Origin of the sequence: Pararhizobium qamdonense (assembly GCF_029277445.1) — a bacterium.
Classification (GTDB): domain Bacteria; phylum Pseudomonadota; class Alphaproteobacteria; order Rhizobiales; family Rhizobiaceae; genus Pararhizobium; species Pararhizobium qamdonense.
The window spans coordinates 2851839-2908978 of sequence record NZ_CP119566.1 but is presented as its reverse complement, the minus strand read 5'-3'; the positions used below and the strand labels follow the sequence as shown (position 1 = coordinate 2908978).

General features: G+C 59.9%; 54 protein-coding genes (2 of these 54 cut by a window edge). 42 read left to right on the top strand and 12 right to left on the bottom strand.

What is annotated here, in order from left to right:
- Together PYR65_RS14100 and PYR65_RS14095 are read right to left on the bottom strand one after the other, a co-directional pair.
- A protein-coding gene (locus tag PYR65_RS14100; protein ID WP_276118449.1) for an amino acid ABC transporter permease crosses the window boundary here: on the bottom strand, positions 1–103 show its 5' end (the start). 1091 nt of this gene lie to the left of the window's left edge; 103 of the gene's 1194 nt are visible here — the first part of the coding sequence; its start codon is at positions 101–103; the stop codon falls past the left edge of the window.
- A gap of 97 nt (positions 104–200) precedes the next feature.
- Positions 201–1226, bottom strand: coding sequence for an amino acid ABC transporter substrate-binding protein (locus tag PYR65_RS14095; protein ID WP_276118448.1), 1026 nt, complete (start codon positions 1224–1226; stop codon positions 201–203).
- 344 nt (positions 1227–1570) lie between these two features.
- Between PYR65_RS14095 and PYR65_RS14090 the strand changes: the two genes are divergently transcribed.
- Positions 1571–2761, top strand: coding sequence for a cystathionine beta-lyase (locus PYR65_RS14090; RefSeq protein WP_276118447.1), 1191 nt, complete (start codon positions 1571–1573; stop codon positions 2759–2761).
- Between the two features lie 3 nt (positions 2762–2764).
- On the opposite strand, the gene PYR65_RS14085 is transcribed toward PYR65_RS14090, so the two are convergent.
- Together PYR65_RS14085 and PYR65_RS14080 are read right to left on the bottom strand one after the other, a co-directional pair.
- On the bottom strand, positions 2765–3910 hold the full coding sequence (locus PYR65_RS14085) for an FAD-dependent monooxygenase (RefSeq protein WP_276118446.1): 1146 nt from the start codon (positions 3908–3910) through the stop codon (positions 2765–2767).
- Between the two features lie 18 nt (positions 3911–3928).
- Complete coding sequence (locus PYR65_RS14080) at positions 3929–4174, bottom strand: zinc-finger domain-containing protein (RefSeq protein WP_037100916.1); 246 nt, start codon at positions 4172–4174, stop codon at positions 3929–3931.
- 165 nt (positions 4175–4339) lie between these two features.
- Between PYR65_RS14080 and PYR65_RS14075 the strand changes: the two genes are divergently transcribed.
- From PYR65_RS14075 to PYR65_RS14035, 9 genes are all read left to right on the top strand, one after another.
- The gene (locus PYR65_RS14075; protein ID WP_276118445.1) at positions 4340–5125 is read left to right on the top strand and encodes an alpha/beta fold hydrolase; all 786 of its coding nucleotides are present in this window, start codon (positions 4340–4342) and stop codon (positions 5123–5125) included.
- Positions 5126–5227: 102 nt separating this feature from the next.
- Complete coding sequence (cysE, locus tag PYR65_RS14070) at positions 5228–6055, top strand: serine O-acetyltransferase (RefSeq protein WP_060638283.1); 828 nt, start codon at positions 5228–5230, stop codon at positions 6053–6055.
- Between the two features lie 96 nt (positions 6056–6151).
- Positions 6152–6355: a DUF3126 family protein gene (locus PYR65_RS14065; RefSeq protein WP_060638282.1), complete on the top strand. Its 204-nt coding sequence runs from the start codon at positions 6152–6154 to the stop codon at positions 6353–6355.
- Between the two features lie 232 nt (positions 6356–6587).
- A complete protein-coding gene (locus tag PYR65_RS14060) occupies positions 6588–6941 on the top strand; it encodes a phasin family protein (protein ID WP_276118444.1) in 354 nt (117 codons plus the stop codon).
- Between the two features lie 249 nt (positions 6942–7190).
- Positions 7191–7544: an ATP-dependent Clp protease adapter ClpS gene (clpS, locus tag PYR65_RS14055; protein ID WP_060638280.1), complete on the top strand. Its 354-nt coding sequence runs from the start codon at positions 7191–7193 to the stop codon at positions 7542–7544.
- A 9-nt stretch (positions 7545–7553) separates the two neighbouring features.
- A complete protein-coding gene (clpA, locus tag PYR65_RS14050) occupies positions 7554–10076 on the top strand; it encodes an ATP-dependent Clp protease ATP-binding subunit ClpA (RefSeq protein WP_276118443.1) in 2523 nt (840 codons plus the stop codon).
- An 80-nt stretch (positions 10077–10156) separates the two neighbouring features.
- On the top strand, positions 10157–10894 hold the full coding sequence (locus PYR65_RS14045; RefSeq protein ID WP_276118442.1) for an AzlC family ABC transporter permease: 738 nt from the start codon (positions 10157–10159) through the stop codon (positions 10892–10894).
- Positions 10891–11235: an AzlD domain-containing protein gene (locus PYR65_RS14040; RefSeq protein ID WP_060638277.1), complete on the top strand. Its 345-nt coding sequence runs from the start codon at positions 10891–10893 to the stop codon at positions 11233–11235. Before PYR65_RS14045 ends, PYR65_RS14040 begins: the two co-directional genes overlap by 4 nt.
- 83 nt (positions 11236–11318) lie before the next feature.
- Positions 11319–12248, top strand: coding sequence for a phosphatase PAP2 family protein (locus tag PYR65_RS14035; RefSeq protein ID WP_276118441.1), 930 nt, complete (start codon positions 11319–11321; stop codon positions 12246–12248).
- A gap of 8 nt (positions 12249–12256) precedes the next feature.
- On the opposite strand, the gene PYR65_RS14030 is transcribed toward PYR65_RS14035, so the two are convergent.
- The 4 genes from PYR65_RS14030 to PYR65_RS14015 are packed head-to-tail and all read right to left on the bottom strand — an operon-like array spanning position 12257 to position 15118.
- The gene (locus PYR65_RS14030; RefSeq protein ID WP_276118440.1) at positions 12257–12682 is read right to left on the bottom strand and encodes an HIT family protein; all 426 of its coding nucleotides are present in this window, start codon (positions 12680–12682) and stop codon (positions 12257–12259) included.
- Between the two features lie 31 nt (positions 12683–12713).
- Positions 12714–13907, bottom strand: coding sequence for a GNAT family N-acetyltransferase (locus PYR65_RS14025; RefSeq protein ID WP_276118439.1), 1194 nt, complete (start codon positions 13905–13907; stop codon positions 12714–12716).
- Positions 13908–13910: 3 nt separating this feature from the next.
- Complete coding sequence (locus PYR65_RS14020) at positions 13911–14636, bottom strand: glycerophosphodiester phosphodiesterase (protein ID WP_276118438.1); 726 nt, start codon at positions 14634–14636, stop codon at positions 13911–13913.
- A gap of 14 nt (positions 14637–14650) precedes the next feature.
- On the bottom strand, positions 14651–15118 hold the full coding sequence (locus PYR65_RS14015; protein WP_060638272.1) for a RidA family protein: 468 nt from the start codon (positions 15116–15118) through the stop codon (positions 14651–14653).
- Between the two features lie 154 nt (positions 15119–15272).
- Between PYR65_RS14015 and PYR65_RS14010 the strand changes: the two genes are divergently transcribed.
- The 14 genes from PYR65_RS14010 to lpxB all read left to right on the top strand — a co-directional run bounded on the left by PYR65_RS14010 (position 15273) and on the right by lpxB (position 29577).
- On the top strand, positions 15273–16100 hold the full coding sequence (locus PYR65_RS14010; RefSeq protein ID WP_276118437.1) for a cell envelope integrity EipB family protein: 828 nt from the start codon (positions 15273–15275) through the stop codon (positions 16098–16100).
- A gap of 193 nt (positions 16101–16293) precedes the next feature.
- On the top strand, positions 16294–17061 hold the full coding sequence (gene rpsB, locus PYR65_RS14005) for a 30S ribosomal protein S2 (protein ID WP_037100951.1): 768 nt from the start codon (positions 16294–16296) through the stop codon (positions 17059–17061).
- 255 nt (positions 17062–17316) lie between these two features.
- Complete coding sequence (tsf, locus tag PYR65_RS14000) at positions 17317–18243, top strand: translation elongation factor Ts (protein ID WP_060638402.1); 927 nt, start codon at positions 17317–17319, stop codon at positions 18241–18243.
- Positions 18244–18432: 189 nt separating this feature from the next.
- The gene (gene pyrH / locus PYR65_RS13995; protein ID WP_060638270.1) at positions 18433–19155 is read left to right on the top strand and encodes a UMP kinase; all 723 of its coding nucleotides are present in this window, start codon (positions 18433–18435) and stop codon (positions 19153–19155) included.
- A 50-nt stretch (positions 19156–19205) separates the two neighbouring features.
- Positions 19206–19766 carry a ribosome recycling factor gene (gene frr / locus PYR65_RS13990; RefSeq protein ID WP_060638269.1) on the top strand — a complete coding sequence of 187 codons (561 nt, stop codon included), beginning with the start codon at positions 19206–19208 and terminating at the stop codon, positions 19764–19766.
- 37 nt (positions 19767–19803) lie between these two features.
- A complete protein-coding gene (locus tag PYR65_RS13985; protein WP_276118436.1) occupies positions 19804–20547 on the top strand; it encodes an isoprenyl transferase in 744 nt (247 codons plus the stop codon).
- Positions 20547–21380 (top strand): phosphatidate cytidylyltransferase, encoded by an 834-nt coding sequence (locus tag PYR65_RS13980; RefSeq protein WP_276118435.1) that lies wholly within the window; start codon positions 20547–20549, stop codon positions 21378–21380. The genes PYR65_RS13985 and PYR65_RS13980 overlap by 1 nt, the downstream gene beginning before the upstream one ends.
- Positions 21381–21410: 30 nt before the next feature.
- On the top strand, positions 21411–22544 hold the full coding sequence (gene rseP, locus PYR65_RS13975; RefSeq protein ID WP_276118434.1) for an RIP metalloprotease RseP: 1134 nt from the start codon (positions 21411–21413) through the stop codon (positions 22542–22544).
- 248 nt (positions 22545–22792) lie between these two features.
- Entirely contained in the window at positions 22793–25126 is a 2334-nt protein-coding gene (gene bamA, locus PYR65_RS13970) for an outer membrane protein assembly factor BamA (RefSeq protein WP_276118433.1), read from the top strand.
- Positions 25127–25175: 49 nt separating this feature from the next.
- Positions 25176–26243 (top strand): UDP-3-O-(3-hydroxymyristoyl)glucosamine N-acyltransferase, encoded by a 1068-nt coding sequence (gene lpxD, locus PYR65_RS13965; protein ID WP_276118432.1) that lies wholly within the window; start codon positions 25176–25178, stop codon positions 26241–26243.
- Positions 26236–26703, top strand: coding sequence for a 3-hydroxyacyl-ACP dehydratase FabZ (gene fabZ, locus PYR65_RS13960; RefSeq protein WP_060638263.1), 468 nt, complete (start codon positions 26236–26238; stop codon positions 26701–26703). The genes lpxD and fabZ overlap by 8 nt, the downstream gene beginning before the upstream one ends.
- Positions 26704–26705: 2 nt before the next feature.
- Positions 26706–27518: an acyl-ACP--UDP-N-acetylglucosamine O-acyltransferase gene (gene lpxA, locus PYR65_RS13955; RefSeq protein ID WP_407951238.1), complete on the top strand. Its 813-nt coding sequence runs from the start codon at positions 26706–26708 to the stop codon at positions 27516–27518.
- Between the two features lie 5 nt (positions 27519–27523).
- Complete coding sequence (locus PYR65_RS13950; protein WP_060638261.1) at positions 27524–28405, top strand: LpxI family protein; 882 nt, start codon at positions 27524–27526, stop codon at positions 28403–28405.
- Positions 28402–29577 carry a lipid-A-disaccharide synthase gene (lpxB, locus tag PYR65_RS13945; RefSeq protein WP_276118431.1) on the top strand — a complete coding sequence of 392 codons (1176 nt, stop codon included), beginning with the start codon at positions 28402–28404 and terminating at the stop codon, positions 29575–29577. Before PYR65_RS13950 ends, lpxB begins: the two co-directional genes overlap by 4 nt.
- 29 nt (positions 29578–29606) lie before the next feature.
- Here the strand turns inward: lpxB and gltA are convergent, their stop codons facing one another.
- A complete protein-coding gene (gltA, locus tag PYR65_RS13940) occupies positions 29607–30896 on the bottom strand; it encodes a citrate synthase (protein WP_060638259.1) in 1290 nt (429 codons plus the stop codon).
- Between the two features lie 312 nt (positions 30897–31208).
- Here gltA and PYR65_RS13935 point away from each other — a divergent pair, with 312 nt between their 5' ends.
- From PYR65_RS13935 to exbD, 3 genes are all read left to right on the top strand, one after another.
- Entirely contained in the window at positions 31209–33716 is a 2508-nt protein-coding gene (locus tag PYR65_RS13935) for a ComEC/Rec2 family competence protein (protein ID WP_276118430.1), read from the top strand.
- Between the two features lie 195 nt (positions 33717–33911).
- Positions 33912–34940, top strand: a complete 1029-nt coding sequence (exbB, locus tag PYR65_RS13930) for a tonB-system energizer ExbB (protein ID WP_276118429.1) — start codon at positions 33912–33914, stop codon at positions 34938–34940.
- 4 nt (positions 34941–34944) lie between these two features.
- Positions 34945–35370: a TonB system transport protein ExbD gene (gene exbD, locus PYR65_RS13925; RefSeq protein ID WP_060638257.1), complete on the top strand. Its 426-nt coding sequence runs from the start codon at positions 34945–34947 to the stop codon at positions 35368–35370.
- 30 nt (positions 35371–35400) lie between these two features.
- Here the strand turns inward: exbD and PYR65_RS13920 are convergent, their stop codons facing one another.
- Positions 35401–35988: an acyloxyacyl hydrolase gene (locus PYR65_RS13920; protein ID WP_276118428.1), complete on the bottom strand. Its 588-nt coding sequence runs from the start codon at positions 35986–35988 to the stop codon at positions 35401–35403.
- Between the two features lie 265 nt (positions 35989–36253).
- On the opposite strand from PYR65_RS13920, the gene PYR65_RS13915 reads away from it, so the two are divergent.
- The 8 genes from PYR65_RS13915 (at position 36254) to exoR (ending at position 45757) form a co-directional block, all read left to right on the top strand.
- Entirely contained in the window at positions 36254–36919 is a 666-nt protein-coding gene (locus tag PYR65_RS13915) for a protein-L-isoaspartate O-methyltransferase family protein (protein WP_276118427.1), read from the top strand.
- 331 nt (positions 36920–37250) lie between these two features.
- A complete protein-coding gene (locus PYR65_RS13910) occupies positions 37251–38540 on the top strand; it encodes a TolC family outer membrane protein (RefSeq protein WP_407951328.1) in 1290 nt (429 codons plus the stop codon).
- Positions 38541–38756: 216 nt separating this feature from the next.
- Complete coding sequence (locus PYR65_RS13905) at positions 38757–39698, top strand: PopZ family protein (RefSeq protein ID WP_276118425.1); 942 nt, start codon at positions 38757–38759, stop codon at positions 39696–39698.
- Between the two features lie 127 nt (positions 39699–39825).
- Positions 39826–42666, top strand: a complete 2841-nt coding sequence (locus PYR65_RS13900) for a valine--tRNA ligase (RefSeq protein ID WP_276118424.1) — start codon at positions 39826–39828, stop codon at positions 42664–42666.
- A 53-nt stretch (positions 42667–42719) separates the two neighbouring features.
- Positions 42720–42992 carry a hypothetical protein gene (locus PYR65_RS13895; RefSeq protein ID WP_276118423.1) on the top strand — a complete coding sequence of 91 codons (273 nt, stop codon included), beginning with the start codon at positions 42720–42722 and terminating at the stop codon, positions 42990–42992.
- A gap of 127 nt (positions 42993–43119) precedes the next feature.
- A complete protein-coding gene (locus tag PYR65_RS13890) occupies positions 43120–44346 on the top strand; it encodes an OmpP1/FadL family transporter (RefSeq protein WP_276118422.1) in 1227 nt (408 codons plus the stop codon).
- 113 nt (positions 44347–44459) lie between these two features.
- Complete coding sequence (locus PYR65_RS13885; RefSeq protein ID WP_276118421.1) at positions 44460–44684, top strand: hypothetical protein; 225 nt, start codon at positions 44460–44462, stop codon at positions 44682–44684.
- A 269-nt stretch (positions 44685–44953) separates the two neighbouring features.
- Positions 44954–45757 (top strand): exopolysaccharide production regulator ExoR, encoded by an 804-nt coding sequence (exoR, locus tag PYR65_RS13880; protein WP_060638252.1) that lies wholly within the window; start codon positions 44954–44956, stop codon positions 45755–45757.
- 26 nt (positions 45758–45783) lie between these two features.
- On the opposite strand, the gene xth is transcribed toward exoR, so the two are convergent.
- Positions 45784–46572, bottom strand: coding sequence for an exodeoxyribonuclease III (gene xth, locus PYR65_RS13875; protein ID WP_276118420.1), 789 nt, complete (start codon positions 46570–46572; stop codon positions 45784–45786).
- Between the two features lie 143 nt (positions 46573–46715).
- Here xth and PYR65_RS13870 point away from each other — a divergent pair, with 143 nt between their 5' ends.
- Positions 46716–48176, top strand: a complete 1461-nt coding sequence (locus tag PYR65_RS13870) for a phospholipase D-like domain-containing protein (protein ID WP_060638250.1) — start codon at positions 46716–46718, stop codon at positions 48174–48176.
- Positions 48177–48191: 15 nt separating this feature from the next.
- On the opposite strand, the gene erpA is transcribed toward PYR65_RS13870, so the two are convergent.
- A complete protein-coding gene (erpA, locus tag PYR65_RS13865) occupies positions 48192–48524 on the bottom strand; it encodes an iron-sulfur cluster insertion protein ErpA (RefSeq protein WP_060638249.1) in 333 nt (110 codons plus the stop codon).
- 209 nt (positions 48525–48733) lie between these two features.
- Here erpA and PYR65_RS13860 point away from each other — a divergent pair, with 209 nt between their 5' ends.
- The 6 genes from PYR65_RS13860 to scpB all read left to right on the top strand — a co-directional run.
- Positions 48734–49951, top strand: a complete 1218-nt coding sequence (locus PYR65_RS13860) for a deoxyguanosinetriphosphate triphosphohydrolase (RefSeq protein ID WP_276118419.1) — start codon at positions 48734–48736, stop codon at positions 49949–49951.
- 104 nt (positions 49952–50055) lie between these two features.
- Positions 50056–51816, top strand: coding sequence for an arginine--tRNA ligase (gene argS, locus PYR65_RS13855; protein WP_276118418.1), 1761 nt, complete (start codon positions 50056–50058; stop codon positions 51814–51816).
- 62 nt (positions 51817–51878) lie between these two features.
- Entirely contained in the window at positions 51879–54947 is a 3069-nt protein-coding gene (locus tag PYR65_RS13850; RefSeq protein ID WP_276118417.1) for an SPOR domain-containing protein, read from the top strand.
- A gap of 144 nt (positions 54948–55091) precedes the next feature.
- Positions 55092–56108: a beta-N-acetylhexosaminidase gene (nagZ, locus tag PYR65_RS13845; RefSeq protein WP_407951237.1), complete on the top strand. Its 1017-nt coding sequence runs from the start codon at positions 55092–55094 to the stop codon at positions 56106–56108.
- 51 nt (positions 56109–56159) lie between these two features.
- Positions 56160–57008, top strand: a complete 849-nt coding sequence (locus PYR65_RS13840; protein ID WP_060638244.1) for a segregation and condensation protein A — start codon at positions 56160–56162, stop codon at positions 57006–57008.
- A protein-coding gene (scpB, locus tag PYR65_RS13835) for an SMC-Scp complex subunit ScpB (protein WP_276118416.1) crosses the window boundary here: on the top strand, positions 57001–57140 show its 5' portion. It continues 592 nt past the right edge of the window; 140 of the gene's 732 nt are visible here — the first part of the coding sequence; the start codon lies at positions 57001–57003; its stop codon lies off the right edge, out of view. The genes PYR65_RS13840 and scpB overlap by 8 nt, the downstream gene beginning before the upstream one ends.

Here is a 57140-nt window from a genome sequence, read left to right as displayed (position 1 = left end):
GCAAGGTCACGGCCTGGTAGATAAAGCCGCGAACCTTGGGATCGTTGAGTATTGAGCCGGTCGGCTTGTCCTTGCCGGGCGGAATCGTGGCGTCGATCGTCATGCAGAGCCTCTTAATCCCCTGATCGCCCTGTTTCGAGCGATTCTTATTTTTGGGAGGGGAAAGCGGCCGGAGCCGCTTTCCCGATTGTCATATGGTCTTAGCGTACTGGCGGTGCATACTGGATGCCGCCCTTGCTCCACAGAGCGTTCAGGCCACGTTCGATCTTCAGCGGGCTGCCTGCACCGATGTTGCGGTCAAACACTTCGCCATAGTTGCCCACAGCCTTGATGATCTTGACGGCCCAATCGTTTTCCAGGCCAAGGTCGGTACCGATCTTGGTGTCTGCCTCAACGCCGAGGAAGCGCTGGATGTCCGGGTTGGTCGACTTCTTCATTTCCTCGACATTGGCCGAAGTGATGCCGAAGTCTTCGGCGCCGACGAGCGCGTAATGAACCCAGCTGACAATGTCAAACCACTGGTCGTCGCCCTGGCGGACGGCCGGTCCAAGCGGCTCCTTGGAGATGATTTCCGGCAGGATCATGTGATCGTCCGGAGCAGCCAGCGTCAGACGCAGCGAATAGAGGCCCGACTGGTCCGTCGTGTAGACGTCGCAACGGCCGGCATCATAGGCAGCGTTCACTTCTTCGAGCTTTTCGAAAACGACCGGGTTGTACTGCAGATTGTTGGCCTTGAAATAGTCGGCGAGGTTCAGTTCGGTCGTGGTGCCGGTCTGGACGCAGACGGCAGCGCCGGACAGCTCAAGCGCCGACTTCACGTTCAAAGACTTGCGGACCATGAAGCCCTGGCCGTCATAATAGTTGACTGCGCGGAAGTTGAAGCCGAGTGCGGTATCGCGGTTGATCGTCCAGGTCGTGTTACGGGCCAGAACGTCCACTTCGCCCGACTGCAGCGCCGGGAAACGGTCCTTGGCGGATGTCGGGGTGTATTTTACCTTGGTCGCGTCGCCAAAGATCGCAGCAGCAATCGCCTTGCAATAATCGACGTCGAAGCCGCTCCAGTTACCCGAGGCGTCCGGGGAGGCAAAGCCTGTCAGGCCGGTGTTGACGCCGCATTGAAGGAAACCCTTCGCCTTGACGTCGCCGAGCGTAGTTGCCGATGCTGCCTGAGTGCCAATCCCCATGACGGCAGCGCCGATGAGCGCTGTCAGAATTCTTTTTGCCATTTTTTAGAACCTTTTTCTGTTGTCTTTGTTCTTGTCCCGCAGGCTGCGCTTGGATGCAGCAACGGCCCCCGCCACCCTCCTGGCGCGAGTACTGTCTATCTCATGCTCAAAACAGCGCAGGGTCAAGACACGTTGCCGATTTTCCGGGCTGCACCACCAGAAACGTTGATTGCGCCGCATGTTTAGGCAGTTTTTGACGGTTTGATGCAGTTTTATGTTCAAAAAACTTCCATATCCGCAGTTTTCCGCATTTACGCCAGCTTACTGCAGGCGAAGTCCCTTGACCCTCCGGCCCGCTGGGCTGAGAAGGGAGGGGACATGAAATTTCACAAGCGGACCTTCCCATGACTGAAAAGAATGATTTCCTCGCCGCCGCCGGCGTGAACACGAAGCTGTCGCATATCGGCAATTCGCCCTTCGATTTTCATGGGTTCGTCAATCCGCCTGTCGTGCACGCGTCCACTGTGTTGTTTCCCAACGCAAAAGCCATGGAAACCAAGGCGCAGAAATACACCTATGGAACGCGGGGAACGCCGACCACCGATGCTTTGTGTGAGGCGATCGATGCGCTTGAGGGTTCGGCCGGCACTGTTCTTGTCCCGTCCGGGCTCGCCGCCGTCACCGTGCCGTTCCTGGCTTTCCTGTCGGCGGGCGATCATGCGCTGATCGTCGATTCGGTCTATTTCCCGACCCGGCATTTCTGCGACACCATGCTGACGCGGCTCGGCGTCACCGTCGAATATTACGACCCGATGATTGGGGCCGGTATCGAAAGCCTGATCAAGTCGAATACCAAGCTTGTCCATACCGAAGCGCCGGGGTCCAACACATTCGAAATGCAGGATATTCGCGCGATATCGGCTGTCGCGCATCGCCATGGCTGCGTGGTGACGATGGACAATACCTGGGCAACGCCGCTTTATTTCAAGCCGCTGGATCACGGCGTCGATATATCGATCCATGCGGCGACCAAATACCCGTCGGGTCATTCCGATATTCTCATGGGCACGATCTCTGCCAATGCGGCCCATTGGGAGCAGTTGCTCGAAACGCATGGCGCACTCGGCCTCTGCGGCTCGCCCGATGACAGCTACCAGATTTTGCGCGGCTTGCGCACGATGGGCATCCGGCTGGAGCGCCATCAGGAAAGCGCGCTCAATATTGCCCGCTGGCTGGAAGAGCGCGACGATGTCGCCCGCGTGTTGCACCCGGCCTTGCCGGGCTTTCCCGGTCATGACCTGTGGAAACGGGATTTTACCGGATCAAGCGGTATCTTCTCCGTCGTACTCAAGGCTGAAAGTGCTGATCAGTTCAAGCCGAAGGCGCATGCCTTCCTCGACGCGCTGTCGATCTTCGGCCTCGGCTGGTCCTGGGGTGGGTATGAGAGCTTGGCCGTGCATGTCGGTCTGTCCGATCGCAAAGTCTGCAAGGCGCCCGCCGAAGGTCCGGTCATTCGGCTGCAGATCGGCCTTGAGGATGTTGCGGATTTGCGCAAGGACATCGAAGCCGGGTTTGCGGCCGCAAAGGCCGTCTGACGTTCAGTCCTTCGGCTCGTACCCATAAAGCCAGTCGAAATCGGCGGCCAGGCTTTCCGGCCGCCGCAGCGAGAGGACGATATCGCGCCCGAGCCGTGCCGGGCCGCGGGCGTGATAGGCAAAACGGTTGAAGGCGCCACGCGAGCGGACGCGCGCCATGCGGCTTTTGCGGTGATCGGCAAAGGCGCTCAGCGGCTTTCCAGCCGCCACGAACGAAGCAAGCTCAAACCCGTCCTCGATCGCCATTGCCGCCCCTTGCGCAGCAAAGGGCATCATCGCATGGGCGGCGTCGCCGATCAGCACTGCTTTATCTCCCTGATGCCAGGCGCCGTCACTGACTTCATGCAGCGGCCAGATCGTCAGCCCGCCCGCCTGCCGCAGCAGATCGGTGATCTGCGGATGCCATCCATGGAAGGCCTTCAGCAAGCGTTCGCGGCTATGGTCCAAGGGCAGGGTGCTGTCCCATGATTGTCCGGGATCAGCACCGGCGGTGATGGCGACCACATTGAAACGGCCGGAGTGCTGCAAGGGGTAGACGACCAGGTGCGAGCCGCTGCCGAGAAAGGCCGTGACTTTGGTTTTATCGAACACCGCCGGAGCCTCCTCCTCACTGAGCGTGAAGCGCCAGGCTACATTGCCGGAAAAGATCGATTTTCCAGCGGCTTCTATCTGCTTTCTCATCTGCGACCAGACGCCATCGGCGCCCACCACAAGACGTGGCTCGCTGCCATTTATCCGACCGTGATCGGCATCCCCGATCTGCGTGCCGAGATGAAGACGGCAAAGGCGATTGGCATTGACGGCATCCAGCAGGGTCTTTTGCAGATCGGCCCTGTGAAGAACGCCATAGGGTGATTGCCAGCGGCTGCGTGCGAATGGGCCGGAGGGAACGGACGCGATCGTGCGCAGCGATACACCGCTCGCCAGCGTGATCGCCTGCGGTTCGCTCCAGAGGCTTTCCAACGCCGGGAGCAGCCCGAGCCTGGCAAGAATCCGTGTTGCATTCGGCGAGAGCTGCAGCCCGGCACCGGCCTCGCTGAGAACGCTGGTGCGTTCAAAGATGTCGGTCTCCATGCCTTTGCGGGCAAAACTGAGGGCCGCCGTCAGCCCGGCTATGCCGGCGCCAACGATCGCAACGGGTCGCGTCATGCGGGGAGCGTTTGCAGCTTACGCCGCCTTGGCATTGAACGTGCAGCCGTCCGGGACCGTCTGGTCCGCATGAAGCTTCGCGTTGTAGCGGTAGAGCGTCGAGCAGTAGGAACAGACTTTTTCGTTGTCGTCGCCCATGTCGATATAGATATGCGGGTGATCGAACGGCACAGAGGCACCCGTGCACATGAATTCCTTGACGCCGACCTCGATCACCGCGTGGCCGCCATCGTTTTGAAAGTGGGGAATACCGTGCCCGGCCATGTCATGCTCCGTCATGTAGAAGAATAGTCGAATTCGGCCGCACCATAGAAAGCTTTGCGTCAAAAGTGTAGCGGCAAAGATGCCGCGCCTGCGGGTTTTTTGGCGTTGCGGGGTTTTCGCGGTGCCGCCGCTGTCATAGGGTCGCAGAAAAACAGGACGCATGCCATGGATCTGAACCCGCCCGCTTTTTCCACCTTCACCCATGACGGCCTGCCGATCGCCTATTTCGACGAGGGCGATCCGTCCGGTGATCCCATCCTGCTGATCCATGGATTTGCCTCCAGCGCCAATGTGAACTGGGTCTTTCCGGGCTGGCTGAAGACGCTGGGCGATGCGGGATTCCGGGTGATTGCACTCGACAATCGCGGCCATGGCGCCAGCGGAAAGCCGCATGACCCGTCCGTCTATCATCCGCAGTCGATGGCAGGAGACGCCGTGGCGCTGCTCGATCATCTCGGTATCGCCGAGGCGCATGTCATGGGCTACTCGATGGGAGCCCGCATTTCGGCATTCCTGACGCTTGCGCATCCCAATCGCGTGCGCTCGCTCGTTCTGGGTGGCCTTGGTATCGGGATGGTCACCGGGGTTGGAGACTGGGATCCGATAGCCGATGCTTTGAACGCGCCGTCGCTCGATGTGGTGACCCATGAGCGGGGGCGGATGTTTCGCGCCTTTGCCGACCAGACGAAGAGCGACCGCAAGGCGCTCGCTGCCTGCATCTCGACCTCGCGCGACCTCTTGTCCGTCGAGGATATGGGCCGTATCGCTGTTCCCGTCCTGGTCGCCGTTGGCACCAAGGACGATATTGCCGGTTCCGCGCAGGAACTGGCAGCCCTTATCCCCGATGCCGTGGCTCTCGATATTCCCGGCCGCGATCATATGCTGGCCGTCGGCGACAGGGTCTTCAAAAAGGCTGCGCTTGAGTTTTGGGGCAAGGTCGGGCAAGCGTAGCGCTGGATCAGCGTTTTAAGCGTCTATTTCCGGGCGGCCATTTATATCCGGTGCGATTTGGCCTATACCTGATGGACAGACGGACGACGAAGGAGAGTGGCGATGGTCGCCAGGACTGACATACGCCAGAGCGAAACCGTGAAGATCATGGATCCGATCTGGGATAGTCTGCAGGAAGAGGCGCGGATCGCTGCCCAGCAGGATCCCTTGCTGGCTGCGTTCCTGTATTCCGTCATCATCAATCAGCGCTCGCTTGAAGACAGCGTCATCTACCGCATCTGCGAGCGTCTCGATCATCCCGATCTTCAGGCCAATCTCCTGCGCCAGACCTTTTCCGAAATGCTCGAGGACTGGCCGGAATGGGGCAGCATCCTGCGTGTCGATATTCAGGCCGTCTATGATCGCGACCCGGCCTGCACGCGTTTTCTGGAGGCAATCCTGTATTTCAAGGGTTTCCACGCCATCCAGACCCATCGTCTTGCGCATTGGCTGATGAACCGCGGCCGCCGCGATTTTGCGCTTTATCTGCAAAGCCGCTCGTCGTCGGTTTTCCAGACCGACATCAACCCTGCGGCGCGCATCGGCAAGGGCATTTTCCTGGATCACGCGACCGGGCTCGTCGTTGGCGAAACCGCGGTGATCGGCGACAACGTCTCCATTCTCCACGGTGTGACGCTCGGCGGCACCGGCAAGGAGGGCAGCGACCGTCATCCGAAGATCGGCAATGGCGTGCTGATCGGTGCCGGCGCAAAAATTCTCGGCAATATCCATATCGGAAATTGCTCGCGGGTGGCCGCAGGCTCCGTCGTGCTCAAGGAGGTTCCGTCCAAGACCACGGTTGCTGGCGTTCCTGCCCGCGTGGTGGGCGAGGCCGGCTGTTCGGAACCGTCCCGTTCCATGGACCAGCTGCTGGTTTCCTTCGAAATCTGAACGTGTGATTTGCCGCATGGCCGCCGGCCAGGGGTTTACACCCATCGAAGCTCTGTGCGAAAAGCGGCGCAAATCAAACTGCCATGGAGAAAAGACGTGAAGCCGGAAGAAATCAAAAAGCTCGAAGCCTATTTCAAGCGCACGTTCAATCAGGGAATGGTCATCAAGGCGCGGCCGAAAAAAGATGAATCCGCTGAGGTTTACCTCGGCGACGAGTTCCTGGGCGTCATCTTCCGCGATGAGGAAGACGGCGAATTGTCCTACAGCTTCTCGATGGCAATTCTCGACATCGACCTTTAATTCACGCGTTCTGATTGTGTTGATGACTTGAACCCGGCGCTGATTTCAGGCCGGGTTTTTTGTTGAATTCACGATTTCGTTTATTTTCGCGGCAAAAACGCTCCGGTTTGCTCTAATTTTCATCAAGATGTTGCAATCACAGCGTTTTATTGCGCTGCACGTCCATATTTGACTTTATTGTGCAGTGCACATAAAATATTGCTATTGCGAGCGTCACAAAAGGAGCAGTCTGATGTTCAATTTCGAAGATGCAAATAAACAGAGCAAGGAATCGCTGGACACGATCCTGAAAAGCTATGCGTCCGTGACCAAGGCTTTCCAGGCTATCGCCACCGAAGCTGCCGACTACTCCAAGAAGGCCTTTGAAAACAACGTTGCCCATATCGAGAAGATCAGCTCGGTCAAGAGCATCGAGGCTGCTTTCGAGCTGCAGACGAGCTACGTGAAGAGCGCATATGAAGGCTATATCGCCGAAGCCACCAAGATCGGCGAATTGTATGCCGATCTGGCCAAGGGTGCTTACAAGCCCTACGAAGCGCCGGTTGCCAAGGCAACGGCTGCTGCCAAGGCTGCCGTCGCCGCCTAAGGCAAACTGCACAGTTTGAGCATTGAAAAGCCGGCCCCACTTTCTGCGGCCGGTTTTTTGTTGTCTAAACGGCTGTATTGGCGATAGGCGGCGGCAAGAAAGTGATCAATCTTGTGCTTGACGACGCAAATGTGATTGCAGTGCAGACGAACAGCCTTAAAATCTGAAAAAGAACCACTAGATTAAGTGTCACGAACAGGTCGCAAATATCTCCCAAGCGTTTGCGGCTGGACAAGGGAATGAAGTAGAATGATCGCCATGCCGGTCCGGATGCAAAAAGACAGCGACGGGGATGGGGGCAACGCCAATCGCGGCACGTCCGTCATCACGCGGACGCAGCCGAAGACCAAGAAGCCGAGCCTTTATCGCGTCCTGCTTCTCAACGACGACTATACGCCGATGGAATTCGTAATCCATATTCTGGAGCGTTTCTTCCAGAAGGACCGCGAAGCGGCAACTTTGATCATGCTGCATGTTCACAATCACGGCGTGGGTGAGTGCGGTGTTTTCACCTACGAAGTTGCCGAAACCAAAGTGACGCAGGTGATGGATTTCGCCCGCGAGCATCAGCACCCGCTGCAATGCGTCATGGAAAAGAAATGAGGAACTGACGTGCCAACATTTTCAACAAGCCTTGAAAAAGCCCTGCACCAGGCTCTGACGCTGGCCAATGAGCGCCATCACGAATATGCGACCCTGGAGCACCTCCTGTTGGCATTGATCGACGATGCCGATGCGGCAGCTGTCATGGGCGCGTGCAACGTCAATCTCGACGCATTGCGCAAGACAGTCTCCGATTATGTCGATAACGAACTCGGCAACCTGGTGACGGGTTACGATGAGGATTCCAAGCCGACGGCGGGTTTCCAACGCGTCATCCAGCGTGCCGTCATCCATGTCCAATCTTCCGGACGCGAGGAAGTGACCGGTGCCAACGTGCTGGTCGCTATTTTTGCCGAACGCGAGAGCCATGCGGCCTATTTCCTGCAGGAGCAGGAAATGACCCGCTACGACGCGGTCAATTTCATTTCGCACGGGATCGGCAAACGCCCCGGCGCATCGGAAGCCCGTCCGCCACGCGGCGCCGACGAGCCGGAGTCCGAACAGAAGGCATCGCGCGAGCAGGATGAAAGCGGACCGAAGAAGCAGCAGGATGCGCTGACGGCCTATTGCGTCAATCTCAACGAGAAGGCCAAGGTCGGCAAGATCGACCCGCTGATCGGCCGCCATGCGGAGGTCAACCGGACCATCCAGATCCTGTGCCGCCGTTCCAAGAACAACCCGCTTTATGTGGGCGACCCCGGCGTCGGCAAGACGGCGATTGCCGAAGGTCTGGCCAAGCGCATCGTCGAGAAGAAGGTTCCCGAAGCGTTGCAGGACGCGACGATCTTCTCGCTCGACATGGGCACGCTGCTCGCCGGCACCCGCTATCGCGGTGACTTCGAAGAGCGTTTGAAGCAGGTGGTCAAGGAACTCGAGGAATATCCGGGCGCCGTGCTGTTCATTGACGAGATCCACACCGTCATCGGTGCCGGTGCGACGTCTGGCGGCGCCATGGATGCGTCCAACCTGTTGAAGCCGGCTCTGTCTTCGGGCGCGATCCGCTGCATCGGTTCGACCACCTATAAGGAATATCGCCAGTTCTTCGAAAAGGACCGTGCCCTCGTGCGCCGGTTCCAGAAGATCGACGTCAGCGAACCGACCATCGATGACGCCATCGAAATCATGAAGGGCCTGAAGCCGTATTTCGAGGATTACCACAAGCTGAAATACTCGAACGAGGCCATTAAGTCCGCCGTCGAGCTGTCGGCCCGCTACATCAACGACCGCAAGCTGCCGGACAAGGCGATCGACGTGATCGACGAGACCGGTGCAGCCCAGATGCTCTTGCCTGTCAGCAAGCGCCGCAAGCTGATCACCGAGAAGGAAATCGAAGCGACGATCGCGACGATGGCCCGTATTCCGCCGAAATCCGTCTCCAAGGATGACGAGGCCGTTCTCGCCAATCTTGAGAAGGAACTGCGCTCGGTCGTCTACGGCCAGGATCTCGCCATCGAGGCGCTTGCCTCGGCGATCAAGCTGGCGCGTGCTGGCCTGCGTGAACCCAACAAGCCGATAGGTTCCTATGTCTTCTCCGGCCCGACCGGTGTCGGCAAGACGGAAGTCGCCAAGCAGCTGGCTGCGTCGCTGGGCGTCGAGCTCATCCGTTTCGACATGTCGGAATATATGGAGCGGCATACGGTCTCGCGTCTGCTCGGCGCACCTCCCGGCTATGTCGGCTTCGATCAGGGTGGCCTGCTGACCGATGGTATCGATCAGCATCCGCACTCCGTGCTGCTGCTCGACGAAATCGAAAAGGCGCATCCGGACCTGTTCAACATCCTGTTGCAGGTCATGGATCACGGCTCGCTGACCGACCATAACGGCAAGAAGATCGACTTCCGCAACGTCATCCTGATCATGACGACCAATGCGGGCGCGTCGGAAATGGCAAAGGCTGCCTTCGGCTTCGGCTCTGCCAAGCGGGAAGGCGACGATGTGGAGGCTCTGAACCGCTTGTTCACGCCGGAATTCCGCAACCGTCTTGATGCGGTCATTCCGTTCGCCTCGCTGCCGACGCCGGTCATCCATCAGGTGGTGCAGAAGTTCGTCATGCAGCTGGAAACCCAGCTGGCCGAACGCAACGTCACCTTCGACCTGCAGCCGGAAGCCATCGCTTGGCTGTCCGACAAGGGCTATGATGAAAAGATGGGTGCGCGGCCGCTGGCGCGTGTCATCCAGGAACACATCAAGAAGCCATTGGCAGACGAGATCCTCTTCGGCAAGCTGAAGAAGGGTGGCGTCGTCAAGGTGACGGTCGGCACTAAGCCGGATGGCGCCAAGGGCCTGCTGCTCGATTACGTGCCGGAAACGGCGCGGATCAAGCCGAAGGCGGAGGTTGTCACTCCGGTCAAGAAGGCCTCAAAAGCTGCAAAGCCGAAGGAACTGGAAAGCGTCGGCGCTGAGACTGATGCGCCTGTCAAGCTGAAGAAGGCAGCCAAGGCAACAACCAAGGCTGACGAACCGGTAAGCGCCAAGGCCGCCGAGCCACCCCGCAAGGGCAGCACGGTGCCGAAGGTGCCGCGCAAGAAATAACCCAGCCGAAATAGACACACGGTGCCGGACTTGATTGTCCGGCACCGTTTTTTTGTGGCACTGAACAGACGGATGGTGTGATGGACGATGGCCAGACGACCGGCTCGGGGCGGACGTGGTTCGTGGCGGGCATGCGTGGGATTTTCAGCCTGCCGGCAATGATCCTGATGCTGTCCTTCGTCGGCTTTTGCGCCTTTACCGCCCAGGCCGGCATTCCCGTCGAGCAGGTGGTGTTCATGGTCGGCGCCGTCTGGGCGCTGCCGGCCAAGGTCATCCTCGTCAGTTCGATCCTCGGTGGCGCCAATCTGCTGACCGCCTTCATCGCCGTCACTTTGTCCTCCATCCGGCTGATGCCGATGGTCGCAGCGCTCGTCCCGGAAATCCGCACCGAAAAAACGCCGACTTGGCTGTTGCTGTTTCTCTCGCATTTCGTGGCGATCACCGCTTGGGTATTTGCCATGGAGCGGGTGCAGGCGGTACCGCGTGAGCATCGCGTCGCCTTCTTTGCAGGCTTCGGTATCACGCTTGTCGTCGCCAACATGGTTCTGGTCGCCGCCGTCTATCAATTCGTGGCGGAATTTCCGCCCATCGTCGCCGGTTGCCTGTTCTTCCTGACGCCGGTTTATTTCCTGGCGTCGATCTGGAGTTCGGCCCGTCATCCGGTGATCTACGTGGCATTGATTATCGGCCTGGTGGCTGGACCGTTTTTCTACTGGCTCGCGCCGGAATTCGATATTCTGCTGGCGGGCGTTGGCGGCGGCACGCTGGCCTGGATGGCAGAGCGCCAGTGGCGCACACGCCGGGAGGGCCGCGCATGACCGTGCTGGAAGGCTGGTGGGCCTATGTCTTCATCGCCATCGCCGGATGGCTGGCAACCGATCTCTGGCGCTGGCTCGGCGTTCTCGCGGGCAACCGGCTGCGCGAGGATTCCGAAGTCCTCAATTGGGTGAGGGCGGTCGCAACCGCCCTGGTGGCAGCCGTCATCGCCAAGCTGATTCTGTATCCCACCGGCATTCTCGAACAGTCACCGCTCTGGCTCCGGCTCGGATCGATCGCCGCCGGTGCCGCCGCCTTCTTCATCGGCCGGCAGAAACCGGCGGTTGGCATTGGCACGGCAATTGCGGTGCTGGCTATGGGATTATGGGCATTGGGATTTTAAGAAACGCCCGCAAAGTGCACCTGCGCTTAGCCGAATCTTAAATGCGATGGCGTATGTGTTGCCTGTTTTCAAAGGAGCAGCAGATGCGTTTTTTGCCGGGAGAATGGTTCGTCGTCCGAATTCTTTTGGTGCTGGCCGCATTGGATGCCGTGTTGCTCTTTGTGAAGAACATACCGGTCGATGTCATGGGCTATGCCAGCGTGATTGGGATCGGATTGTTTCTGGTGGCAATCGGGCAGTATTATCGCGTCATCCGGAATGAAGGCCGTCTCGCGCTGGCTCTTACGGCGGCGGGATTGTTCATCCTGTTCACCATTATCGGCTCGATTTTCAATTATATGTTTCTGCCCAACGCCTTTGCACCCATTGATGATTTTCTGATGCAGGTCGATGCGGCGATGGGATATCATTGGCCCACTTTGTTGATCTGGGTGTCGAATTACCCGTGGTTCGGCACATTCCTGTATCAGGTCTATTTCACCTCTCTGCCTCAGCTCCTGGTCATTATTCTCGTTTTGGGCTTCATGGGACAGGCGAAAGAGTTGCACCGCTTTCTGCTGACGGGCGTTATTGGCGCGCTTCTGGCGATTGTAATTTGGGCGCTTTTCCCCAATTTCGGGGCGAAGAGCTTCCATGAGCTGCCGCAATCTGTCCTGGATGCATTTCCGATCGCTGTCACCCCGGCCTATGGCGACGCGCTGCTGGCCCTCAGCCGCGATGGAGTGGATTATCTGTCTCCGAAAAACGTCCTGGGTTTGATCGGCTTTCCCTCATTCCATACCGTTATGGCATGCATGTCGGTCTGTTTCGTGCCGCGCCATTTTGTTTTGATGCCAGTGATCTTTTGCCTCAATGCCTTCATGGCATTGGCCATCCTCGTGCAGGGCGGACATCACCTCATCGACATGTTCGGTGGCGTCGGCGTGTTCGCGATCGCCTATGCGCTGTCAGGCCTGACAATGCGCAGGATGAGCAATGCCTATCACACGATCGGTGAGCCAAAGATCGCCTGATCCCGCGATCAGAGCGCATCCCTAATCTTCTCCGCATTCGCCGCAAGCACGGCCCCGTCCTCCATCTTGCCCGAATGCGGCCGCAGCGGCGTGCCCTCGTGGCGCGGAATGATATGAAAGTGCAGGTGAAAGACCGATTGTCCCGCCGGTGCTTCGTTGAACTGCATGATCGTCACGCCGTCGGCGTCAAACGCCTCCTGCGCGGCAATCGCGATTTTCTGGACGGTGAGGATGAGGGCGGACAGCGTGGCCGGATCGGCATCGAGAATGTTGCGGGATGCGGCCTTCGGAACCACCAGGACATGACCCTGCGCCTGCGGCATGACGTCCATGAAGGCGAGCACGTTGTCGTCCTCATAAACCTTATGAGCGGGAATTTCGCCGCGCAGGATCTTGGCGAAGATATTGTTGCTGTCATAGGCGGCGCTGGTCATCTGCGTCTCTCCTCAAATGCTGGTCTGTCTTTCAGTCGTCGGTCTCTTGCCGCTCGCCTTTGCGAAACGGGCTGTGCTCGGCCAGGATATCGCTCATTTGCTCGACCTCCTGCCGTTCGCGGTAGAGATAATCGGCAACGGCGCGTTTCAAGCCGGGATGGGCGATGAAATGCGCCGAATGGGTGGTCGCGGGAAGATAGCCGCGCGCCAGCTTGTGTTCGCCCTGCGCCCCGGCCTCGACGCGCTTCAAACCCTTGTCGATCGCAAAATCGATCGCCTGATGATAGCAGACCTCGAAATGCAGGAAGGGATGATCCTCGATCGCGCCCCAGTGGCGGCCATAGAGGGCATCGCTGCCGATGAAATTGATGGCGCCGGCAATATATTTGCCGTTGCGTTTGGCCATGACAAGCAGAATGTCATCGGCCATGCGTTCGCCGATCAGCGAATAGAATTTGCGCGTCAGGTAAGGACGGCCCCATTTGCGGCTGCCGGTATCCATATAGAAGGCGAAAAACTGATCCCAGATGCTTTCGGTCAGGTCCTTGCCGGTCAGCCAGTCGATGGTGATGCCGCCTTCGGGCGCGGCGCGGCGTTCCTTTTTCAGAGCCTTGCGTTTGCGCGATGCCAGCGTTTCGAGGAAATCGTTGTGGGAAGCATAGCCGTCATTGATAAAATGGAACTGCTGGTCGGTCCGGTGCAGGAAGCCCGCCTGTTCGAACGTGGCGATTTCATCTTCCGGCAGGAACGTCACATGCGCAGACGAGGCCTGATGACGGCGGGTGAGTTCCTGCAGACCGGCGGCAAGCGAATTGCGCACGGCGGTTTCATCAGCCGTGGTGGCGCTCAGCAGCCTTGGCCCGGTTGCCGGTGTGAAGGGAACCGAACATTGCAGCTTTGGATAATAGCGCCCGCCCGCCCGCTCCAGAGCGTCGGCCCAGCCGTGGTCAAACACATATTCGCCCTGGCTGTGGTTCTTGAGGTAGCAGATCAGCCCGCCTGCAAATCCGCCCTTGCCATCTTCCATCAGGAGATGCTGGCCGAGCCAGCCGGTATCGGCGGTCGCCGAGCCAGACTCCTCCAGCGATGACAGATAGGCGTGCGAAATGAACGGATTGTAGAGGCCGCCGGGTTGCCCCTTGGTGGTCCCAGACAATCCGTCCCAGCATTCCTTCGAAATATCCTGAAAGGACGTCTCGACGCGGATTTTGACGTCGCCGGTCATTCTTTAAGCGATAAGCCTTTCCTTGGGTTCGAAACCCTCGAATGTCATCTGATCGGCGTGAGCATAGGTATAATCGACGCCGGCCTGATCCCGCACGGTCCAGGTCAGGATCGGCCGCCCGAGGGAGCGTTCCTTGCTGATGAACGAGTTTGGCAAATCCGCATAGAAATAGGAAATGAAATCAAGCCCGAGCTGCATCGCATCTTCGTGAACGCTAAATTGCTCCGGCTGGTTGCCGCCAGCGGTCAATCCGACCGGGTAGGGCGGGTCCTGGGCTTTCAGGTCTTTCAGCAGCCAATGGTCGAAACTCATCAGCGCAACCGGGCCGTCATAGCTTTCCAGCGCTTCCAACACGGCGTCAGCAAAGCCCTCGTCGTCGCCCTTGCGGCCTTTCAGTTCGAGCACGATCGGCACCCGGCCCTTGACCAGCCTTAAAAGCTGTCCGAGCGTCGGGATTTTGTCGGCGGTACCGCCGATGGTGATGAGGCCAAGCTCGCCCGCCGTCTTTGCGCGAATATCGCCCTTGATGCCGCAGAGCCTCTGCATATCGTCATCGTGGAATACGACCGGTACGCTGTCGGCGGTGTATTGCAGGTCGCATTCGATGGCAAAGCCGTGTTCGGCCGCGCGGGAAAAGGCAGAAAGCGTATTTTCCCAGATGGCATGGTTCATGTCGTGGTAGCCGCGATGAGCGACCGGTTGCGCCGTCAGCCAGGACAGGTCTTTCATGAATATCGTTCCGCTCAGGCGATTTCGATCACGGCGTCGATTTCGACGGCGGCGTTGAAGGGCAGGGCGGCCATGCCGACGGCGGCGCGCGCATGAATGCCGGCGTCGCCGAGCACGTTGGCGATCAGGTTGGAAGCGCCGTTCATCACCAGATGCTGCTCGATGAAGGTCGGCTTGGAGGCGATGAAGCCATTGAGCTTGACGATGCGGCGAATGCGCGAGAGGTCGCCGCCGAGCGCTGCCTTGGCCTGGGCGAGAATGTTGATGGCGCAGAGTTCTGCGGCGCGCTGGCCGGTGGCAATATCGATGCCGTCGCCGAGATGTCCGGTGACCGCGACCTTGCCATTTTCCATGGGCAACTGGCCAGAGATATAAAGATGCGATCCGCTGATGACAAAGGGAACATAATTGGCAGCAGGCGCCGCCGCCTGCGGCAGGGTGATTCCCAGTTCCTTGATGCGTGCTTCAATATCTGCAGACATGGATAACTCCGGTCATTGTTGTGTTTTGCCGTCAAATGCTGCATGCACAGCATGTTTCATGAAGTGGTAAAATATCGCATCGCGAACATTGATGCCTCGCTTTTGCCCGATGTGTTCTTATAGCATCATCAGCGAATCCAACAGGAGGAAACGGATGTTTCGTTCAAGCTTTGCCTCTGCCGTTCTGGCATGGGCGTGTTTATCAGGTGTGACGGTCGGCGGTGCTTCCGCTGCGTCCGCCAACATCCTTGTGCCTCACCGCGCGGTCTATGATCTGGAACTGAAGGACGCCTCCGAGCGCTCCGGAATTTCCGGCATGTACGGGCGGATGGTCTATGAGTTCAACGGCTCGGCCTGCGAGGGCTATACCGTCAGCTTCCGGTTCGTCACCAAGGTCGACACAGGCGACGAGGTCAAGCTGACCGACCAGCAGACGACCACCTATGAGGACCTAAAGAACGGCAATTTCCGCTTCCTGACGCGCTCCTTCACCGACGAAAAGCTCGACAAGGAAGTCCGCGGTTCCGCCCATGAGGCCAAGCAGGGGCTGACGGTGGATCTGACGTCGCCGGACAAGCGCCAGGTCGATCTGGCGCAGGGCCTGTTTCCGACCGAGCATATGCTCGATGTCATCGACCGGGCCAAAAAGGGCGAAACGCTGTTTGAATCGCGGATCTTCGACGGGTCCGACGCCGGCGACAAGACGCTGATCACCACCACCATGATCGGCAAGCCGCAAAAGGCTGCGGCTGGTGATGCCGACGGCGAAAAGGCGGCCGCCATGGCGGCAAAACCCTATTGGCCGGTGACCATTTCCTATTTCAACGACAATGCGACCGGGGATGCCGTGCCGATCTACCGCATGGAGTTCAAGCTCTATGAAAACGGCATCACCCGCGATCTCACCATGGACTATGGCGATTTTGTCCTGACGGGCAAACTTGCCGATCTGGAAGTCTTCAAGCAGGAAAAGTGCAAATAGGCACCAAGACCCCGCCCGCTGCTATTTTCTGCCTTTGCGCTTGATTTATCGGGCGCCACGGGGTAAGGGCACCGCATTCCACACGTAAGGTTTGGGACCGTCCGGGAGAAATCCGGGCAGTTCCACCCGGTGGTACTCTCAACGAGAGTGCTGTTTGCCTTGCGGAGGTTCAACCGGAAAAGGAGAAAAAGGCATGGCATTGCCCGATTTTAGCATGCGTCAGCTTCTGGAAGCTGGCGTTCACTTCGGTCACCAGACTCACCGCTGGAACCCGAAAATGAAGCCGTACATCTTCGGCGATCGTTCGAACGTTCACATCATCGACCTCGCACAGACCGTTCCGTTGCTGTCGCGCGCGCTGCAGGTTGTCAGCGACACGGTTGCCAAGGGCGGCCGCGTTCTGTTCGTCGGCACCAAGCGCCAGGCATCCGAAATCATCGCTGACGCTGCCAAGCGTTCGGCCCAGTACTACGTCAACGCCCGCTGGCTCGGCGGCATGATGACCAACTGGAAGACGATCTCGAACTCGATCCAGCGCCTGCGCAAGCTCGACGAAATCCTCGCTTCGGAAGGCTCCGGCTATTCCAAGAAGGAACGCCTCAACCTCGAGCGCGAACGCGAAAAGCTGAACCGCGCACTTGGCGGTATCCGTGACATGGGCGGCGTTCCCGACCTGATGTTCATCATCGACACCAACAAAGAATCGATTGCCATCGACGAAGCAAAGCGTCTCGGCATCCCGGTTGTTGCGATCATCGATTCGAACTGCGATCCGGACCGTATCGACTTCCCGATCCCCGGCAACGACGACGCTTCGCGTGCGATCTCGCTTTATTGCGATCTGATCTCGCGTGCAGCGCTTGATGGCATTGCCCGTCAGCAGAGCTCGTCGGGCCGCGACCTCGGCGCTTCCTCCGATCTGCCGCTTGAGCCGGCTCTCGAAGAAGCTGCTGAAGCCTGATAAGGCGGGGCGGCGGCTCATCCCGCCGTTCCTTTAGACACGATCAGGACAAGGCCGTTTACGACTGAAAAAGTGAACGGCCTTGTTCTTTTGCATCGGACCAGCCCATCGGGTGCCGGTCTCAAAGATGCCCATCACCGCGATGAACCCTTTCATCACGATGTCACATTCAGGGGTCATGCCCTGCCACATCCTCCTGGTATCGCGCCGGCTTTCTGGCAGCGCGCCAGCCGAACAAACGAAGAGGCAACAAAGATGAGCACTATTACTGCAGCAATGGTGAAGGAACTGCGCGAAAAGACCGGCGCAGGCATGATGGATTGCAAGAAGGCACTCGGCGAAACCAATGGCGACATGGAAGCCGCGATCGACTGGCTGCGTGCCAAGGGCATCGCCAAGGCCGACAAGAAGTCCGGCCGTGCGGCTGCCGAAGGCTTGATCGGTATCGCCAGCAGCGGCACCAAGGCCGTTGTCATCGAACTGAACTCGGAAACCGACTTCGTTGCCCGCAACGATGCCTTCCAGGACCTCGTCCGTGGCGTTGCAGCCGTGGCCGTCGGCACCGACGGTTCCGTTGAAACCATCAGCGCTGCCAACTATCCGGCAACCGGCAAGTCGGTCGCTGAAAGCATCACCGATGCGATCGCGACAATCGGCGAGAACATGGCTCTGCGCCGTTCGGCCCTGCTGTCGGTCGAAGACGGCGTTGTCGCCACCTACATCCACAATTCCGTTGCTGACGGCCTCGGCAAGCTCGGCGTTCTCGTCGCGCTGAAGTCGACCGGCGACAAGGATGCGCTGAACGCCATCGGCCGCCAGGTTGCCATGCACATCGCAGCAACCAACCCGCTTGCCATCCGTTCGACGGAAGTCGATGCTTCTGTCGCCGAGCGCGAACGCAACATCTTCATCGAACAGGCACGCGAATCCGGCAAGCCGGAAGCGATTATCGAAAAGATGGTCGAAGGCCGCATGCGCAAGTTCTTCGAAGAAGTCGCGCTTCTGTCGCAGGCTTTCGTCATGAACCCGGACCTGACCGTCGAAGCTGCCGTCAAGGAAGCTGAAAAGACCGTCGGCGCTCCGATCGAAGTTGTCGGCATGGCCCGCCTGCTTCTCGGCGAAGGCGTCGAAAAGGAAGAAACCGACTTCGCAGCCGAAGTCGCAGCTGTCGCCAAGGGTTGATTTCTTCATCCTGATTGGGAAAACAAAAGGGCATCGCGTGACAACGCGGTGCCCTTCGTGTATCCGGCATCATCATCACATTGGCGCAGGCTCCTTCGGGGATCATCCGGATGATATCGGCCGCGCAGGCGTGAAAAGATCAGTTTATGCACCATCTCCGCATGTGTGCCTTCTTGGACAGGAGTGACGATGTCGGCCGAACCTCTCTACAAACGCGTGCTGTTGAAGGCCTCGGGCGAAGCATTGATGGGAAACCAGGGGTTTGGGATCGACGTCGCCGTCGCCGACCGGATCGCCTCCGACATTGCGCAGGCGCGCGCCATGGGCGTTGAAGTCGGCGTCGTCGTCGGCGGCGGAAACATTTTTCGCGGTGTCGCGGTCGCCTCCAAGGGCGGCGACCGGGTAACCGGCGACCATATGGGCATGCTCGCCACCATCATCAACGCACTGGCGCTGGCGACCTCGCTGCGCAAGCTCGACGTCGATACCGTCGTTCTCTCGGCCATCGCCATGCCGGAAATCTGCGAGAGCTTCTCGCAGCGCGCCACGCTTTTCCATCTGTCCCAGGGCCGTGTCGTGATCTTTGCCGGCGGCACGGGCAATCCGTTCTTCACCACCGATTCGGCTGCCGCCCTGCGCGCCGCCGAAATGGGTGCGGAGGCGATCTTCAAGGGCACGCAGGTTGACGGTATCTATACCGCCGACCCGAAGAAGGACCCGACAGCCACCCGCTTTGACCGCCTGACTCATAGCGAAGTCCTGCAGAAGGGCCTTGCCGTCATGGATGTTGCAGCCGTGGCCCTGGCGCGGGAAAACAGCATTCCGATCATCGTCTTCTCGATCCACGAGAAGGGCGGTTTTGCGGAAATCTTGACCGGCGGCGGCCGGGCGACCATCGTAACAGACAATTGAGCAGCTAAAGGGCGGTCGCAAGGCCGCCGCGATAAACGGGAGTTTGATCCATGAGTGAAGGTATTGACCTGAATGACCTGAAGCGCCGCATGGATGGTGCCATCAACGCATTCAAAAGCGATATCGCATCGCTGCGCACGGGACGCGCATCCGCCAACGTTCTCGATCCGGTGATGGTGGAAGCCTATGGTTCGCGCGTGCCGCTGAACCAGGTGGCCAATATCACGGTGCCGGAATCGCGCATGCTGGGCGTGTCGATCTGGGACAAGTCCATGGTCAACGCCGTGGACCGCGCCATCCGGGAATCCAATCTCGGCCTCAATCCGATCGTCGATGGCCAGAATCTGCGTATTCCGCTGCCGGAACTCAACGAAGAGCGCCGCAAGTCGCTGGTGAAGGTCGCGCACGACTATAGCGAAAAAGCCAAGGTCGCCGTGCGCAACGTACGCCGTGACGGCATGGATAGTCTGAAAAAAGCCGAAAAGGATGGGGATATCGGTCAGGATATCAGCCGAAGCCAGTCCGAAAAGGTCCAGAAAATGACAGATGAGATGATTTCCGACATCGACCGCTTGCTCGGCGATAAGGAAAAGGAAATCATGCAGGTCTAGTCTGCCTGTTTCCGAGTCTCTGTTTTTCGGACCATCGATGTCAAACCCATTGCCCAGAAATGTTCCCACGCATGTTGCCATCATCATGGATGGCAACGGCCGTTGGGCCAATTCACGCGGATTGCCGCGGACGATGGGACATCGCAAGGGCGTCGAATCCGTGCGCGAGGCCGTTCGCACGGCTGGCGAAGTCGGTATCCGTTACCTGACGCTGTTTGCCTTCTCGTCTGAAAACTGGAGCCGGCCAGAGGCGGAAGTCTCCGATCTGATGGGGCTTCTCAAAGCCTTCATCCGGCGCGATCTGGCCGACCTGCACCAGCAGAACGTGCGCATCCGGGTGATCGGCGACAAGAACAATCTTCGCGGCGATATTCTTCCTCTGCTTCTGGAGGCGGAGGATACGACGCGCAACAATACGGGTATCACACTGGTTATCGCCTTCAACTATGGTTCCCGCGATGAAATGACCCGCGCCATGCGGGCGCTGGCGGTAGACGTTGCGCAAGGGCGGTTGACCGCCGACCAGATCACGCCGGAGCGCATTGCCAGCAAACTCGATACGGCCGGTATTCCCGATCCCGATCTGGTTTTGCGCACCAGCGGCGAGGAGCGGTTGTCGAATTTCCTGCTCTGGCAGGCCGCCTATTCCGAACTTCTGTTCGTGCCCGAGCTTTGGCCCGACTTCAACCGTGAAGTCTTCCTCAATGCCTTGAAGACCTATGCCGGGCGGGAACGCCGGTTTGGTGGCCTGTCGCAGCCGACGCTTGCGGTTGGTTCCTGATGCAGAGCGAATTACGGCTACGCATCATCTCCGGCATCATCATGGCTGCAGTGACCTTGGGCGCGACCTGGGTTGGCGGGACGGTGTTCGAGCTTCTGTCCGTCGCCATTGCCGTTCTCGTCTATTACGAGTGGTCGACGATCACCAAGCTGGCCGAGCGTGATTTCCAGGGCAATGCTTTCGGCTGGCTATCGCAGGCGGTGATCTCCGCTCTCATCCTGTTCGATGGCGCCCATGCCACGCTGCTTGTCTTGGCGGGCTTTGCCGCGATTGCCGCCATCTGGGTGTTTGTCCGCAGCGGAACATGGTGGCTTCCCGGCGGCATCGTCTATGCCGGCCTGACGGGCATTTCGCTGTCGGCCATACGCGGTGAGGCCGATATCGGCCTGATCGCGATGATCTTCATCTTTGCCGTGGTCTGGGCGACCGATATTCTGGCCTATTTCACCGGCCGCGCGATCGGCGGCCCGAAGCTGGCACCGCGCATCTCGCCCGGAAAAACCTGGTCCGGCGCGATCGGCGGAACGGTGTGCGGCGTCATTGCCGGGGTTGCTGTCTTCATGAGCTATTTTTCGCTGAACGATGTGCGCATTCCGCTTTTAGCCCTTGCGCTCTCGATCTCCAGCCAGATCGGCGATCTCTTTGAATCCTATATCAAGCGTCGGTTCGGCGTGAAGGATTCAAGCAAGCTCATTCCCGGTCATGGCGGTGTCATGGACCGGGTCGATGGACTTGTTTTTGCCTGTTTTGCCGCGCTTTTGATTGCTTTGGTTGAAGTCGTGTCCAGCGGCGGACAGAATCTGCCCCTGGGGGCAATCCTTTTGGCGCCATAAAAGGCGCCCGCATACCTGATCGAGGACCTCATGGCTTACCTGGCCGATACGCTTCAACTGATTGCCGGCTATATCGTGCCGTTCCTGCTGGTGCTGACGCTGCTCGTCTTCGTGCATGAAATGGGACACTATCTGGTCGGCCGCTGGTCAGGCATCCGTATTCTCGCTTTTTCCGTCGGTTTCGGCCCGGAATTGTTCGGCTATACCGACAAGCAGGGAACGCGCTGGAAGTTCTGCGCCATCCCGCTCGGCGGCTATGTGAAATTCTTCGGCGACGAGGACGCCGCCAGCGTCCCCGACTACAGCAAGCTGGAGCAATATTCGCCCGAAGACCGGGACCGGACGTTCCTGGGTGCCAAGCTCTGGAAGCGGGCGGCCACGGTTGCTGCCGGGCCGATCGCCAATTTCATCCTCGCTATCGCCATTTTTGCCGTGCTGTTTACGGTCTATGGCAAGCCGATTGCCGATCCGGTCGTGGCCGAGGTCAAGGAAAACAGCGCTGCCGCCAAGGCAGGCGTGCTGCCGGGCGATCTCCTGGTCGCAATCGACGGGACGCATGTCACCACTTTCGACGATGTGCGCCGCTATGTCAGCATCCGCCCGGAAACGCCGATCACCATCCAGATCAAGCGCCAGGGCGAGCTGCTCGATCTGCCAATGGTGCCTCAGCGTACCGAAATCACCGACCAGTTCGGCAACAAGATGGAACTCGGCATTATCGGCATCCTGACGAATCAGGAAACCGGCAATTTCCGCCTGGAGACCTTCGGTCCGGTCGAGGCCGTGGGGCAGGGTGCGGTCGAAAGCTGGCATATCGTCACCGGCACGTTCAACTATCTCGGCAACCTTGTCACCGGCCGTATGAAGGCCGATCAGCTCGGCGGCCCCATCCGCGTGGCGCAGGCCTCAGGCCAGATGGCGACGATCGGGGTTGCCGCCGTGCTGCAGCTGGCGGCGGTCCTGTCGGTTTCCATTGGACTTCTCAACCTAATGCCGGTTCCCGTACTTGATGGCGGCCATCTGATGTTTTATGCGGTGGAAGCCATTCGCGGAAAACCGGTTGGACCACGCACACAGGATGTCGCGTTCCGGATCGGTTTTGCCATGGTGCTGATGCTGATGGTGTTTGCGACATGGAACGACATCAGTTCGCTTTTGGGCTAGCACGTAAGGCCTGCGGCGGTCATAAGGCTGCGGGAGAGGCGATCGGCTTCTTTGAGATTTCAAAGGGTTGATCGAAAGGAATTGTTTACGATAATTGAATTCCGTAGTGGCCGTTAGGACACGGTTTCAATTGAAGTAAACAGAAATTAACGAGCTGGCTTGCTTGTATATGAAAAGCGGTTAAAACGGCAGCCGTGACCGGAGTCGGTACGAGTTCGCTGCGGGGCATTGGGAAGAAGGTAAGATTTATGAAAGCTGGTTCAAAATTTTTGAACGCGGTGTCGGCGGTTGCGCTGTCTGCAAGTATGGTCGCAACGGGGTCTGGCATCGTTACGCTTGCCAGTGCGAGCGTCGCTGAAGCTGCAACGATCAGCCGCGTCGAAGTCCGTGGCGCCACCCGCGTCAGCCCCGAAACGGTCCGTGCAAACATCACGATCGTTCCCGGCAAGGCCTTCAGCAACAGCGATATCGATTCTTCCGTCAAGCGCCTTTATTCCACAGGCTATTTCTCCGATGTCAGCATCAATATCTCGGGCGGTACGCTTGTCGTCACCGTGAGCGAGAACCAGCTGGTCAACCAGGTCGTTTTCAACGGCAACCGCAAGATCAAGGACGAAAAGCTGGCGACCATCGTGCGCACGCGTTCGCTGGGTCCGTACAGCGAGGCGACCGCCGAATCTGACATTCGGGCCATCAAGGAAGCCTATGCCGGCATCGGCCGCGAAGATGTGACTGTGACCACGCAGGTCGTTCCGATCGCCGAAGGCCGCGTCAATCTCGCTTTCGTCATCAATGAAGGCGACCGCACCAAGATCACCGCGATCAACTTTGTCGGCAACAACGCCTATAGCAACGGCCGTCTCGAGGCTGTGATCGCGACCAAGGAATCGGGGATTTTCTCCTTCCTGACCCGCAAGGACGTTTACAATCCCGACAAGCTGCGCGCCGACGAAGAGTTGCTGCGCCAGTTCTACTACAATCGCGGCTATGCGGATTTCCGCATCGTGTCCTCGGATGCCGTGCTGGATGAATCCACCAATGAATACACGGTGACGATCACTGTTGAGGAAGGCGAGCGCTACGATTTCGGCACCGTCAACGTCGAATCGACCGTTGAAGGCGTCAATGCCGATGAGCTCAAGGGTCTCGTGCAGTCGTCGCCGGGCTCGATCTACAAGGCGAAGGACGTTCAGGACAGCATCTCCGCGATCTCCAAGCGCGTCGCCGCCCAGGGCTATCCGTTCGCCCGTGTCACGCCGCGCGGCAACCGCGATTTCGGCAGCCGCACGATCGCTGTCGATTATTTGGTCGATCAGGGCGAGCGCGCCTATATCGAGCGTATCGAAATCCGCGGCAACACCCGTACCCGTGACTACGTCATCCGCCGCGAATTCGACATGAGCGAAGGCGATGCGTTCAACCAGGAACTGATCACGACGGCAAAGCGCCGCCTGGATGCTCTGGGTTACTTCTCCGCCGTCAACATCACGACCCAGCCCGGCAGCGCGTCTGACCGCGTCGTCGTCATCGTCGACGTGCAGGATCAGTCCACCGGTTCGTTCGGCATCGGCGCCGGCTATTCGGCCGGTAGCGGCGGCGGCTTCCTCGTGGAAGCCTCTATCGAAGAAAAGAACTTCCTTGGCCGTGGCCAGTATATCCGCCTTGCCGCAGGCCGTGGTGACCAGAGCCGCACCTATAACGTTTCGTTCACCGAGCCCTACTTCCTCGGCTATCGCCTGGCCGCCGGTTTCGACGTGTTCCAGAACGAAAACGACTATGACGAAGACAATTACAGCTACGAAGACAAGGGCTTCAGCCTGCGTGTGACCGCGCCGATCACCGAGCGTCTGTCTACCACCTTCCGTTACAACCTGACGCAGCTGGATTACAGCGGCGACCGGTCCGACCTGTCCAGCCCATACCGCCGTGCGATCGACGGCAGCACGTGGACGCGTTCGTCGGTCTCTCAGACGCTGACCTACAATTCACTCGACGACGCGACCTTGCCGCATGAAGGCATTCTGGCGTCGGCAACGCAGGAATTTGCCGGTCTCGGCGGTACGTCCGATTTCTACAAGCTGACCGCCAAGGCCAAGTGGTATTATACCGTCAACGACGATGCCGATATCATCGCGTCTCTCGGCGGTAGCGCGGGTCACATGTTCAACACGGGCGGTCAGATGGAAGTCTTCGACCAGTTCCAGTTGGGCCAGAACGACATCCGTGGTTTCGAGCGTAACGGCATCGGTCCGCGCAGCAGAGAATATGGCGACGCCATCGGCGGCACGACCTACTTCACGGCCTCTGCCGAAGCAACGTTCCCGCTGCCGTTCGTTTCGCGCGATGCCGGTTTCCGCGGTGCAATCTTTGCAGATGCAGGGACGCTGTATGGCAACGAGGTCAGAACAACGGCCGACGACGAGCTTGAGGGCACCAACAGCTCGCTGCGCGCCTCCGTTGGTCTGGGCATCATCTGGGCATCGCCTTTCGGTCCGCTGCGTGTCGATTATGCGATCCCGGTTGCCAAGGAAGATTTCGACCGCGTACAGAACCTGAAGTTCGGTATCTCGTCGTCCTTCTGATCCTTGCAGTCCAGAACTGCCTGCCAAAAACTGTTCTGGAGTGTTGGCTATGGAAAACAATTGGTTCTTCCCACCGCATGATGGGATCCGCCTGAGCGATCTGGCGGATCAGATTGGTGCGGTCCTGCAGGCTCCGGAGCTCAGCGACCGGATCGTCCGCTCCGTGGCTCCGACCTATCGGGCTGGCGAGTTCGATGTCTGCTATATGCTGCAGCGCCGCTTTCGAGACGAGTTCGAAACATCCAAGGCCGGCGCGATCATTTGCGACGAGACGATCGCTGCGATCGTCCCGCCGCACATCCCCGTTCTTCTGACACGCTATCCCCACACGGCTTTTGCGCTTGCCGGTGCGATCTTGCATCCGCAGGCCATGCGTCCTGAACAGAACCTGTCGGGACCGCGCGGCATCTCTCCTGCCGCCTTTGTCGATCCATCCGCGCAGATCGAGGACAATGTCGATATCGAAGCGACGGCCGTGATTGGTGCCGGCGCCCATATCGGCACGGGCACGCGGATTGCAGCCGGGGCCGTGATCGGTCCGGGTGTGCGGATCGGGCGCGATTGCACCATCGCCGCCGGTGCCAGCATCATGTGTGCGCTCATTGGCAACGAAGTCATCATCCATCCCGGTGCCCGGATCGGCCAGGATGGTTTCGGCAATGCGCCGGGGCCAAAAGGCGGCATGATCAAGCTTGTCCAGATCGGCCGCGTCATCCTGCAGGACAGGGTCGAGATCGGCGCCAATACGACGATCGACCGCGGCGCCATGGATGATACGGTGGTCGGCGAGGGCACCAAGATCGATAATCTCGTCCAGCTCGGACACAATGTCCGCGTTGGCCGCCATTGCGGTATCGCAGCCCAGGTGGGCATTGCCGGCAGCACGCGGATCGGCGACGGCGTGTTGATCGGCGGCGCTGCCGCGATCAATGGACATATTACCATCGGCGACAGGGCGCAGATCGGCGCCATGAGCGGTGTCGCTTCCGACGTTCCCGCCGGCGAACGCTACGGCGGCATTCCGGCGCGCCCCATGCGCGATTTCCTGCGCGAAATTGCAGAGATCACGGCGCGCGCGCACAACAGGCAGAAGAAATCAGGAGGCAAAGATGAGTGAAGCAGCAACCACCGTTCTCGGTACGGCTGATATCAGGGAAATCTTGAAGCTGCTTCCCCATCGGTATCCATTCCTGCTGGTCGACAAGATCATCGAGATCGATGGCGACAATTCGGCGATCGGGATCAAGAACGTCACGGCCAACGAGCCGCATTTTACCGGGCATTTTCCCGAGCAGCCGATCATGCCGGGCGTTCTTCTGATCGAAGGCATGGCACAGACTGCAGGCGCGATCTGTGCCCGCAAGACCGGCGACGGCAACAACCTCGTCTACTTCATGACCATCGACAACGCCCGCTTCCGCAAGCCGGTCGTACCCGGCGACAGGGTGGAATTCCATGTCGTCAAGCAGAAGCAGCGCGGCCATATCTGGAAATTTCACTGTGATGCAAAAGTTGACGGGCAACTTGTCGCGGAAGCTGATATCGGCGCCATGATTATCAGCAAGGAAGACGCCTGAACATGATTGCCTCTACCGCGAAGATCCATCCGCTCTCGGTTGTCGAAGACGGAGCGGTGATCGGTGACAACGTCGTTGTCGGGCCGTTCTGTCATGTTGGGCCGAAGGTGACGCTCGCAGCCAATGTCGAACTGATCAGCCATGTCGTGGTGCTTGGCCGCACGACGGTCGGCAAAGGCTCGAAGATTTTCCCCTCAGCGGTGATTGGTGGCGATTCGCAGAGCGTTCATCACAGCGCCGTCGATACGACGCTGCTGATCGGTGAAAACTGCACCATCCGCGAAGGCGTGACGATGAATACCGGCACTGTCGAACATGGCGGCGCCACCATTGTCGGCGACAACAATCTGTTCCTTGCCTATGCGCATGTGGCGCATGACTGCCGCCTCGGCAACAATATCATCCTCTCCAACAATGTCATGCTTGCAGGCCATGTGACGGTTGGAGACCGCGCCATTCTCGGTGGCGGCTCGGCTGTTCACCAGTTTACCCGTATCGGCCGCCATGCCTTTGTCGGCGGGCTCTCGGCAGTCTCCTACGATCTTATTCCCTATGGCATGCTCAACGGCAATCCGGGGCTGCTGGGCGGGCTGAACGTGGTCGGCATGAGCCGTTCCGGCATCGAGAAACCGGTTATCCACGCCGTTCGCCGCGCCTACAAGCAGATTTTCGAAGGTCCGGAATCGATCCGCGCCAATGCAGCATCCATCCGTGGCGATTATCTGGAATGCCCGCCGGCGCTCGAAATTCTCGATTTCATCGCGGCCGAAAGCGATCGCGCGCTGTCGTCGCCGACGCGAGGCAGCAAAGGCTGAGGCAGATGAGCTTGGACAGCCGGCCCGACATCAAAGACCGGCTGGCCATCATCGCCGGTGGCGGCCTGCTGCCATTGCATGTCGCCGAGGCTGCGCGGACGCACGGCGAAAATCCCTTCATTATCGCGCTTGCCAACGAGTCTGAGCGGGACTGGTCGTCCTTCGATCACACGACGCTGGGCATCGGCAATTTCAAGGCGATCAGCGGCGTCTTCCGCGATGCCGGCATTGGCCGGGTAGTCATGTCGGGCGCGGTGCGCCGCCGGCCGGACTGGCGCGATATCAAGCCGACATTGAAAAGCCTGGTGAAGATACCGAGCGTTCTGCGCACCTTGTTGTCCGGTGGCGACGATGCCGTTTTGAAAATGGCGATCGAACTGATCGAGACCAACGGCGCACGCGTCATCGGCGTACAGGATATCGTGCCTGAACTGCTGGCCGAGATCGGTACGCTTGGCGCGCGCGCGCCGGGTTCGGAAGACCAGGTGGATATCGAGGCTGCCGAAGCGGCTGCCATCGCCCTTGGTCATCTCGATGTCGGGCAGGGTGCCGTTGCCGTTGGCGGCCGCGTCGTGGCGCTGGAGGGCCCCGAGGGAACCGATGCAATGCTGGAGCGGGTAGCGCGCCTGAAAGCCGATGGACGCATCTCCAGCCGCCGCCGCGGCGTGCTGGTCAAGCTCTGCAAGCCGCAACAGGACCTGCGCGCCGATCTTCCCTCGATCGGTCCATCAACGATCAAGGGTGCGCAGGCGGCGGGGCTGGCCGGTATCGCCGTTGAATCCGGCCGGGCCCTGGTCCTGGACCGGGAGGAGATGATCGCGCTTGCCAACGAGGCCGGCCTGTTCGTCACCGGCGTAGACCGCGCGCTTTTGCGAGGTGGACAATGAGTGCGCAGGATCTGAAGCTTGCCGTGATCGCCGGCGAAGTGTCGGGCGACCTGCTGGGTGCTGATCTCGTCAAGGCGTTGCGCCCGCTGGTTAAGGGTAAGCTTTCACTGGTTGGCGTCGGCGGCGAGGGACTGGAGGCCGAGGGCCTGACGTCGCTGTTTGACTATTCCGAGCTGTCGATCATGGGTATCGCTCAGGTTCTCGCCCGCCTGCCGAAGCTGATCTGGCGCATCCGCCAGACCGCCAGGGCGATCATTGCCGCCAGACCCAATATCCTCGTCATCATCGACAGCCCGGATTTCACTCACCGCGTTGCACGCCTCGTGCGCAAAGCGTTGCCGGATCTGCCCGTCGTTAATTATGTCTGCCCGAGTGTCTGGGCGTGGAAGCCGGAACGCGCCGTCAACATGCGGCCTTATGTCGATCATGTTCTGGCGGTGCTCCCGTTTGAGCCCGAGGTCATGCAGCGCCTCGGCGGGCCACCGACCACCTATGTCGGGCACCGGCTGGCAAGCGACGCCAATGTGCTGGCGGTGCGGGCGCGCCAGATCAACAAACGCGTCGATCCGGAGGCGGCGACCTGCCTGCTGCTGCCAGGGTCGCGCGGCAGCGAAATCAGCCGGCTCCTGCCGGAATTCGGAGAGACCGCACAGGAACTGCGCAGCCGGCATCCGGATATGCGGTTCCTGCTGCCAACGGTGCCACGGCAGGAAGCGCTGGTGCGGCAGGTAACGGCGTCCTGGTCCGTCAAGCCGGAAATCTCCGTCGGAGCTGCGGCCAAATGGGCGGCGTTTTCACAAGCCGATGCAGCGGTTGCCGCATCCGGCACGGTGATCCTGGAGCTTGCGCTCGCCGGTATTCCGGTCGTGTCGTCCTACAAGGCCGACTGGCTCATTCGCCTGATGCACAAACGCATCAAAATCTGGACGGCAGCCATTCCCAATCTGGTGGCGGATTATCCGATCGTGCCGGAATATCTGAACGAGGCCATTCGCGCCGGTGCACTGTCGCGCTGGATGGAGCGTCTGTCCGGCGATACGCCGGAGCGCGGCGCCATGCTTGCGGGTTACAGAACCGTCTGGCAACGCATGGCGACGCAACAGCCACCGGGTGAGATCGCCGCCCGCATCGTTCTCGATGTCTACACCACGAAAAAGCCCGGCCATCGCTGACCGGGCTTTTTCTTTGGTATTTCCTTAGCTTAGCGCTTGGAAACCGGGACGTAATCGCGTTCCGGCTCGCCGATATAGAGCTGGCGCGGACGGCCGATGCGCTGTTCCGGATCTTCGATCATCTCGTTCCACTGGGCAATCCAGCCGACCGTGCGGGCGAGTGCGAACAGCACCGTGAACATGGTGGTGGGGAATCCGAGAGCCTTCAGCGTGATGCCGGAGTAGAAGTCGATGTTCGGATAGAGCTTCTTCTCGATGAAGTAGCTGTCGGTCAGCGCGATACGCTCGAGCTCCATGGCCACTTCAAGCAGCGGATCGTCCTTGTGGCCGAGTTCCGCCAGCACTTCATGGGTGGTCTTCTGCATGATCTTGGCGCGCGGGTCGTAATTCTTGTAGACGCGGTGGCCAAAACCCATCAGGCGGAACGGATCGTTCTTGTCCTTAGCACGGGCAACGAATTCCGGAATGCGATCGACCGAGCCGATTTCAGCCAGCATGTTCAGCGCGGCTTCGTTGGCGCCGCCATGCGCCGGACCCCAGAGGCAGGCAATGCCGGCAGCGATACAGGCAAACGGGTTGGCACCCGACGAGCCGGCAAGGCGAACGGTCGATGTCGAGGCGTTCTGCTCGTGGTCGGCATGCAGGATGAAGATGCGGTCCATGGCGCGCGACAGCACCGGATTGACCGTATATTCCTCACAAGGGACGGCAAAGCACATGCGCAGGAAGTTCGACGCATAGTCCAGATCGTTCTTCGGATAAACGAAGGGCTGGCCGATATGGTACTTGTAGGCCATGGCGGCGAGCGTCGGCATCTTGGCGATCATGCGCAGGCTTGCAACCATGCGCTGGTGCGGATCGGTGATGTCGGTCGAGTCATGATAGAAAGCGGACAGTGCGCCGACACAGCCGCACATAACGGCCATCGGATGCGCATCGCGGCGGAAGCCGGTGAAGAAGCGCGACATCTGCTCGTGCACCATGGTGTGGTGCGTGACGCGGTAGTCGAAGTCCTTCTTCTGGGCTGCCGTCGGCAGTTCGCCGTAAAGCAGCAGGTAGCAGACTTCGAGGAAATCGCCGTGTTCAGCGAGCTGTTCGATCGGATAACCGCGATGCAGGAGGATGCCCTGGTCGCCATCGATATAGGTGATCTTGGATTCGCATGATGCGGTCGATGTGAAGCCGGGATCGTAGGTGAACTGGCCGGTCTGCTTGTAGAGCGTGCCGATATCGACCACATCCGGACCGATCGACCCCGATCGTACCGGCAATTCCACCGTCTTGTCGTCCACGGTTACGACTGCGCTTTTTCCTGTCATGGGGGATCCTCCGTTTGCAGCAAATTGGCACACAATTATGCCGCAGATATTAACGCCGACCATGTGCTATCCGATTTACTCACGGCTGCCAAGTTCAACGAAAGGCAAATTGTGCGATGCAAAAATAGGCATATGGCGACGCAATAATTGCACGTTCGGGCCATATGTCCAATGACATAATCGTTCGGCCAAAGACCCGGTTCCATCACCCCGGAAACTTCTGCAAGTTTTTTATGCAATAATATTCAAGGTTGCATTTCATTTTTTACGGTTGCACAATGTGGCGAGATGGCGGCGGCTGGAGCAGCATCCATGGCGCAGGGGCAGGAGCAGGATCTGGCGCCACGCGCGCCGTTTGACAGCATGCTCACCCATGCCCGCACGCGCAGTTCGCAGCGTGCTGATGTCATCCCGCAACAGCCGCAGAACCGGGCGTGGCATGGGTCTCTTGCCCATCTGATCGCGGCAAAGGGAGGCATTCGACCTCTATACCGGCATGTGCAATTTAAACGTGCGGTCGCTGAAGAACTGGCCTTTGGACATGCCTTTCTGTTCGTTCCCGTCTTTGTCGGTTCAGGCGCACTTGTGTGGTTTTGGCTGCCGCAGACGCCGGGCCCTCTTAAACTTGCACTGCTGATGTGCGTTTTCGGCATGGCATTTTTCGCACTCCGGCACCGCCCGGGCTTTTGGCGCACGGGCATCCTGATTGCCGCCTTGGTGACCACGGGCATGGCGCTTGCCGCATGGGAGACGGCGCGGCTGGGGACCGTGGTGCTCGACACGCCGGTGACGACATGGGTGCGCGGAACGGTGACTGCGCGCGAAACCACTGATCGCGGCTATTGGCGATATACAGTGGCACTTGCGAAGACGTCGGACCCGCAATTGGGACGTCCGCCCTTAAGGATCACGCTCTTGTCCCGCAGCCGGGAAACACCGGTCAACATTGGCGGCGGTATCGAGGGCAGGGCGCGTTTGTCGCCGCCTTCAGGTGCGGCACTTCCAGGTCTCAACGATTTCGCCTTTGACAGCTATTTCCGGGGTATTGGCGCCGTCGGATATTTCTATGGGAAACCGCGCTCTGTACCGGGCAGCGAAGGCACCGGCATAAGCGGGATTGCCACCTGGCGTGCCGGTATTGGGGAAACGATTGCCCGATGGCGCGAAGCAGTTGGCGCACGCATTCGCGGCACGATCGGCGGCGACGCCGGCGCGATCGCTGCCGCACTTGTCACAGCCGAAGAACGCGCCATCGGGCGGCCGACGATCGAGGCGCTGCGCGAGGCGGGACTTGCACATGTGCTGGCGATCTCCGGCTTGAACATGGTGCTGGCCGCCGGAACCTTCTTGATCGGCGCGCGCACGCTGCTCAGCCTCGTTCCGGGGCTGGCGCACCGGTTTGCGATCAAGAAACTCGCCGCTGGCGGGGCGCTGATCATGGTGTTTGCCTATATCCTCATCTCGGGCGGTGCGGTTTCGGCGGTGCGCTCCTGGATCATGATTTCCATCATGCTGATTGCCGTCTTCTTCGACAGGCCGTCGATCAGCCTGCGCAATGTGGCCCTGTCGGCATTAATCATCCTGGCCGTCACACCCTCCGCCATCACGGGGCCGGGTTTCCAGATGTCCTTTGCCGCGACCGTGGCGCTGGTTGCGGGCTACGCCTTTTGGCGCGAGCGGCCGGGCCGCGAAAGTCTTCCAGCAACCCGTGCCGCAAACCGCTGGACCGGTCCCTTGAAGGCCGCCGGCGGGTTCTTTGCCGGCCTGTTGCTCAGTTCGCTGATCGGCGGCCTGTCGACGATGATCTACTCCGCCGGCCATTTCCACCGGCTGGCCGCCTATGGCCTGGTTGGCAATCTGCTGGCCATGCCGATCATCAGCATCTTCGTCATGCCCTTCGGCTTGCTGGCCATGCTGTTGATGCCGTTTGGACTCGATCGCTATCCCTTGCTGGTCATGGGGCAGGGTCTGGATTGGATGATCTCCATTGCGCAGATGGTGGCGTCATGGGGCGGTGAGGTGACGACGGGCCGCATTCCGCAACAGGCCTTCCTGCTGATTGCCGCGGGTGGCGCTCTCGCCTGCCTGTTTCGCACATGGCTGGCCATATCCGGCCTGATGATCGTGGCAGCCGGTCTTGTGGTGGTCTCTTTGAGCGGAATGGAGCAACCGGATATGGTGATCGCTGAAGACGGCCGTCTGGTCGCGATGATCCGGCAGGCGCAGGCTTCCAGCAACCGGACAAAGCCACCGGATTTCGTGTTTTCACAGTGGCAGCGCGCTTTGCGGCTGGAGGATCATCGAGGGCCGCAGCAGAAGCCGGAACTGGCAATCGTCGATGCAGCCGAAGCGGCAAGCGGTGAAGAACCCACAGAAACACGCGCAACCAAGCCGCCGATCGACAGGGATGCGGCGCGAAACGTCATCCGCACGCTTTTGGCCAATGCTGCGCCCGGCCGTTTTCTCTGTGTCGCAAAGCAGTGGTGCGCGGGAACGGCAGCGCAGGGATGGCGGATTGTCACCGTCGATGATGCGCGGTTCATCGGCGTTGCCTGCGACGAGGCGGATATCGTCGTGACGCCGGCCATGCTGCGTTTTCGCACCTGCCGGTCGGGCGCGCTGCTGTTTAGCGGCCAGAGTCTCCGCCGCACGGGAGCCGTGGAGATTTATGGCACAGGTGCGGGAACGGCGGACAAGGCAGATGGCCGGGCGGCGATGCGAGTGGTGTTTGCACAAGCGCAATTGCAACGTCCCTGGGCGCAGCACAGGACGTATGATTGGCGCAGCGGCCAGTTTGATGCGGGAGAACTGGTCGAATGAAAGCTCGAGAATCTCACAGGATTGTTATTCTTGATTAAACTACTCCACAAATACTTGTCTTTCGTCCATAGTATGTCATATGAAGCCGCGATGGATGCAGGCGCGTTCGGCGCCGTCGTCAAATGATGTTTTACGTGCTCCCGCCATCTTGTCCTCCCAAGGGGTTGGCGGGCGAAAACGAGGTAAGGATAGGTCATGCCGAACCCTGCAATGCAGAAATGGATGATGCTGGCGGCCGTGCTGCTGACGGTCTTAAATTCCGGAACGCTCCGCGCTCAGGAAACCCAGGCTCCTGCCGTCACTGAGACGCAGCAGCCGGCACCAGTGGCACAGCAGCCGGCCGATGTGACGCCGCAGGCCGGTGCTTTGCCGGTTACGCCAGCAGATGATGCAACGCCCGCAGCGCCTGCCGATGATCAGACGGCACCTGCCGCCGGGACAGCAACGGACGAGGCGCAGGCAACGTCGCCAAACCCGGTTCTGCCGCACGATCTGTCGCCGCTTGGCATGTTCATGGCCGCCGATATTATCGTCAAAGCCGTAATGACCGCTCTGGCGCTCGCATCCGTTGCCACCTGGGCGATCCTGTTTGCCAAATCTTTCGAGCTTGCCGCCGCCAAGCGCAGCGCCAAGCGTGCGGTGCGTATCCTGTCGGATGCCGTTGTCCTTCGCGACGCCCGCGAGATGTTGACGGCGAAAAAAGGCCCGGCGGCGCAGATGATTGCCGCCGCAAACGATGAATTGTCGAAGTCGGAAGCCATTCTCGACATCGTCTCGACGCAAGGGGTCAAGGAGCGCGTCGCATCCCAGCTCTCCCGCATCGAGGCAGGGGCGGGCAAGCGCATCGCCACCGGAACCGGCATTCTGGCGACGATCGGATCGATTTCGCCGTTCGTCGGCCTGTTCGGTACAGTCTGGGGCATCATGAATTCGTTCATCGGCATCAGCAAGGCGCAGACGACCAATCTTGCGATCGTGGCGCCCGGTATCGCCGAAGCGCTGCTGGCAACCGCCATCGGCCTCGTTGCGGCCATCCCGGCCGTCGTCATCTACAACTATTTCGCCCGCTCGATCAGCGGTTACCGCCTGATCCTGGCCGATGCCTCGGCTGCGACGGAGCGTCTGGTCAGCCGCGATCTCGATTTCCGTCAGGCACGCCGTCTGGCGCCGCGCAAGGCTGAAGGCCATGTGCATTCGGAAGCCGGCATAGCGCGGATCGGATAAGACCATGGCCAGCAAAATCAGCGAGGGTGGCGGCGATCTCGAAGAAAACAGCGAAATCAACGTCACGCCCTTCATCGACGTCATGCTCGTTCTTCTGATCATCTTCATGGTGGCAGCACCGCTCGCCACCGTCGATATGAAGGTCGATCTGCCGCAATCGGCAGCCGCTCCGGTAAAACGCGAAGACAAGCCGGTCTTCGTGACGCTGAAGGCGGATCTGTCATTGGCACTCGGCAACAACGAGATCAATCGCGACGGTTTCGTTGCCGAGCTGAACGGTATGACCGAGGGCAATATGGAAACGCGGATTCTTCTGCGCGCCGACAAGGCTGTCGACTACGGTGAGCTGATGACGGTGATGAACCTCATCCAGCGGGCCGGCTATACCAAGATCGGCTTGGTTGGCCTGGAAGCCGCACCTGCCGGCTAGAGCGCTAGCTCAGGTTAAGACGCCGTCGGCTTAGAACTTGTAGCCGATGGCGAGGCCGGCATGGCTGAGGCCATTGTTCGGGCCGTCGCAGAGATTGGCATGCGACGAATGGTCGGCGGTCGCCAGGATTTGCCAATTGCCGGTGACGCGATAGCCGACTGCGACCTGTTCGCGAAAGAGCAGGCGGCAGCCCAGTTCCGGCCCTTTGCCGCTGCCCCCATCGAGCTTGCCGTTATGAACGGTTCCCCCAAGTCCGAGCTCGACGAACAGGCGGCTGGTGATATCGGCCGTCCAGCTAAAGCCGCCAAACACCTGATCCACCCCGGAGCCGGTCCCGGCGGAGGCGCCGAGATAGATCCTTGGCTCCAGAATGCTTTGCTGCCATGTCGTGGCCGTGCCGCTCGACAGTGGATCGAAGAAGATGGTGGCGGACGGGAAAAGACCGGATTCGCGGGAATTGCCCGTATTGATCGATCCGCTTGCCCCAAAGCGCAGCTCGTCGAAAACCGTTTCGGCCGCCACCGCATGGCTCGCGCTCAATGTGGAAAGCAGCACGCCGGCTGAGAGACAGACAAGCCCGGGCGCGAGGCGGCCTGGATGATGGAAACGTCCTGCCACTTTGTAAATCTCCTCTTCCGGTGATTCGCGCCGATACAGCGAATCTGCCCAAACTTGCTGCCCATTAGAAGAGCAGAATATGTTGACCGGCTTTTGCGAAGCTTGCTTTTTTGCAAGAACTGCATTCCATAGCTTGAAACGGCGGATGCGCGGATTTATGAGCGTGGCCATGCCCGGTCGGCTCAAGCGCCACCGGTTGTTTTATCTGCGTAAGCCAAAAGCGCGCACACGCCGGAAGACGATCCGGATTACGAGGTCAGGCAAGATGAATTTCGAAGCAGCACGCATCAAGATGGTCGACAACCAGATCCGCACGACGGACGTGACGTCGCACCCCGTTCTCGCGGCATTCCTGTCGGTCCCCAGAGAAGAATTCGTTCCTGCCGCATTGAAGCCTCTCGCCTATATCGACAGCGATATCGAGCTGGCTGCCAATGGTGCCGGTGGCCGGCGCTACCTGATGGAGCCATCGCCGCTGGCCAAGCTTCTTCAGCTGGCCGAAATTTCCAAGGACGACACGGTTCTCGAAATCGGCTGCGGCACCGGTTACGCTTCGGCGATCCTGTCGGAACTGGCGGCGTCCGTCGTGGCCCTTGAGAGCGACGAAACCCTGGCGTCGGAGGCGACGGCCACTCTTGGCCGGCTTGGGCATGCGAATGTCAAGGTGGTGACCGGCGATCTCGAAAAGGGTCATGCGGCGGGTGCGCCCTATGACGTGATCTTCGTTCATGGCTCTGTGGAGACCGTACCGGATGGTTTGCTCTCGCAGTTGAGCGACGGTGGCCGCCTGGTTGCCGTGGTTGGCTTTGGCAATGCCTCGAGAGCGCAACTTTTCCTGCGCGAAAATGGCCGGACATCCGAGCGCCTGGCGTTCAACACCGCCGTCAAGCCGTTGCCGGGCTTCCGTCTGGCACGCGAATTCGTCTTTTAACGGTTGAGCACCGATACATCTTTTGTGGATAGGGGATTGGCAAAACGATGATTTGCCAATCCATTGATTAAATATTAGTTAAAAATAATATAAAGATTGCGCTTGGCGACATTTTGACCATTTTTCCTCGATATCGGGACCGGACAACACGCGACGAACAGGTCCGGCATCGCCGGGGCGCCGCGTTTCGCAATGAGGATGTGCCCTGCCGGCCTTTGTTTTTGGAGTGATATGCGTGTCGATTTTTCGTAAAACGGCTTTGGCGGCCGCCCTTTCCTCCGCCGTGTGGCTTTGCCCACAGACCGTTCTTGCGGAAACCATTTCAGCCGCAATGGCAAAGGCCTATCAGAACAATCCGGATTTGAACGCCGTGCGTGCCGGGCTTCGCGCCACCGATGAGGGCGTGCCGATTGCCAAGGCCGGCTACAGGCCGCAGATCTCCGCCGCCATCACCGGATCGGCGACACGGCTGGGGGACGAGGGATTTGGACCGGGAACGCCGCTTGTCAGCCAGGACTATACCAATGGATCTGCCAGCATCACCATCACCCAGCAGATCTTTGATGGCTTCCAGACGCTAAACAATGTGCGGGCTGCCGAGGCCAATGTCTTTTCAAGCCGCGAAACATTGAAGGCGAACGAGATTTCCATCCTTCTCGCCGCCGCCCAGTCCTATGCCAACATTGCCCGCGATCAACGGATCGTGGCGATCCGCAAGCAGAACCTGGCCTTTCTCAGGGAACAGCTGAGTGCCGCCAAGTCGCGGCTGGATGTGGGCGAGGGCACCCGCACCGATGTCAGCCAGGCAGAGGCGGAGCTGGCAGGCGCGAAGGCCATTCTCGTCAATGCCGTCGCGCAGTTGAAACAGAGCGAAGCCGTCTATGTCCAGATCGTCGGCGATGCCCCGAAGGGCATCAAGCAGCCGGTGCCGGCATCGAAGGCACTGCCGAAAAGCCTGGATCAGGCTGTCGCTGCAGGGTTGCGCGATCATCCGACGATTGCCGCCGCTGAATATAATGTCGATGCCGCCGGATACCGGGTGAAATCCGCCGAAGGCACCATGCTGCCTGGCGTGGTGGTGCAGGGTTCGGTATCGCGCAACACGACCGATCGCACCAATAGCGGCGATAGTTCCAACGCGTCCATTACCGCCCGGCTTGAAGTGCCGCTCTATCAGGGGGGTGCCGAATACGGGCAGATCCGCCAGGCGAAGGAAAGAATGGGCCAGCAGCGCATCCTGGTCGATTCGGCCCGCGCCGAGGTGCAGCAGACGATCATCACGGCCCATGCCCAGTTTGAGGCAGCGCGTGCGACGACATCAGCCAACAAGGCCCAGGTCAGCGCCGCAAACCAGGCCTTGGCGGGCGTGATCGAGGAGCGCAAGGTTGGCCAGCGCACCACGCTCGATGTGCTCGATGCGCAGCAAAGCGTACTGGTTGCCGAAGAAAGCCTGGTGACGTCGCAGCGCAATGCCGTCGTTGCCAGCTATTCGCTGCTGGCATCCATGGGGCGCCTGACCATCCAGAGCCAGGGCCTGCAAGTGGCGGAGTACCGCGCCGAGGAACATTACGAGGCCGTCAAGGACAAGTGGTTCGGCCTTCGAACCGTCGATGGCCGCTGAACGTCATCCCTGTCACATTTCTGTCGATCGCTCCCGGCAAGTGCGCGCGCGTCGCTTTGCCGTGGACATGAGGCGGGTGACGCCGCCAACAAATCTGTGCAAGATTCCAGCTATATGATTCGCAGCGTTTTGTTCGGCGCCGAACTCGCATACAGTCCGCCGCAATGACGGCGCGGCCATGTATCGATCCGGCGCGACGCAGAAACGGGGATAATGATGGCACAGCCCAATGTAGCGCGTGAACCTTCGATGGACGAAATCCTGGCGTCCATCCGCAAGATCATCGAAAGCAACGAACCCGGCATTCCCGGCTTCCCCGCCAACGATCTCGGCCCGGCTTCGAACAATGCCTATCGCGGCTATGACGATGATGATTCCGGCGAAGATATTCATCTGACGATCGACGACGAGGTTCTCGCACAGGAATTTGAAGCCGGGGAGCAGAAGAATTTTGCGCCCATGGATCCTGCTTTGCGGGAGGCCCAGATGCTGGAGCCGCAATTGCCGGAAGCGCAGTCGCGCAGCGTCGAGGACGCCAAGCCGGCTTTGACCCCGCCGTCCATCACCCCGCCGTCCATCACCCCGCCGTCCATGACCTCGCAGCCCGTGTCGCCGCCGCCTATGTCGCTTGCCGATGTCGCAGCCCGCGTCCGCGCTGCCTCGGAGCGGCATTCGGCACCATTGCGCGATGCGGAAAACCAGGCTGCCGCATCCCGGGCGAAATCCGACAACCCGATGGTCACCGCGCGGATGGCGCCGACGTCTTCGCCTCTGCATGTCGAAAGCACGCAGGAAGCCGCACCGGCGCCGGCAGCTTCCGTGGCGCAACCTGTTGCCGCTCCGGAACTGCGCACTGAGACTGTCGAACCGTCTGTAGCTCCGATTGAGGAAGCCACAGTGCAACGCCAGCCTCTGTCCATCATCAGTGAAAAGGATGTGGCAGCTTTGGTGTCGCCAGCCGTCAGCGAACAGGTCGCGCGCTCCTTTGGCGATCTGGCCCTGGCTGTGGACAGCAGTTCGCGCCGCTCGTTCGATGAGATCGCCGAAGACATGCTGCGCCCGATGCTGCACGAATGGCTCGACGACAATCTGCCAACACTCGTCGAACGGCTCGTGCGTGAGGAAATCGAGCGCGTTGCGCGCGGTCCACGGCGCTAGCCCCCGCATTTCTCTCTTCCAAAGCCGCCAGCGATCACACTGGCGGCTTTTTTGCTGTTATTGTTGACAGCAATGCCCCGTTCCGATTTACAAACCACCGATATCAATCAGCAAGTTTGGCTTCAAAATGCTCGAAAAAACCTATGATTCCGCCGCTGTCGAACCGCGCATCGCCAAGATTTGGGATGACGAGGACGCCTTCCGTGCAGGTGCTGGGGCAAAACCGGGTGCGGAAAGCTTCTGCGTCGTCATCCCGCCGCCGAATGTGACGGGCTCGCTGCATATGGGCCATGCGCTGAACAATACGCTGCAGGACATCATGGTCCGCTTCGAGCGCATGCGCGGCAAGGACGTGCTCTGGCAGCCCGGCATGGACCATGCCGGCATTGCCACGCAGATGGTCGTCGAGCGCAAGCTGATGGAACAGCAGCTGCATCGCCGCGAGATGGGCCGCGAGGCGTTCATCGATAAGGTCTGGGAGTGGAAGGCCGAATCCGGCGGCCTGATCTTCAACCAGCTGAAGCGTCTCGGCGCGTCCTGCGACTGGTCGCGCGAACGCTTCACCATGGACGAGGGGCTCTCGAAGGCCGTCCTCGAAGTCTTCGTTTCGCTCTACAAGGATGGCCTGATCTACAAGGACAAGCGCCTGGTCAACTGGGATCCGAAGCTGTTGACCGCGATCTCCGACATGGAGGTCGAGCAGGTCGAGGTGAAGGGCAGCCTCTGGCATCTGCGTTATCCGCTGGAAGACGGCGTCACCTATCAGCACCCGGTTGCGTTCGACGAGGACGGCAAGCCGACGGATTGGGAAACGCGCGATTATCTCGTTGTGGCGACCACCCGTCCGGAAACCATGCTGGGCGATACTGGCATTGCCGTTCATCCCGATGACGAGCGTTACAAGGCGATCGTTGGCAAACATGTCGTGCTGCCTTTGGTCGGCCGCCTCATTCCGATCGTCGCCGACGAATATCCGGATCCGGCAGCTGGAACCGGCGCGGTCAAGATGACGCCGGCGCATGATTTCAACGACTTCGAGGTCGGACGGCGCCATCATCTGCGCCAGGTCAATATCCTCACCATCGAGGGCCATCTGACGCTTGCCGGCAACGAGGAGTTCCTCGAAGGCCTTCCGGCAACAGATGCGCTGGAGGCACTGGTCTCGGCGCTCGACGGCGTGGAGCGCTTTGCGGCGCGCAAGGCGATCGTCACGATGTTCGAGGAACGCGGCCTCCTCGACAAGATCGAACCGCACCAGCACACCGTCCCGCACGGTGATCGCGGTGGCGTGCCGATCGAGCCGCGCCTGACCGAACAATGGTGGGTGGATAACAAGACGCTGGCCAAGCCCGCGATCGCGTCCGTCCGGGAAGGCCGCACGCAGTTCGTTCCGAAGAGCTGGGAAAAGACCTACTTCCAATGGCTGGAAAATATCGAGCCGTGGTGCATTTCCCGCCAGCTCTGGTGGGGACATCAGATCCCCGCCTGGTACGGCCCGGATGGTCAGGTCTTCGTTGAAAAGAGCGAAGAAGAGGCGCTGCACGCCGCCATTCAGCATTACCTCTCGCATGAAGGGCCGATGAAGGCCTATGTCGAGGATCTGCTGGAGAATTTCAGGCCGGGCGAAATCCTGACGCGCGACGAAGATGTGCTCGACACATGGTTTTCGTCCGCACTCTGGCCATTCTCGACGCTGGGCTGGCCGGACAAGACGCCGGAACTGGAAAGATATTATCCGACCAACGTGCTCGTCACCGGCTTCGACATCATTCCGTTCTGGGTCGTCCGGATGATGCAGATGGGCTTGCATTTCATGAAGGATGATGCCGGAAATCCGGTAGAACCCTTCCATACCGTCTATATCCACGCCCTGGTTCGCGACAAGAACGGCGCGAAAATGTCGAAGTCGAAGGGCAACGTCATCGATCCGCTCGACCTGATCGACGAGTATGGCGCCGATTCGCTGCGGTTCACGCTGGCGATCATGGCAGCGCAGGGCCGCGACGTGAAACTCGACCCCGCCCGCATTGCCGGCTATCGCAATTTCGGAACGAAGCTCTGGAATGCGACACGCTTTGCAGGAATGAACGGCGTTGCCAACGATCCGAAATTCGTGCCCGAAACCTGCTCGCTGACGATCAACCGCTGGATCCTCACCGAACTCTCGCGCACGATCCGCGACGTCACCGAGGCGATCGAGAACTACCGCTTCAACGATGCCGCTGGCAGCCTCTACCGTTTCGTCTGGAACCAGGTCTGCGACTGGTACCTAGAACTGCTGAAGCCTGTCTTCGGCGGCGAGGATGAGGCCGGAAAGGCGGAATCGCGGGCTTGCGTCGCCTATATTCTCGACGAGACCTATAAGCTCCTGCATCCGTTCATGCCGTTCATGACGGAGGAATTGTGGGCGCAGACAGCAGGCGAGGGCGCGGTACGCGATGGCCTTCTGTGCCACGCGGACTGGCCTGCCGCATCCTATGCGGATGATGCTGCCGCCGGTGAAATCAACTGGCTGATCGATCTCGTGTCGGGCATCCGCTCGGTCCGCTCGGAAATGAACGTTCCGCCGGCTGCCATTGCGCCGCTGGTCGTGGTGGAATCAAGCCTTGCGACCAAGGAACGCCTGGAACGCCACGCGGCCGCCATCCGCCGTCTGGCGCGTGTCGATGCGATCGATCTGGCAGCCTCGGCCCCCAAGGGCAGTGCGCAGATCGTCATCGGCGAAGCAACGGTCTGCCTGCCGCTCGGCAGCCTGATCGATTTGAGCGCTGAAAGGACCCGGCTGGAAAAAGCCGTCGGCAAGGTTGAGCAGGAACGCGAACGCATCCTCGGCAAACTGTCGAACGAGAAGTTCGTCGCCAATGCACGTCCCGACGTGGTCGAAGCGGAGCGGGAACGCCTGGCGGAACTCGACAGCCAGAAGACGTCTCTCGCCGTGGCGCTGGCAAGGGTCGCCGACGCCGGTTGAGGCGGAGATGGGCCATGGCGGGCCATGCCCAGCCTGGATAAATTTGGGATGAAATGATCAAAAAAGGCGGTTTCGACCGCCTTTTTCCGTTTTATGTGATTCTCGTGAGACTTCCCGAAAACGCTCGAAATGGGTCGATCTGCCCCCGCTGGCTCAATATCCCAATCGAGCTGCGCCTATCGTCCAAAAAATGGCATTGTTGTGTCGAAGTAACACACGCCGAAATTTATGGAGGATTATTCCTCCTCAGGCATTTTATTGACGCGATGGCGAAATTATTTACCCAATTTTCTCATTTTGACGCGACGCTGGATTTTCTTACGTAAATTTTTAGTGCGCTGATGTGTCCGGTTGCGAAATTTAGGGATTTGCCTTTCGCCCTTCGCAGTCGATAGTTCCTTCAACAGGTCGGCGTCCGCGCCGGCCAAAGATCTGAATTCAGGGGGGAAACGGATGATTGACTTCAAAATCAAGGCGGCGATGACGGCAGCGGTTGCAGTGCTGTTGACCAGCACGGCAGCACATGCCGGCGGTCTTGAGCGCGGCGGCTACAATATCGACCTTTTGTTCGATCCATCGACCTATGCGGCGGAAGCTGCGGCAACCTATGTCAATCCGCAGCGCGAACTCGACAATGTGGTGGATGTTGATCCGACAGACGGTATTGGTTCGAACGGCATTGGCGGCGGCCGAACCGATGGCGTCAGGGATACCGAAGGCTATTGGGTGCCGCGCATCGGCGTGAAGGCCGGCTTCGGTGACAGCGTCGATTGTATGGCTGATTATTCCCAGCCCTGGGGTGCGCACACGAAGCCTGGCGCCAACTGGATGGGCGCCAACGACAATATCGAAACAAAGATCGAAAGCGACAACTACGCTGCGACCTGCTCCTACAAGTGGGATGTCGGCCAGGGCCAGTTACGCATCATCGGCGGTGGCTTCTATCAGGAAGTCGGTGGCTTCAAGGAACGTCTCGTGACGCCGGTTCTCGCTCCGGGATTTGACGGCGTTGGCCGCCTCGACCTGGACGGCAGCGGCTGGGGCTGGCGCGCAGGCGCGGCCTACGAAATCCCTGAATATGCGTTCCGCGCCAGCCTTGTCTACAACAGCGCCGTGGATCTCGACAATCTGGGCGGCAAGATCGACCTGACCAAGGTTCTGCTTCCGAACGGCGTTGGCGGTTTTGTTCCGGGCACGAAGTACGACGTCTCCAGCTTCGCCTCCATGCCGGACTCTCTGGAACTGAAGGTTCAGTCCGGCGTCGCACCCGGTTGGCTCGTCTTCGGATCGATCAAGTGGACGGACTGGAGCCAGCTCCAGGTCATCCAGATCAATCCGAACAGCACGCTGGATCCCCGTAACCTTCCGACCAACCTCACTCTTCTTTATCGGGATGGCTGGACAGTGTCCGGCGGCGTTGGCCATAAGTTCAACGATCAGTGGAGCGGTGCGGCCAGCCTGACCTGGGACCGCGGTACCAGCCATGGCTACGGCAACCAGTCCGACACCTGGACGCTCGGCACCGGCGTTTCCTATTCGCCGACTGAAAATGTCGAGCTGCGGCTTGCCGGCGCTGTCGGTGTGCTGACGAGCGGCAGCTCCGTCGGCGAAGACGTTGCATACGATTTCGGCACCGATATCGTCACCGCGATTTCGACGTCTCTGAAGGTCAAGTTCTGATATTTGAGGACGCAGTAAAAACAATGGCCCGGTGTTCGCATCGGGCCATTTTTGTATGTGCAGGCCGGGCAGGGGCAAATTGTCTCCAATTTCATGACCACTGAATTTTGCAGATGAACGAGATCGACGGCAAAAAACGCGTCTTGGTCATGGTTCTGCGGCAATTTATTTCAATGCCGGCAGCGGAAATTTCTGGTCATGAGGCATCACGTTTTGTGACGATTCAGCAACACATTGTTTCTATACTTCGCAGCAGCTGGCTGGCAGGCGATTGTGTCTATTTCCCGCCACAAACTGGGAGCACCGATGGACTTGACAAAGATGCCGGTAAGTTTTGAGCATGCGGCATTTGGGGAAAGATGAGTCACAGCGTTTTCGAGAAAGTTCAAATCTCCCATCATGTTACGAGGCTTCAAGGCAGCTTTTCGGAGCGGGTTGACGTGTGCGGCATGGGTGAGGTGGATGGTGCAGCCGGGGCAGGCCGCACTCTTGCCGGAAACATTGGCTACTGTTTGGAAAATGCGGGTGTGAACAGCGCTTTCGACAGGGGCTCATTGGGAACTTTTATGGGTCGGCTCTTGGTTTCGAACGGAAGAAATAGACTATCATGCTGATACGCGGTTACCGGTCGTTGACGTTTCTTGTTCTGAGTGTGGCGCTTGCACTGTCCGCTGAGCACCGCATGGCCTACGCTTTTGATCCCAATGCCGGCGTCACCAAGGAATCGGGACCGTTCGCTCTCTTCAAGTTCGGTTTTTCCGCCTATAAGAATGGCCGCAAGGACGAGGCAGTCGAAGCCTACCGCTATGCCGCCGAACAGGGCCATACGGGTTCGCGCTGGGCACTGGCCAACATGTACGCCTATGGCGACGGCGTGGCGGAAAACGACCTGGAAGCTTTCAAGATCTATAACGAGATTGCGGAGAAGGGTGTGGAGCCCGGCTCTGAGGATACCGGCTATTTCGTCAATGCGCTGATTTCGCTGGCAGGCTATTATCGCCGCGGCATTCCCGACAGCCCCGTCAAGAGCGACCTCAGCCAGGCCCGTCAGCTCTATTTCCAGGCCGCCTCCACCTTCGGTGTTCCCGAGGCGCAGTTTCAGCTGGCCAAGATGCTTCTCTCCGGCGATGGCGGCAGCGTCAATGTGCAACAGGCCAAGAAATGGCTGAACCGCGCCCGCAAGAATGGCCACGCCGGTGCCATGGGCGTGTTCGGCAATGTGATCTTCCAGGAAGGCCAGACAGCGCGTGGGCTGGCCTATATGACGGCAGCACTGGACCAGTGTACGCCGAAGGAACGGCCATGGCTGCAGTCGCTGCAGGAGCAGGCCTTTTCGATTGCCGGTGAAGACGACCGCCGCAAGGCCGTCGCCATGTCCCACAGCATTCATCTGGACAGCGATAGCGACTGAGCCGTCAGGCCCTTTCGTTCATTCTTTCAAGCCGCAAAATTGAACTGGGCTGCCACCGGCACGTGATCGGACGGCTTTTCCCAGGCGCGCACGTGCTTTTCGATATCGGTCGAGACCAGCCGGTCGGCCGCTTCCGGCGACAGCATCAGGTGATCGATCCGGATTCCGAAATTCTTCGGCCAGCAACCGGCCTGATAATCCCAGAATGTATAAAGTGGTGCTGCATCCGTGGTTGAACGGACGGCATCGGTAAAGCCCAGGTTTTCAAGCCGGCGGAAAGCCTGGCGCGTGCGCGGCTGATACAGGGCGTCATTCTGCCAGACCTTGACGTCCCAGCAATCATGCGGCTCGGCAATGACATTGTAGTCGCCGGCCAGTATAAGCGGCTCCTCCAGGGCAAGGCGGCTCTCAGCAAAGGCGTTGAGGCGGTCCATCCAGGACAGCTTATAGAGAAATTTCTCCGTTTCGACCGGGTTACCATTGGGCAGATAGAGCGAGCAGACGCGGATGGCACCGCCTTCGACGGAAAAGACCCCCTCGATGAAGCGGGACTGCTCGTCTGCATCGCCGCCGGGCAGGCCGCGATTGATTTCGTCGGGCTTCAGCTTCGACAGGATGGCGACGCCGTTGAAACCCTTTTGCCCATGTGTTTCGACGTGATAACCAAGCGCCTCGATCTCGGCGCGCGGAAAGCCTTCGTCCATCGTCTTGATTTCCTGGAGGCAAACGATATCGGGCTGCGATTCCTTCAGCCAGGCCACGAGAACGTCGATGCGGGCCCGAACGCCGTTGATGTTCCAGGTAACGATTTTCATGCAATCACGTCCTTTTGGCTGGCGGCGCAGCGGCCTGTCTTTCTTTTAGCGCCACCGCACCCTTTTCACAAACCCGGTGCAGACAAAGACGTGTGGACGGCAGGTGAATTGCTTCCTGATCGCGGCCCGTTATAGTTCCGTGCATGATCGATCTTTTGACAACCTATTGGCCGCATATCCTGGCGGCGCTCTCCATCATCCTTGGCGTTCCCGCCGCCATTCACGCGGCGATGACCAAGGACGAGGTACGCTCGGCGCTTGGCTGGGTGGGTGTCATTCTTCTGTCGCCCGTCATCGGTGCGCTGATCTACGCGGTTGCCGGCATTAATCGCATCCGCCGCTCGTCGATCGGACAGCAGCGGTCGCTGTTTCGCGAACGCGGGCCGGATGCCATGGAAAAATTCGATATTTCGAGCACCGTGGTTGCCGAGCGGTTCGGGCAGCGATTCGGCGCGATGAAACTGCTTGGGGATCGCGTCAGCCGGCATCGCATGTGCGGCGGCAACGGCATCGTAATGCTGGAAGGCGGCGATAAAGCCTATGCGATGATGCTGGATCAGATCGGCGGCGCAACGCGCTCCATCCTTCTGGAAACCTATATTTTCGATCGCGATCCGATTGGCCTGCGCTTTGCCGATGCCCTGATCGCCGCTGCCAAACGCGGCGTTGCCGTTCGCGTCCTTATCGATGCCGTCGGCGCGCGCTATTCGGTGCCCAGCATTGTCGGTTACCTGCAGCAGGGGGGCGTGACGGTCAGGGTCTTCAACGGCAACATCATCATGGGGCTGCGGCTGCCCTATGCCAACCTGCGCACCCACCGGAAAATCCTCGTCGTCGATGGTGCCGTGGCCTTCACCGGCGGGATGAACATACGCTCTGGCTTTACCGGCGAGTTTGCCGGTGAAGGGCAGGCGCGCGACACGCATTTTCGCGTCACCGGCCCGGTCGTTGCCGATCTTTTCCAGGTGGCGTCGGAGGACTGGCGGTTTTCCAGCCGCGAAGCACTGGATGGGCCGGAATGGAAAATCTCTGCGGCACCGTCCCAGCAAAAGCCAACCATGCTGATGCGCGCCGTGCCGTCTGGGCCGGACCGCGCCAACGAATCCAACCACAAGATGATGATGGGGGCTTTCTCGGTCGCCAGACGCAATATCCGCATCATGTCGCCCTATTTCCTGCCGGACCGGGAATTGATCAGCGCGCTGGTCACGGCATCGCTGCGCGGGGTCGAGGTCGATATCGTCGTCCCGGCCGTCAACAATCTGGTATTGGTGGACCGGGCGATGACGGCGCAGTTCGACCAGACGCTCAAAGGCGGCTGCCGCATCTGGCGCGCCACCGGTGCGTTCAATCATTCCAAGCTGATGACGGTCGATGACCGCTGGGCCTATGTCGGCTCCTCCAACCTCGATCCGCGCTCGCTGCGGCTCAATTTCGAGATCGATCTGGAGGTTCTGGACGCAGGCTTCGCCAGCACCGTCGGCAACAAGTTGCAATCCGTGCTGAGCAGTGCCGAGCCAGTGACCCTCGCAGACCTGCGGGCCAAGCCGTTCACCACGCGCCTGCTCAACAAAATATTCTGGCTGGGATCGCCCTATCTTTAAAAGGGCAGGCTGCCGTCAGACCGAAAAACTGGTGCCGCAGCCGCAGCTTGCGACGGCGTTCGGGTTCTTGATCTGGAAGGATTGGCCGAGCAGGTTATCGACGAAATCGATTTCGGAGCCGCTCATATAGACCAGAGACAGGCTGTCGATCAGGACCTTGGCCTCGCCCTTTTCCAGGATAAGGTCGTCGTCATCGGCATCGCCGACAAGATCGAACTTGTAGGAAAAGCCCGAGCAGCCGCCGCCTTCGACGGAAACGCGCATGGCCTTCTTCTCGGCATCGGATTTCAGGATGACGGCAATGCGTTTTGCCGCCGAGTCCGAGAGAGTTACGGTGTCTATCGTCATATCTACCTCCTGCCGGGGTCAAGAACCGGAGAGATTCGCTGTTCATATCACCCGTCGTCCAAAAGTGCCGGTGGACGGGAAGGATCGATTGCGCGGCAAATCCTTGTTTTCATTCAAGGTCACGAGCGATTTCCACTCGGTGCTTTCCTGCAGCGCCCACTATAGGTATGAAGGCTTTCATACCGCGTCAATGGGATGCTGAACGGGAAATGACATTGGACAGACATGCGCTTGGTTTCGGTGCGGGTGAACGCGCGATTTTCGCCTCGGATCCCTGGTCCAGCCGCGGACGGCTTTATCCTGAAACCGGCAGCGCGACGCGATCCGATTTCCAGCGCGACCGCGACCGTATCGTCCACACCACCGCTTTCCGGCGGCTCAAGCACAAGACCCAGGTCTTCATCGCCGCCGATGGCGATCACTACCGCACGCGCCTCACGCATACGATCGAGGTGGCGCAGATCGCCCGGGCGCTGGCGCGCGCCATGCGGCTGGACGAAGACCTCGCCGAGGGCGTCGCCCTGGTTCACGATTTCGGCCACACGCCCTTTGGGCATACCGGCGAGGATGCGCTGCACGAAATGCTCGCCCCCTATGGCGGCTTCGATCACAATGCCCAGTCGCTGCGCATCGTCACCAAGCTTGAGCGCCGCTATGCCGAATTCGATGGGCTGAACCTCACATGGGAGAGCCTGGAAGGGCTGGTCAAGCACAACGGGCCGCTGGTGGCTGCAACTGGCGAGGGCACGCGCGGTCCCGTGCCGCAGCCTATCCTCGATTATTGTGCCGTCCACGATCTGGAGCTGGCAAGCTTTGCCAGCCTTGAGGCCCAGGTGGCGGCGATTGCCGACGATATTGCCTATAATACCCATGATATCGACGACGGGCTCCGCTCCGGCTATCTCAAGTTCGAGATGCTGGAGGAAATACCGTTCCTGGCCGGGCTGATGCGCGAGGTTGGCGAGCGTTATCCGGGACTTGAGGCCAGCCGCTTCACCCATGAAATCATGCGCCGCCAGATCACCGCCATGGTTGAGGACGTGATCACGGTTGCGCAGGACAATCTGAAGGAAATCCGGCCGCAGAGTGCGGCTGATGTGCGCAACGCGGGCAGGGTGATCGCCACCTTCTCGCCCGCTATGGCCGAGACCGACCGGTTGATCAAGAAGATGCTGATGACGCGGATCTATCGCCATCCGGACGTCATGCGGGTGCGCAAGGATGCGGCCCTGATTGTCACCGACCTCTACAAGGCCTTCATGGCCAATCCCGGCGAAATGCTGAAACACTATTGGATCGACCAGATCCCCGGCATGGCGGAACCGGCCAAGGCCCGCCATGTCGGCGACTATCTGGCCGGGATGACCGATACCTATGCAATCTCCGTGCACAGGCGATTGTTTGACCATACCCCTGATTTGCGGTAGTCACCGCGCCGGTTGGCGGCAGCATCGCGATATCGGGCTGCTGTTGATGTGAACGATAGGAACGCGGCCTTGCACCTTGAGGTGCAGCTGAGCGGATGGGTGCTATGAATCTTTTCACTGACTTCGGATCAAGAATTAAAAACGTGCTCGAAGCACTTGATATCGTGCGTGAAAACCGATCAGAGCTCGATTTCAGCCGAATCAGCGTGGAATCACCGCGCGACGCGAGCCATGGCGATGTCGCGACCAATGCGGCGATGGTCCTGGCCAAGCCGCTCGGCACCAATCCGCGCGCGCTCGCCGACCAGATCGTTGCCAAGCTGAAGGAAGATCCGGAAGTTGCCGGCGTTTCTGTCGCAGGCCCCGGCTTTATCAACGTCAAGCTTTCGATCGCCTATTGGCAGAAACTTCTGACCGTCATGGTTGCCGAAGGCACCGAATACGGCAAGAGCTCCGTGGGTGCCGGCCGCAAGGTCAATGTCGAATATGTCTCGGCCAATCCGACCGGTCCGATGCATGTCGGACATTGCCGTGGCGCCGTTGTCGGCGACACGCTCGCCAACCTGCTCGAATTTGCAGGCTACGGGGTCACCAAGGAATATTACATCAACGACGCCGGCTCGCAGATCGATACGCTCGCCCGCTCGGCCTTTCTGCGCTACCGTGAGGCGCTGGGCGAAAAGATCGGCGAGATCCCGGCAGGGCTCTATCCCGGCGATTACCTTGTGCCGGTCGGCGAGGCGCTGGTCGCTGAGTACGGCTCAAGCCTGCGCATCATGCCGGAAGACAAGTGGATGCCGCTCGTCAAGGAACGCACCATCGCCGCGATGATGGTCATGATCCGCGAGGACCTGGCGGCTCTCAACGTTCATCACGACGTGTTCTTCTCCGAGCGCACGCTGCATGCGGATGGCGCAACGCGCATTCGCAACGCCATCAACGACCTGACCTTCAAGGGCCATGTCTACAAGGGCACGCTGCCGCCGCCGAAGGGCCAGCTGCCGGAAGATTGGGAAGATCGCGAGCAGACATTGTTCCGCTCCACCGAGGTTGGCGACGATATCGACCGGCCGCTGATCAAGTCGGATGGCGCCTATACCTATTTCGCCGCCGACGTTGCCTATTTCAAGGACAAGTACGATCGCGGTTTCAACGAGATGATCTATGTTCTCGGCGCCGACCACGGCGGCTACGTCAAGCGTCTGGAAGCGGTTGCGCGGGCGGTCTCCGGCGGTGCGTCGAAGCTGACGGTGCTCCTGTGCCAGCTGGTGAAGCTCTATCGTGACGGCGAGCCGGTGAAGATGTCGAAGCGGTCGGGCGATTTCGTCACGCTGCGCGACGTCGTCGAAGAGGTCGGCCGCGATTCGGTGCGGTTCATGATGATCTACCGCAAGAGTTCCGAGCCGCTGGACTTCGATTTTGCCAAGGTGACAGAACAGTCGAAGGATAACCCGGTCTTCTACGTACAATATGCGCATGCGCGCTGCATGTCGGTTTTCCGGCAGGCGGGCGAGGCGTTTCCGGGCATCGACTTTGATACCGTCGATCTGGCTGGCGCCATTCAAGGCAACATCTCTGATTCGAACGAGCTTCAGCTTGTTGCCAAGCTGGCAGAATATCCGCGTATTATCGAGGCTGCGGCACTGTCCCAGGAGCCTCATCGCATTGCATTTTACCTCTATGATCTTGCGAGCGCCTTCCACGCACACTGGAATAAAGGTAAAGATTCTCCAGAATTACGTTTTGTTAACGATAAAAATGGAGAATTGACCATTGCCAGACTTGGGCTGGTGCGTGCTGTCGCCTCGGTGTTGAAATCGGGCCTGTCCATTACAGGTACCGCTGCACCCAATGAGATGCGATAGTATTGTCACCATTTACCCACAATGAACTGGCAATGACTGGCTAGTACTTGTGAGTGGAGCGGATGGCAGAGAAACAATTGGCACGAAGCGGGGCTGCGGATTTCGGCGTATTGGCGGATGATGATCCATTGGCCGAACTCGCCCGCATCGTCGGCTATGACAATCGGCCCGCAGTCCAGCAGCTGCAGGAACTCGAACGGCATCGCGAGATGGTGAGCCGGGAGCCGGTTCTCGATCTCGAGGACGAGCTGTTGCGCGAATTCGATTTCTACGATGCGCCGCAGGTTGCGCCGGCAGTTCATGCCGTCGATCCTGTTCGGGCCGAAGAGCCCGTGCATCATGAAGAGCCCGTGCTTCATGAAGAGCTTGTGCATCATGTTGCCGAGCCTGTGGCTGTCGAAGCGCCTCTGGCCTTTGCACCCGCGCAGGACGAACAGCCTGCAGCGCCGGAATATCCGGCCGAGCCGCCTGTCGTAGAATTCCAGGCTGCAGAAATCGCTGCTCCCAGTGTCGAGGCTTTCACGCCTGCCGAAAACATCGCGCCGGTTGCTGTCGATGTGCCAGTTTACGCGGAAAGCATCGCTGTCGAGGCAAGCGCCCCCGTCCATGACGTCGCGGTTGCCCCAATTGCCGAACCTGTCCCGCAAGTGGACGCTGGCTGGGCGGTCGAACAGTGGACTGCGCCCGATTTTGACGCCACGGACCTGGAGCGCGAACTTGAGCTGTCGATCGGTTACGACGACGCACAGGTTGAGGCAGCGCATGCAGAAGCGAGTGCAGTGCGGGCGCCGCATGACGAGCCGGAGCCGGATTTTTCCGCTGCTGCGATCGCAGATATCGCCGCGCCCGCTGGTGTTGAACCGGCCGTTGCTTCTCCCGTGATCGAGACCCCTGTTACTATCGAGACCCCGGTTGCGGTTGAGCCCGTGCACACGCCGCCTGCCACGCAGGCCGCCGTCGAGCCAGACGTTCTGATGCAGACCGAATTGCCGGAATGGCAGGATACGCCGGTCTCCGGCAATGTCGTCATTTCGCCGGCTGATACCAATGGTATCGACGCTCTCCTAGCCGATATCGAGCGTTTCCCAGTCCCGCCCGCAGCCGAGGTGAAGGTTGCCTCTCCAGCGGAGGTCGCGCGCAAGGTCAACTACCCGTTTACGCCGACATTCAGCCGCGCGACCCCAGTTGCCTCCAGTGGTGGCGCGTCCTCTCAGAAGGCCTATACAACGCCGCTGGCTGCCGCTGTCGTGGCGACGCCTGTCATGGCGACTGCCGCTGAGGCCGTCTACCGGCCGGCAGAGGCTGCCGTCCAACCGGTGATCGTTGAAGCTGCCGAAGCGTTGAAGCCGGCTGTGAACGCTGAGCCGGAATTCGATCTCGACACGTTCGAACTGGATCTGTCCGATATCAACCTCGATATCGATCCTTCCGAATTTGATGTCGCCGAATTTGCGGCGCCAGAATTAGCAGCGCCGGAACTCATACCGGCCGTCGTGCAAACCGCCGCAGCGCCCGTAAAGACTGTTGCTGCGGCACCGGCCGTGGCAGCCGCCATTCCCGTTGCCGCACCGGAGCGCTATGTTCCGGAGGCCGTGGAAGAGGTTCGCGAGGAGCCCGAAAGCGCTCTGGCATTCGATCCGTCGATGATTTCGGAAACGGAAGAGGGACTGACGGCGATCACCGACCTCAACGTTCCGCAATTGCCCGTTGTCGAGCAGGAGCGTCCGCTCGTTCAGCATACCGACTACGATCTCGACATCGATGCCGAAATGGCCCAGCTGTTTGCCGCACCCGGCCGCAATGCCCAGAGCGTCGATCGCGGGTCCCATGCTCCACAGGCGGCGGCTCCGGTTCAGGCGTCCAATGTCCGCGTCGAAGAGGATTTCGATGAGTTCGAAAAGGCGATGGAAGAGGATTTCCGCCGCTCGCTCAACCAGCCGCAGGACAATGACCCGTCTTCCGACCGCCTGGCCGTCGGTTCCGGCTATGCCGCCAACAATGATTATGACGACGAGGGCCGGGGCTCGGGACGGCGGCGCCTGGCGCTGCTGGCCGCGACCGTTGCCGGTCTGGCGATCTTCGGCGGCGTCGGGGTCTATGCCTTCATGGGCGGCACCGGTTCTGCGCTCTCGGGCGGCGAGCCGAAAATCATTCTTGCCGACAAGTCGCCGGTGAAGATGGTGCCGGTGGAAAAGGGCGGCAAGACTGTTCCGAACCAGGACAAGGCCGTTTACGACCGTGTCGCCGGTGCGCAGGACACCACCCCCCAGCAGGGCACGCTGGTCTCCTCGACCGAGGAGCCGATCGATGTGGTTCAGCGCACGCTGACGCCGGAAAATATGCCGCTAGACGGTGCCGATAACGAGCTTCCCGGTTTGATGCAGGCGGAGGAAGACGGCGATGAACGTCTCCTGCCGGATGGACAGACGGCCAGCACGGCCGATGCTGAACAGACGCCTGCCGTCTCGCCCCGCAAGGTGCGCACGATGATCGTCAAGCCGGATGGTACGCTGGTGGCCCGCGAGGAGCCGGCGCCTGAGCCGCAGACGAATGTGGCTGCCAATAGCGGCGATCCGCAGATCAATGTCGTCCGGACGACGACCGTGGCTGCGCCGATCGAAACCGCCTCGACGCCAAGGTCGCAGCCGGTGGTGGAACAGCTGGCCGAGCAAGGGCAAAAGAGCGCTCTCGCAGAGGCCGCCGCCGCAACCGTCGATGAAACCGCACCGGTTCGCTCCGTCAAGACGACGGATGTGGCAAGTGCCGAAGCGGTACCGCAGACGCGTCCGGTGGCCGAGCGGAAGGTTGTCGATACATTCAAGAACGATATCGCCGCAACCCAGCCTGCCGCTGCGGAAAAGCCGGTCGAGACAGCCTCGATTGCACCCGGCACCTATGTGATCCAGATCGCGTCGCTGCCGTCTGAGGCCGAAGCCCAGACGTCCTACAAGACGCTTTCGGGCAAATTCGGCAGCGTGATCGGCGGCAAGGGTGTCGATATCAAGAAGGCTGACATTGCGGGCAAGGGCACCTACTACCGGGTCCGCATTCCCGCCGGTTCCCGCGATGCCGCCAATGCGATGTGCGCCCAGTACAAGAGCGCCGGTGGCAGCTGCCTGGTCACACGATAATCTCGGATTGAACTGCCAGACGATGAAGGGCGCGGCCACCAGCCGCGCCTTTTGCATGTCCGCATAAGCGGCAATCGCTGTGGAAGGTCGGGCAATACAAGAAACCGGCTTTCGCCGCCATCAGAGCTGCGGCTATCATGCGGCATGAGCGAATCAAAAGCATTCATTTCAGGCTGCAAAGGCCTGACCATCACCCCCGACGAAAAGGCTTTCTTTGCGGACGAGCGTCCGTGGGGCTTCATTCTGTTCGGACGCAATATTGGCGAAGCCAGCCAGATCGCTGATCTGACGGCGTCACTGCGCGACAGTATCGGCAATCCCGATGCGCCGGTGCTGATCGACCAGGAGGGCGGCCGTGTCCAGCGCATCCGCCCGCCGCTCGTTCAGCAATATCCGAATGGCGCGGCGATCGGCGAAATCTACCGCCGCGACCGCGAGCAGGGCCTGCGCGCCGCCTGGCTGATGTCGCGCCTGCATGCGTTCGACCTCATGCGGCTGGGTATCACCATCGATTGCCTGCCGGTGCTGGACGTGCCGATCGAGGGGAGCAGCGAGGTGATCGGCAATCGCGCCTATGGCTATGATCCGCACGCCGTTGCCGAAATCGGTGCTGCTGCGGCAGCCGGTCTGAAAGCTGGCGGCATGCTGCCGGTGATGAAGCATATGCCGGGTCATGGCCGGGCGTTTGTCGATTCGCATCACAAGCTGCCGGTGGTCGATGTGCCGTTCGAAGAGCTGGCGAAGAGCGATTTTCTGCCTTTCGTGGCGATGAAGGACGAGCTGATGGGCATGTCCGCCCATATCGTGTTCACCGCGATCGATCCGCACAATCCCGCGACAACCTCGGCCAAAGTGGTCCGTGACGTCATTCGCGGCCATATCGGTTTTGACGGCTTGCTGATGTCGGATGACGTCTCGATGAACGCGCTGGCGGGCAATATCGAGGAGCGCGCACGCGGTATTATCGCTGCCGGGCTCGATCTGGTGTTGCATTGCCATGGCATCATGGATGAAATGGATCAGGTCGCGCGGGTCGTGCCGGTTATCGCCGGAGACCGGTTGCGCCGTGTGCAGGCGGTTGAGGCTGGTTTTGCCAGGCCCGACGCTTCGGACGAGACAGCGCTGCGCGACGAGTTTAACGGCATGCTGACCATCGCTTAAGGGGCATGCGCTGATTTCAGGGGCAGGGGTATCGTGAGCAACGCCGGCGACATGCAGAAGAAACCGGCCGCAAAAGCGCCGATGGATCCGCTGTGGCAGGACGAGCCCTCCGATCGCGGCCTGCACGAGGAAGAGCTTGTCGTCGATATCGCCGGCTTTGAAGGTCCGCTGGATCTTCTGCTGCATCTTGCCCGTAACCAGCGCGTCGATCTCTCGCGAATTTCGGTCCTGGCGCTGGCCGAGCAATATATCGCCTTCATCGAGCGCGCCCGCAGCATCCGGCTGGAGCTTGCCGCCGATTATCTGGTGATGGCCGCCTGGCTCGCATTCCTGAAATCGCGTCTGCTGATTCCCCAGCAGGCGAAGGACGAGGGGCCGTCCGGCGAGGAGATGGCGTCTGCTTTGGCTTTCCGGCTAAAGCGGCTGGAAGCCATGCGCGAGGCAGCGACCCGGCTGATCAACAGAAACCGGCTTGGCCGCGATGTGTTTGCCCGTGGCGCGCCCGAACATATTCCGGTCGAAAAAAAATCCGCGTTCGAAGCCTCGCTTTACGACCTTCTCAATGCCTATGCGTCGCTGCGCCAGCGCGAGGCGGTGATGCAGGTGACGATCGAGAAGCGGCAGGTCTGGTCGCTTGCCGATGCCCGGCTCGTTCTCGCACGGCTGATCGGCGACATGGTCGACTGGACGGCGCTCGATCATTTCCTGCTGCGCTACATGACGAGCCCGAAGGAGCGCGCAACGGCCATCGCTAGCTCCTTTGCCGCTTCGCTCGAAATGGTGCGGGAAGGGCGGCTCGAAATCCGTCAGGACGGGGCGTTCGCGCCGATCTACCTGCGCCAGGGACCGAACCCGCTCACGCCGGAAGGGCTGGCGGCCATGGAGGCGGGGCGTGATTGAGCCGCAAGAGCGCCTGCCGGGAATGATCGAAAACGAAGAAGACGGCGGTTCAGCCCAGATGACGCTTGATCCGCGCATCGAACTCGAAGCCGAGCGCATCGCCGAAGCCCTGGTCTTTGCCTCGGCCCAGCC

Bases quoted from the DNA above. Each gene is read 5' to 3' on its own strand.
- lpxD (WP_276118432.1), top strand. From the start codon at position 25,176: ATGGAAAACAATTGGTTCTTCCCACCGCATGATGGGATCCGCCTGAGC.
- PYR65_RS14095 (WP_276118448.1), bottom strand. From the start codon at position 1,226: ATGGCAAAAAGAATTCTGACAGCGCTCATCGGCGCTGCCGTCATGGGG.
- PYR65_RS14015 (WP_060638272.1), bottom strand. From the start codon at position 15,118: ATGTCTGCAGATATTGAAGCACGCATCAAGGAACTGGGAATCACCCTG.
- PYR65_RS13910 (WP_407951328.1), top strand. From the start codon at position 37,251: ATGGCAAAGGCCTATCAGAACAATCCGGATTTGAACGCCGTGCGTGCC.
- exbB (WP_276118429.1), top strand. From the start codon at position 33,912: ATGCCGAACCCTGCAATGCAGAAATGGATGATGCTGGCGGCCGTGCTG.
- PYR65_RS14035 (WP_276118441.1), top strand. From the start codon at position 11,319: ATGCGTTTTTTGCCGGGAGAATGGTTCGTCGTCCGAATTCTTTTGGTG.
- fabZ (WP_060638263.1), top strand. From the start codon at position 26,236: ATGAGTGAAGCAGCAACCACCGTTCTCGGTACGGCTGATATCAGGGAA.
- pyrH (WP_060638270.1), top strand. From the start codon at position 18,433: ATGTCGGCCGAACCTCTCTACAAACGCGTGCTGTTGAAGGCCTCGGGC.
- PYR65_RS14045 (WP_276118442.1), top strand. From the start codon at position 10,157: ATGGACGATGGCCAGACGACCGGCTCGGGGCGGACGTGGTTCGTGGCG.
- PYR65_RS13915 (WP_276118427.1), top strand. From the start codon at position 36,254: ATGAATTTCGAAGCAGCACGCATCAAGATGGTCGACAACCAGATCCGC.
- rpsB (WP_037100951.1), top strand. From the start codon at position 16,294: ATGGCATTGCCCGATTTTAGCATGCGTCAGCTTCTGGAAGCTGGCGTT.
- PYR65_RS14030 (WP_276118440.1), bottom strand. From the start codon at position 12,682: ATGACCAGCGCCGCCTATGACAGCAACAATATCTTCGCCAAGATCCTG.
- exbD (WP_060638257.1), top strand. From the start codon at position 34,945: ATGGCCAGCAAAATCAGCGAGGGTGGCGGCGATCTCGAAGAAAACAGC.
- tsf (WP_060638402.1), top strand. From the start codon at position 17,317: ATGAGCACTATTACTGCAGCAATGGTGAAGGAACTGCGCGAAAAGACC.
- lpxB (WP_276118431.1), top strand. From the start codon at position 28,402: ATGAGTGCGCAGGATCTGAAGCTTGCCGTGATCGCCGGCGAAGTGTCG.
- nagZ (WP_407951237.1), top strand. From the start codon at position 55,092: ATGAGCGAATCAAAAGCATTCATTTCAGGCTGCAAAGGCCTGACCATC.
- PYR65_RS13900 (WP_276118424.1), top strand. From the start codon at position 39,826: ATGCTCGAAAAAACCTATGATTCCGCCGCTGTCGAACCGCGCATCGCC.
- PYR65_RS14080 (WP_037100916.1), bottom strand. From the start codon at position 4,174: ATGGCCGGGCACGGTATTCCCCACTTTCAAAACGATGGCGGCCACGCG.
- PYR65_RS13950 (WP_060638261.1), top strand. From the start codon at position 27,524: ATGAGCTTGGACAGCCGGCCCGACATCAAAGACCGGCTGGCCATCATC.
- PYR65_RS14020 (WP_276118438.1), bottom strand. From the start codon at position 14,636: ATGAAAGACCTGTCCTGGCTGACGGCGCAACCGGTCGCTCATCGCGGC.
- PYR65_RS13905 (WP_276118425.1), top strand. From the start codon at position 38,757: ATGGCACAGCCCAATGTAGCGCGTGAACCTTCGATGGACGAAATCCTG.
- PYR65_RS13860 (WP_276118419.1), top strand. From the start codon at position 48,734: ATGACATTGGACAGACATGCGCTTGGTTTCGGTGCGGGTGAACGCGCG.
- PYR65_RS13895 (WP_276118423.1), top strand. From the start codon at position 42,720: ATGATCAAAAAAGGCGGTTTCGACCGCCTTTTTCCGTTTTATGTGATT.
- argS (WP_276118418.1), top strand. From the start codon at position 50,056: ATGAATCTTTTCACTGACTTCGGATCAAGAATTAAAAACGTGCTCGAA.
- xth (WP_276118420.1), bottom strand. From the start codon at position 46,572: ATGAAAATCGTTACCTGGAACATCAACGGCGTTCGGGCCCGCATCGAC.
- PYR65_RS14085 (WP_276118446.1), bottom strand. From the start codon at position 3,910: ATGACGCGACCCGTTGCGATCGTTGGCGCCGGCATAGCCGGGCTGACG.
- PYR65_RS13980 (WP_276118435.1), top strand. From the start codon at position 20,547: ATGCAGAGCGAATTACGGCTACGCATCATCTCCGGCATCATCATGGCT.
- frr (WP_060638269.1), top strand. From the start codon at position 19,206: ATGAGTGAAGGTATTGACCTGAATGACCTGAAGCGCCGCATGGATGGT.
- exoR (WP_060638252.1), top strand. From the start codon at position 44,954: ATGCTGATACGCGGTTACCGGTCGTTGACGTTTCTTGTTCTGAGTGTG.
- PYR65_RS14090 (WP_276118447.1), top strand. From the start codon at position 1,571: ATGACTGAAAAGAATGATTTCCTCGCCGCCGCCGGCGTGAACACGAAG.
- PYR65_RS13985 (WP_276118436.1), top strand. From the start codon at position 19,804: ATGTCAAACCCATTGCCCAGAAATGTTCCCACGCATGTTGCCATCATC.
- PYR65_RS13890 (WP_276118422.1), top strand. From the start codon at position 43,120: ATGATTGACTTCAAAATCAAGGCGGCGATGACGGCAGCGGTTGCAGTG.
- PYR65_RS13870 (WP_060638250.1), top strand. From the start codon at position 46,716: ATGATCGATCTTTTGACAACCTATTGGCCGCATATCCTGGCGGCGCTC.
- gltA (WP_060638259.1), bottom strand. From the start codon at position 30,896: ATGACAGGAAAAAGCGCAGTCGTAACCGTGGACGACAAGACGGTGGAA.
- PYR65_RS13840 (WP_060638244.1), top strand. From the start codon at position 56,160: ATGCAGAAGAAACCGGCCGCAAAAGCGCCGATGGATCCGCTGTGGCAG.
- PYR65_RS14040 (WP_060638277.1), top strand. From the start codon at position 10,891: ATGACCGTGCTGGAAGGCTGGTGGGCCTATGTCTTCATCGCCATCGCC.
- bamA (WP_276118433.1), top strand. From the start codon at position 22,793: ATGAAAGCTGGTTCAAAATTTTTGAACGCGGTGTCGGCGGTTGCGCTG.
- erpA (WP_060638249.1), bottom strand. From the start codon at position 48,524: ATGACGATAGACACCGTAACTCTCTCGGACTCGGCGGCAAAACGCATT.
- PYR65_RS14060 (WP_276118444.1), top strand. From the start codon at position 6,588: ATGTTCAATTTCGAAGATGCAAATAAACAGAGCAAGGAATCGCTGGAC.
- PYR65_RS14025 (WP_276118439.1), bottom strand. From the start codon at position 13,907: ATGACCGGCGACGTCAAAATCCGCGTCGAGACGTCCTTTCAGGATATT.
- PYR65_RS14075 (WP_276118445.1), top strand. From the start codon at position 4,340: ATGGATCTGAACCCGCCCGCTTTTTCCACCTTCACCCATGACGGCCTG.
- rseP (WP_276118434.1), top strand. From the start codon at position 21,411: ATGGCTTACCTGGCCGATACGCTTCAACTGATTGCCGGCTATATCGTG.
- PYR65_RS14010 (WP_276118437.1), top strand. From the start codon at position 15,273: ATGTTTCGTTCAAGCTTTGCCTCTGCCGTTCTGGCATGGGCGTGTTTA.
- lpxA (WP_407951238.1), top strand. From the start codon at position 26,706: ATGATTGCCTCTACCGCGAAGATCCATCCGCTCTCGGTTGTCGAAGAC.
- PYR65_RS13885 (WP_276118421.1), top strand. From the start codon at position 44,460: ATGAACGAGATCGACGGCAAAAAACGCGTCTTGGTCATGGTTCTGCGG.
- PYR65_RS13850 (WP_276118417.1), top strand. From the start codon at position 51,879: ATGGCAGAGAAACAATTGGCACGAAGCGGGGCTGCGGATTTCGGCGTA.
- PYR65_RS13935 (WP_276118430.1), top strand. From the start codon at position 31,209: ATGGCGCAGGGGCAGGAGCAGGATCTGGCGCCACGCGCGCCGTTTGAC.
- cysE (WP_060638283.1), top strand. From the start codon at position 5,228: ATGGTCGCCAGGACTGACATACGCCAGAGCGAAACCGTGAAGATCATG.
- clpS (WP_060638280.1), top strand. From the start codon at position 7,191: ATGATCGCCATGCCGGTCCGGATGCAAAAAGACAGCGACGGGGATGGG.